This window comes from Acinetobacter sp. HZNU-JH01 (assembly GCF_037996845.1).
Classification (GTDB): Bacteria; Pseudomonadota; Gammaproteobacteria; order Pseudomonadales; family Moraxellaceae; genus Acinetobacter; species Acinetobacter haemolyticus.
Genome location: NZ_JBBMZX010000001.1, coordinates 1,845,489 through 1,903,159 on the forward strand (window position 1 = coordinate 1,845,489; position 57,671 = coordinate 1,903,159).

The following is a 57,671-nucleotide window of genomic DNA, read 5'->3' on the forward strand; positions in this document are numbered from 1 at the left end:
ATTTGTCTGGGTGCACAATTGATTGCCACTGCTTTGGGTGCAGAGGTCTACAAGGGACATGTCAAGGAAATTGGCTGGAGTCGTTTAGTCCTCAATAATCAGGGCTTAGCCTCACCATTAAGACATCTGGAAAATGTGCATGTGCTGCATTGGCATGGCGATACATTTGATATTCCCGAATCTGCAAAGCGTTTAGCAGGTTCAATGTATTACCCAAATCAGGCATTTTCTGTGGGTTTAAATATTCTGGCACTACAGTTCCATGCCGAAGTTGATCCACATACTTTTGAACGCTGGCTGATCGGACACACGGCTGAATTAAATCAGGCACAGGTTGATATTTTAACCTTACGCCAAGAGAATACATACTATGGCAAACCATTACAGGAAAAAGCGAACCTGTTACTCCGTGACTGGCTCAGCAATTTAATCCCTGTATAACCCCCTGAGATAGAAATTTTTATGAACATTACAGGCAATACCGCTCAAGATATTCAGGATAATATCCGTACACTGATTAAAGAGGGACAGCTTCAAGAGGGCGACTTTTTACCGAGTGTACGGGAATTAGCTGAACAGCTCGGTGTTAATCGTAATACAGTTGCGGCTGCCTATAAGAATCTAGTTGCGATGGGGATTGTGATCTCCAAAGGGCGTTTAGGGACACAGGTTAAATCCTATCAATCTTCACGTCTATTAGAAGGCTTTCAACCCCTATTACAAGGAACTATTGATTTAGCACATGGCAATCCAAAACGTGAATTGTTGCCTTCTCTCAAGCACATTAATTTAGCTAATTTTAACTGTGCACTCTATGGGGAAAATATTTACCATCCTGAACTATTAAAAATCACGCAGGAAAAAATATTTGCCGATATTCCACAGAACTTTAGCATTGAATTTACTTATGGTGCAGTGGATGCCATCGAAAGGATTCTAGCTACCTACTTGGTTTCATCAGATATGATTGCGGTAGAACAGCCTGGCTTTATCACCAGTATTTCTGCCATTGAACAACAACAGTTTAAAATGTATCCCTTTACAGTCAGTGAGCATGGTTTTGATCTCAATGAATTGCTGCAAGCATTACAGGCAAATGTGCAAGCAGTAATTATTACGCCACGCTCGCAGAATCCGACAGGTTATAGTCTGGACACAGTACAGGCTGAAAAAATTTATAATATCCTTGAAGACTATCCGCATGTACTGGTCATTGTCGATGATCATTTCTCATTATTAGCTCAGGCTCAATACCAGCATATTATTCCCCCCTCAACAAAGCACTGGGCACTCATTCGTTCAGTATCGAAATATTTATCTCCTGATTTTCGTTTTGCATTTGTATGTTGCGACTCTGAAACTTCAGAAAAACTGCATCTTAAACTAAATGCAGGTTCAACATGGGTCAGTCATATTATTCAGGAAATGGTTTATCAACTATTCAGCTCAGAACAGTTCCCTGAAACACTACAAACTGCCAAATCTTACTATCAACAACAAAATCAAAAATTTGTTCATTATTTACAAAAGTTTAGCATCCCCTGTGCAACCCATTATGATGGGCTAAATGTCTGGTTATCACTCCCTTATGCAGATAAAATGACTCAAATTCTACGGCAGCGAGGCTGGTTAGTACGTTCAGGACAAGACTTTAGAGTGAATCAAGATATATCAGCAATCAGAATCAGCACCTCAGACATGACAGAGGCACAGATGCAGGAATTTTGTCAGCAGCTAAGACAAATTTATGAGGTAGTGGTTAATTTATAAAAAGGTTTCTACTCTTAAAGAATCTGGCAATAGTGTTCTTATAGGGCATAGATCCATTATTTCTGACAATACAATTTAAGTAAATCAATAATAGGGACTGCAATATGATAAAGATTAGAAACTTTCCAGAAAATGCCCGAATTACCTTTCTCGGCTCTATTTTTAAGGATCATAAAAATAGTGAATGGAATATTCATATTGGTTTAGAAAATCACTATAACCATTTAGCCGATTATGAAAAATATATGGTAAGACATGCTCGTTTTTCCAATATGCCACTGTTGGCAAAAAATAGAAGATTTAATCAAACCAAAGACGTCCCCTCCTACAATGAATCGATCATCACCATTCAAATTGATGATTTTAACAATTGGAAAATAACAACAAATAAATCAGGACAGTACATATTTAGCTACATTTTGAGCGACTTAAAAGGTACACACAAGGATATTCAAATCCATTTACCACACATAGAACTGGCACGAGTCTTGTTTTTCCATAATGCTTATTTATCTAAGGCAGCTTTAGATCAAAGAAAGCTAACAACAGAATATTATATTGTCCCAGAAGAACATCAAACCATTATTCACGTTGATGAGTTATGCGACTTTCCACCCAATCAATATGATAGTGTTGGTATGCGTCGTCTACTGTCATGGATATTACTGGATACTGAGGCACGAGCATCTTATGAAAGTATTTCCAAACGTTTTTTGAGTGAGCAATTTAAAGCTAAAACACAAACCTTTTGGAATTTCAATTTTGCACCGCCCTCACTAATAGGTGCTGAAATTACAATGAAAGTTTATTTCAGTGAAAAGAGCCAACAATATTATGTGAATGAAATTATTGGGATTGCTAATTTACCGACTGATATTTCTAATGAAGTGATTTTTTGTAGTCCAAAATTTACCGTAAAAAATAGTTATGAGAAAACAGGTGAAAGCTCTGGAGGACGTAACTCCTCCAATGATGATCCAACCATTGATGATGAAAAAGAAGCGGATAGTGATCGGAAAATTATCAAAATTGAATCTCCAAAAGTTGCTATGTCCCTTGCCAGTCCTTATGGAACAAAAAAGGCGACACTGAAACGTTCAGGTAAAAAAAGTATACCGAATCAGAATGATGTTGAAATTCTACCTGATCATAGTGTGGGTACAGGTGAAGCCACGATTTTTGGTGAAATTGGTCGTGGGGAATTTGAAAATGTCCATGATGATAGTGATGACCTTGCATTTTTCATGAAAAGATTTGAAGCATTCAAAGTCATGGTTGAACAATTTGCATCACAACATCGTATTCAGCCCATCATTCATGTACATAAGCTGCCTGCGGTCAATCGTTCCAAGCTACATAGAACCCATGATGGTAATCCGAGGTGTATTATTGAAGTCCAACTTAGTTTTCAAGGCAAAAAATTTGTCATTCTGGAAATAGATACCAGTGATAATCTAAAGCCTCTTTCTACACTGATTCTCAAAATCTCAGATACAGATATCTGGAACGCACATTTTCCAACTTTTCGGAAACAAGTCGTTAAAGGCTCATTGCGTTGGCCAACAGCCAAGTCTTTACAAGATATAGGGATAAGGAAAACCTTTAATCACCCACGAAATCTAGCCGAAATGACTGAGTCTGATGAGGAGTTTAAAAATTGGGAGAAACGGTTTGGAGAGGTTTTACTATCATTATAAAAACCCAAATTAAGTGATTGGTTAGAGTAAGGCCATTTATACCACGAACTTTTCCTGTGAAATTAGACAGAACTGAGTGTGTTTGTTTATTTTTCTAGTATAATATAGCCGTACAATGTTAAGTGAATATATATGATTTATATAACAATTGATGGTGATGATATTGGTCAAATGATCACTTCTTCATACCTAAAAAATGACCTACATGAACTTTCTAGGATCAATCATGTGGTTAATGAGAAGACATTGTTAATATCAAATTTTTTACAAGAACAGGGATTCAGTATTATATTTTGTGCAGCTGATGGTGTTGCAGGTTATATAAATCAACCTACTATAGATAAGGTATTTATTTTTGACTCTATTAAGTCTTTAGCTGAGCCTGAATTGTATTTTTCTGCTGGAATTGGTTCAACTTTACAAGAAGCATATGTGGCACTCCTTTCTGCTAAAAGTAATGGGAAATGCTGTTTACATGATTTTGGTTGTTTGAATTCAAATGTTTAGAATTATTAATTTTAAATCGCTATTACGATATGTAGCTATAATTACAACTATCTTAAGTATCGGTGCCTATGAACTAGTACAAAGCTATTGGTTAAATGATCTCAAGATAGTGAAAATTTTAAGTATTGCTCCTTGGATAGCATTGTTACTAACTATTGCTTTAACTACTAGCATTACTGCTCGAGGTCTATGGAGGTTCTTAAAAAAAGTTAATCCTTCACTATATCCTGACTTGAATGGTACATGGGAAGGTGAAATTACAACTGAACAAGATCAAGTAATACCAGTCCGTGTATTGATTAAACAAACTTTGCTCGAAACACAAATCAATATCCATACTAAAACATCAAAGTCCTTGACCCTAGAAACTACTCCAACAATTGAAGGTGGTGAACCAAAACTTTATTATATATATCGTTCATTACCAAAAAACCCTAATTGGAGCTCATACACTGGTTCTACTATTTTTGATATACGTAAGGTTGATACCAATGAGAAGTGTACTTTAGAGCTGTCGGGATACTACTATACAGATCGTAAAACCACAGGAAGAATTAGATTTAGACAAATAGGAAGTTGTACTGAAAAAGATATTTCATTCTATTAATATCAGAAAGTGTTAAATAGATACCTAAGATGTGTAGTATTTTCCGATTAGCAACAAGATGAATAGAGATAATATTAATTAGTTTTATAAGGATTCATATCTGTTGTAAAATCTCAATTTTTTGATTAATTTTCTTACCTACCCAAAAACTTGTCCGACCTACAATAATCAGAATTAAAGGATATGATGATTTAAGATTTTTATGCCAACTGTTGTAATCTGTCATAGATGGTTTTGGTACATTTTCTGGATGTGTGTGCCACTCACCTAAGTAGTGCCATTCACCATTACTTTTTTTGAAAGCACTATCAACAGCCTTTTGGTGATGCTTACTCACACGATCTACCATGAAACGGCTTCTAATATCCCAACGACTAGGCACAGATAGAGTCTTAATAACGATATGAACACCCCGACGTTCACCAATAAGCACTCCAGCACTTTCTTGGCTAGAATCACTTAATTGACGGTATGAGATCAATGTATTGGCGACATCTACAGAGATTACAACTAATGATTTATCCTGAGCTTGGAATACTAGTTCTTTATCGACCATTGCAGATGTCACAAAAGTCTTGTTTTCTAATCCAAGTCGGTTTTTTAGTTCGGCCACCCATGAATATATATTCTTTATAATTCCAATCTCTTTCATACTCCAAAGTTGATAAAACGGCTTCTTGAATTAATGCTGATGTCATAACACTAACTGCTGCATCATATGGCGTATATGTATTACCGCATGAGATTTTCTTTTGATTAACATCAAATAGATTCTCAAAACGTCTATCAACACCGTTTTTATAGAAAGCTATATCACCACATAGACAGTTATAACAACCATCCAAGCTATCTATAAAGACCTTTGAAGCAATACCATTACCGTCATTGAACCCATGGATAATGATTGGTTTTTTTGTGCCATCAATTTGACGAACCAAATAGGCTAGACGTTTTGAAACAGGTGCACGACCTGTAGCATCAATAACAATATCATATAACGACAGATATGATTTTAAGAGAGGGAATCCAAACCTGTATGATTTGATGTTGGTTGCTAGATGAGTTGAATCCTCAAGCCTATTTTTAAGTGCTTCTGATTTGTACTTACCAAAATCACTACTACTTAATGTGTGACGACTGAAATTGTGTGGACCATACTTGTCATGATCATATAAATCTAAGCTTTTGGCTCCCATACCAGCACCAGCACGAATCAATAACTCAGCCACATATCCACCAATCGTTCCGCAACCAATTAGTGCGATTTTCTTGGTGCGTAAATCTCCAACCTCAGGTCGAGATCGGTTTCGGGAAAGAATTGAGTCTTTATCCGCTTTTACAAATGAAATTCGTTGAAATTTGTTGAAAGCATACTTACCTGTAAGGACTGAACTTGCTCTTCCTAATTCGAGTTTACGACCACCTTTTCCTTTTTTTCTAGAATTAGCATAAGTCGTAAACTGTACCGCTGTTTGGTTCAGTTCAAATATCACTCCAAAAGTATCTTGCTTATCTACCTCCAAAACAATCAGGTGATGTTTATAAGGATGTTCTACAAAATACTTTATCAAATGTGCCTTAGCATTATGATCTACGATAGATAGCCACTTGAATAAAGCTTTTGCATCTTTAGGAGGCCAATGAACTCCTGAAAGTCGTGTTGGTCTGACTTTGAGGATAAATACATTGATCTTTTGGGAACTGGATTCTTTTAGATATCTCTGGCTCAGCCATTTCTCTTGAATATTTTTTTCTTGTATTCCAAACAAAATAGATTCAAGGCAATCAGATCTATCAGTAGATATATTTAGAGTTAGATAGGCTACTTTACCATTCAGTACGTTTAAATCTGAAAGAGCATAGGTTTCTCTCTCAGCTTTCCAATACGCTACAAACTCGCCCTCTAATTCGATTTGTTCTAGATGACCATTTTCTAATGATTTGATGGAGTTGTCTAAAGTTCTTTGGATCTGGAGATCTACAGTCTTATACAAGTTGCCAATATCATTCGGATCCCAATCTGCTTCGAGTTGTTCTACATAGCAAAGATAACCACCATTATTAACGTGTGGAAGTAGAACATCTTCAAGTTGCTCAGGTTTGCTGATGATGTGTGCCCACGGCAAAATTGTATATGCATCATAGTCAAACTCTAACGCAATAGTAAAAGTACCCTCAGATGTAGAATATTCTTTAAAGTAGACAAGGGATTTATCGTCTATGTCAGCTAAAGCTTTATATTTTTGACGTTGCCTGACTGTCAGGTGTTGATACCCGCAATCAAGCAGTACTAAATGTAATTCTGACACTCAATCAACCACTTTTCATCGAAGGACTGATAATGGCAGCTTCTTTAGCTTTGAGTGGCATGCTTTCATAGGCTGGTGCAGCTGTCTGAGACACAATAAGACTTAAATCCTGAACACGGTTACCATACTCACCATTTAAAATATTCAAAGCATCTTGTTTAGTATAGGCTGCGTATGCAGATTCAAGTGAAGTTACCAGTTCTCCCAACTTTGTCATGACTTCCTTATGTTTATCTTCATGCTCATAGTATGGAGGAAACAATGGACGATCATCGTTTTCATCAGGGCTTTCAACACCGTTGCGGAAAGTATCTGGAAGTTTTCTTACAACTGTCAACATCAGTAATCCAAAATCTTTAGGATCTACAAAAGTACGATCCAAAATATCTACTACTGCTGCCATCAGTGAAATGGATGATGGACCATTACTTTCTTTCCAATCACCAGCATCACGCCATGCTTTAAGAATACGGCATACTTTTCGTAAATGTTGACCTGTACGTTGGCAAGCATCTTGGAACCATAAGTGAACATCTTTAGGATCACTTTTAATCCATTTCGCATCATCTTTACGTACTGCTAAATTTACGCAGTCTGTCTCAAGCTGATCGTAGAGTGCATGGTCCTCAACTGAGATACTATCGTACATTTCAGCAAAGACTTGAGAATTCGCAGCCTTTCGTAACAGAACATCTTTTTCTAAGAACTTTTCGTATGGAATAGCATACATTGGTACATCAATATGGACACTCTTTACAGGGATCTTAATACGACCACATGTATCCTTAGCTTCAAATGACCATCCTTGACGTTCAGCAGCCAAAGATTTAAGTGAGGCATCCACCAATAATAATAAAAGTTGATGTCCAATTGCTGGTTTATCCTCAAAGAACTGCATTGGCAGGTATGTACCATCATCAATGTCCATTTCTTGTATAGGCTTATATGGACGGTTCAATGTATCATACATGAAGCTACCTTGAGTCCAAAAACGTGGGCTTAGCTTCGAGAACTCTGTTTTTAGATCATCTGATAGTTCCATAATTAATTCAGACAGAATCTGTTGATCATTTGGTGATAGATACTTGAAATTTGTATTCACAAACTCAGCACGAAATGATAGAGCTGTGTAATAAAGTTTAGATGATTTCACAAGCTGTTTGGCTTCATCAAAAACATCTCGTGTACGTTCACGTACGATCTGACGTAAAGCCTTGAGAGATTCTTTCTCACCATCCGAAAGGAGTAGCTGACCGATCAACCCAGTATCACGATTGGTATAGTAACTGTGAAAATTCCAAGTCATGCTGCATCCCCTTGTGATGGTGTATCTGCTGTAAATGGTTTAACTGGATTGATGAAGAATTTTCGCAGTTCAGGATCCTCAGCATAACGTTCAGCTCCTAATTTCTTCCCCATCCCACGCAGTGCATCTAAACTGCTAGAAGTTGCATTATCCAAAGTGATTTCAGATGCTGCTTCATTTGGTATAATTGCATCAATTTCAACGTAATTTTTTTCAATATTGTATGCTTTAAATTCACGTAGAAGCATAAATCGTTGCAAATGCTGATTCGCTGTCATTGTGATTAGAACGATACGCTCACCCATATTCCATAGGCTCAAATAACCTTTACCGCAGTTTTTAGAAAGTACCGCAGGACTTACACAATAATCTTCGCTCAGCGTACCAATATTAAGAACATGAACATCTTCTGGTTTGGCATTCGGGAAATCAGTTTTCATATCAATTAAGACCTCACGGATTCCAACAAAACTTGGGTTATTTGCTACAAGTCCTCCATCGGCAAAGTAATGACCTAATTTCTCAATGTAATACGGTTTGAAATAGGTCGGTGCAGCAGATGTTGCCATTGCTGCATCAATTAGCCGAATTTCACGATCAAATGTGAACATAGGATTGTGAGGGGTTTTAAAGAACTTAGGCTTACCAGTGGAAAGGTTGACCGATGTGATCATTACCCGTTTATTGAGATCCTCAAATTTAATCGTATCGCCAATCATACTCTTAACCGTTTCGTATAATGGCTCATTTTCATAGATTGAACGACGTAGTAGGTGCCACCATTTTTTTTGTTTAAAGCGCTTTAATGGAAAAATATGTTGTGCATTGTCCTCGAATGCTTGTTTTAACTCCCTTGCACTTTTGCCACTTGCTAAACCAAGAGCCAAAATACCACCAATAGATGTGCCTGTAATTAGGTCAAAATAGTCGCCAATTTTAACATTTTCACGTTTTTCCCGCTTCTCGATGATTGATTCAAATTCCGCAAGAAGAGTAATGGTAAATAAACCACGTACACCACCACCATTTAAAGCTAAAACTTTTATTGGATCTCTTTGTTCAGTAAGCGGATTTATTGTTTCTGAATTTTGCGGTGTAATCATTATATTCTCATGATTATGAATTTTGTTTTTATATAGTGCTAAAAATATGCATTTCAAGAAAAGTACTGAGAATGACTCCACACAAAATGTAACAAAAAGTGAAATGATCGAGCTACAATTAGACAAGGCTCTGTAAATCATTTAACTCATAAATCAATAACTATAATATATATCTTGAGTGTTTAATTTTAGCTTTTAGGATGATACTTTATTACTAAGTTTAGTGAAATTTGAGAATTCAACAAATTTATACGATGATACTTTATTTTTTTTAAAGATCTGACTGAGAACGTATAATCAATGACTTGTGTTATTTTTAAGATGAAACTTTATTACTTTCGTACATTCAACACCACTGCTGTCCCACAATTATTCCAAGAAGAACCTCAATTGAGGTTCTTCTTGTTTTCGCCACTTCTTATCGGGTAAAAATAATGCCTTTAGAAGTTTTCTTTCAAATAAATTGACCTGAATAATTCTTAATAATCTCTGGACAGTCCATCCCTCATGAGCCATATGTTTTGCAAAACTCACTAATAAATAGGCAATTAATGCAATCCATATTTGAGTTTGTATGGCATTTCGGCTTCGACCTAGAAATGATTTCAATTTTAAATTCTGTTTAATCGCTTTGAAAAATAATTCTACTTTCCAACGATCTTTGTAAATTGCTGCAATAGTCGATGCAGCTAGATGAAAGTTGTTACTTAGAAATTCAAATGTCCTTTTCTTTTCAACATCATAAAATTCTATTCGTCTTAATCGCTTCGGTGCACCACGCTTTTTAGCATAATCACTGCTCAACTCAATATATTCATCCGCAAGAATTCCTTTGCAAGCGTATACTTCACGTTTTGACTTTACTTCATAAACCGTCTTCGGTCTTAGCCGTGTCACAAAGCTGACTTTTCGGTCAGTCATCTCTGCAAACCACTGATAATCAACATACCCCTTGTCAAAAACTACGATACTTCCAGGTGGAAATTTGAGTAATCTGCCTTGCACCATATCATTTTCAATACCATCTCCGAGTGCAACAAATTCAGGAATCGTATTGCTGTGATTTAATCCAACTGTCAGTTTAATGCTCGCTTTGGATTCATGTACTTTTGCCCATTCGCATAAGGACAGTGAAAGATCAATGTGGCTTGCATCAAGTGAATACAGCGGATTCTTAAATCGAAATTTATGTGCAATCTTTGTGTTTTCACAATGCCGAAGTAACTGAGTAAATAATTGCTGATATAGGCTGGCAGGTTGTTCTTGATTGATTCTTGCCAAGGTGCTTCGTGCAATAGTCTTAGCACCGAGGTGATAGAGCTTTTCCTGCTGTGATTCGAGATTGGATTGAATATCTCTTAAGCTTTGCCGACAGGACAGCTGGGACATCAATATGGCAATAAACTGATCCCAGCGTGTGGCTGATCTTAATTTTTGTCCACAATGATGCTGCTTGGCAAGACGTTCAAAATCACATCGTGAAATAGGTTTAAGTAATTGATGAAATACGGTATTCTGATGTGACAAAACCTGAGTCCTTGTAGTTAAAGTGTTTGTTCGCACTTATATTTTAACTATTTTGGACTCAGGTTTTTTATTTAAACAAAACTATGGGACAGCAGTGGTTTCAACACCTCCTTTTATCTTTTTTTATCTATGCTGCCCAGCTTTTAAGCCACATAGCGTGTGGCTTTATGATTCAATAAAATAATCGAATTTAAGATCACTACACCCAATATTGAAATTAAAATTAGATGCCATTCCACAAAAAATAAAGACGTTAATAAAATGGCAACATCTATTCCCATTTGTACCTTTCCAGCAGGCAACTGAAAGCGCTCTTGCAAATACAGCACCAACAAATTAATTCCACCTAAGCTAGAACGATGTCTAAATAGAATTAAAAAACTGACGCCCATCAACACATTCGCGAAAACGGTTGCATAGATCGGATGTACAGTCGAAAGCTGTACAAAGTGAGGAATGATTTCAGTAAAACCCGCCAATAAAGCGACTGCGATAAAGGTCTTGACCACCAAAGCCAGTCCCATTTTTTTATAGGCAAAATAATAAAAAGGGATATTAATCAAGAAAAATAAAATTCCGAACTGAACATCAGTAATGTAATGAATTAACAATGATAAACCCGCAGTTCCACCTGTCATGATTCCTGCTTGTTTCAACAAGATCATGGCAAAAGAAAGAATAAATGTGCCAATTAACATCGCAAGTGCATCTTCTATCTTGGAATGTTGCTCAATCACAGGCGTGACGGCATTTACCAAAGATATATTTTGCTCGGTATTCATACGGGAAAAACTCAATAGGAGAACAACACAGGGAGAGAAATCTTTCAAAGAAAGATGTGGCATATTTGATCATTTTTATTTAATTTTCGCAATTTATTCTTATATTTTTATCATAAATGCAATTTATGTTCATAATAATAGATTGGGTATGTACTGCCCCATTTTAATGCAATGGTGCTTTACGACCTATCTAGCCATCCGAGTTGCACGTATTATAATGTGGGTTACTTCGTGGCAATCCCGTTCTCTTTAAGCTTTTCTAAGACAATCGAGGTGTTTAAATTACTCACCCCAAAGTCACTTGAAGATAATGTTCCGATTAACTTGACCATGTCATCCAGATTTCGGACTGCAACTTTAAGTGCGAAGTCATAACTGCCTGTTAATTTATGAATATCTTTAACTGCAGGCTCGTGTAAAAGGAAATCAACAAATCGGTCATGGGTTGCATCATTATAATTCTGCAACTTCACTTCAATAATTCCCATGATAGGCGTCGGGTCGGCACTCAAAGCAACCTGAGCATAATAACCGGTAATAATTTTTTTCTGTTCAAGTTGAATACGGCGACGTGAGCATTGAGAGGTAGATAATCCCACCAATTCAGCTAACTCTTGATTAGCCAAACGTCCATTTAACTGTAAATGATGAATAATTTTTCGGTCAAATTCATCCAGCTCTTCAATCATAAAATTCTCAATTTTCAAATCTAGATAGGCATGGGGGGGTAAAGTGTATAGGCGATATTCAACACTTCTCAAAAGTTTAACCTTTTGAGTCTAGTTGTCACGAGTTTCGTTAAAAATTGGTCCCGACTGGATACGAATAATGCCTTTCGCTAACATCTGCTGCCATGCCTCGGATAAAGAGCCATTCAAATCAATCGCCTTACAAGCATCTTCAATCACATAGGTTTTAAAGCCAAAATCCGCAGCATCAATTGCTGTCCAAGCTACACAAAAATCTGTGGCAATTCCTACAATATACACTGTATCGATCTGATGCTCTTTGAGATAGCCATTCAATCCCGTTGGTGTTTGACGATCAGCCTCCATAAAAGCAGAGTAACTATCAATATGCTGATGAACACCTTTTCGAATGATCAACTGTGCTGTTGGGATCTGTAGTTCAGAATGAAATTCAGCATCATGTGTCCCTTGAACACAATGTTTGGGCCACAACACTTGAGTCCCATAACTCAATTCAATCGTCTCAAAGGGTTGCTTGTTTTGATGATTATCTGCAAAAGAAATATGCTGATCTGGATGCCAATCTTGCGTCAGTACCACATGTTCAAACTTAGGCGCAAGTTGATTAATCAAGGGAATAATTTGATCCGCATCGGCAACCGCTAGGTTCCCGCCAGGTGTGAAGCCATTTTGGACATCCACCACAATCAATGCAGCATTTTTCAATAACGTTGATGTTTGATGACTCACCCTCAGCTCCTTACGTGAATTGTAACCCTGCTTATAGATCAGACTACACCGATCATCGCATTGATCAAAACGAAATTCGTGGAAAGATGACTTAAAGTTTTCGACAGTTTCACCAAAGCATATTGTTCTTATGTCTCCGATCAGTCATAATTTGCATAATTGTCATTCAACTTCTACTCTATTGTTGAACGACGAATCAAAATACTGCATCCATCCCATATTCGTTTTTTAATTATCTCAATCTCGGATGGAAAAATAGGATATTTTTTTAAAATGACTCAGCTAGCACAGAATATTCAAGGCTCAATTGTCGCACTCGTCACCCCTATGTTTGAAGATGGTCGCGTAGATTGGAAGAGCCTTGAGAAGCTCGTTGAGTGGCACATCCAACAAGGTACACATAGTATTGTTGCTGTTGGCACAACGGGCGAAGCGTCTACACTAAGCATGGAAGAACATACACAAGTCATCAAAGAAGTGATTCGTGTTGCCAATAAACGCATCCCGATTATTGCAGGTACAGGTGCAAACTCAACTCACGAAGCGATTGAACTGACCAAAGCAGCCAAAGAACTTGGTGCTGATGCCGCATTGCTCGTGACCCCATATTATAATAAACCAACTCAAGAAGGCTTATATCAACACTACAAAGCGATTGCTGAAGCTGTTGATATTCCACAAATTCTTTATAATGTTCCAGGTCGTACTGGCGTTGATATGCAAAACGAAACCGTAATTCGTCTTGCTGATGTGAAAAACATTGTTGGTATTAAAGACGCAACGGGTGATGTGCCACGTGGTAAAGCACTGATCGATGGCTTAAATGGTAAAATCGCTGTTTACTCTGGCGATGATGAAACCGCTTGGGAATTAATCTTGCTTGGTGCAAAAGGTAATATTTCAGTTACTGCCAATGTTGCACCTAAACAAATGAGCGACGTTTGTGAAGCAGCGCTCGCTGGCGATAAAGAAAAAGCGCAAAGTTTGAATCAACAAATTGCAAATCTACACAATATTTTGTTTTGCGAATCAAACCCAATTCCTGTGAAATGGGCATTGCATGAGATGGGATATATTGGAACGGGTGTACGCCTACCACTAACCACTCTGGCAGAACAATATCGTGAACCTCTCCGCGCTGACTTAAAAGTTGCGGGAATTATTTAATACGAGCAATTTATGATGCAATTACGTGTTGGTATAGTCCTAGTCATTTCAGCATTGAGCTTGGCTGGTTGTGGTCGCTTTGCCTTAAATAATCACTCTTTAGATTATAAAAAAGCGGAAGCACTTGAACCACTCAAATTCCCTGAAGGAGCAACGGTCAGACCATTTACACCTTTGTATCCAGCTCCAACAGTGGATCCATTAGCGATTCAACACGCACCGACTTTTGAGAATAAGACAGGCAACCGCTACGCCTTACCACGTCCTGAGTCGATGCAAACGACAGCAAGTAATCCAGATGATAACGTGGTGACGCTAGGTCGACCACAACTCGTTATGGATGGAAACCGCAATCCATTACTGAAAGTGGAAGGTCCAACTGCTGAAGCATGGCAATATACCTTTGCTACATTGAATAGTCTTAACTACAAAGTGATTTCTCAAGCCAATAACGGCTATGAGGCAACAATCCAAGTTGACAATCAAACCTATGTGTTAAAGCTTTCTGCTGTTGGTTCAAACAATACCATCGCTCTATTTAAACCTGACGCCACCTTTGCAGACCAAGCGATTGCAACTGAGGTGTTAGCCCAGATTTACCAAAATTGGCCAGCCTAGTCGTTTACTAGGCATATTTTTCAAAAGGTTCCCCCATGTTAAAACAAACCTTGCTCTATACTGGTAAAGCAAAATCTGTATATGAGACAGATAACGCTGATCATCTGATTTTAGTCTTTCGTGATGATGCCTCGGCATTTAATGGCGAAAAAATCGAGCAGCTAGATCGTAAAGGCAAGGTCAACAACCGTTTTAACGCCTTTATCATGGAAAAGTTGGCTGAAGCAGGAATCGAAACCCACTTCGAAAAATTACTTTCTCCTACTGAAGTATTGGTTAAAAAGCTTCAGATGATCCCTGTTGAGTGTGTGATCCGCAACTATGCTGCTGGTTCACTCTGCCGTCGTCTAGGTGTTGAAGAAGGTAAAGAACTCACTCCGCCTACATTCGAATTGTTCTTCAAAGATGACGCTCTTGGCGATCCAATGGTCAATGAGTCACAAGCAATTGCTTTAGGCTGGGCAACAGCTGATCAACTTGAAAAAATGAAAGAACTTACTTACCAAGTAAACGACGTGCTAAAAGCATTATTCGATGCAGGTAATATGATCCTCGTTGATTTCAAACTTGAATTTGGTGTGTTCCACGATCGCATCGTACTGGGTGATGAATTCTCTCCAGACGGTTGCCGTTTATGGGATAAAGACACCAAGAAGAAATTAGATAAAGACCGTTTCCGCCAAGGTCTCGGTGGTGTGGTTGAAGCTTATGAAGAAGTTGCAGCACGTTTAGGCATTAACTTAGATGACCTTTAAACAACGCTAAAGTAAAAAAACCAGCATTTGCTGGTTTTTTTATGGCTATTTGAAAGGGGTCTTTTCATTTTAAAATATAGATCAATCTTTCCTTGTTCTTGTTGAAAACCAACATAAAATTGAACCAACACAAACCATAAATGCACCATACCAAAACGACAGCCCGAGTGGTGTACTCAATATAAGTGCCGCAAAAAATGCCGACAGTACTGGAATAAAATAAGACGCACCTGCCAATAAAGTTACATTGCCATGTAAAATCCCGACATTCCAAGCTGCATAGCCAAAGCCCATAGCTGCAGCCGCCATAACCAAGGAAACAGAAGATGACCAATCAAAATTTAATCCGCCTCCGCCCATCAAGAAATACTTAATCCAAAGTACAACTGCCACCAGAACAAAAAACAAAGTGATGCCATTCGCACCCTGTGCAATTCTGGCTGTCAATGTGCAATAAGCCGCCCACAACAATGTCCCAACAAAGGCTAAACCATAGCTTAGTGGGTTGCTTTGAATATTGCCCCACATATTCGGTAAATCAAAACCTTGCTCACCACCCAGCACCCAGCCAATCCCCAATAGAGAAATAGCAAAACCAGGAATAATTAAGACATCGGCTTTCTGCTGATTAAACAAAATTGCAGCAACCATGGTAAAGGTCGGCCAGAGATAGTTCACCATTCCCACTTCAATCGCTTGCCTGTTATTTTGGCTATATCCAATTGAAAGTGATAAACATATTTCATAGGCAACAAATAAAAAACTTCCCCAAATTAAATATGTTCTAGGGAAGGTTCTGAGGCTGCTCCAACCAACCGAGAAAAATAGAAAGATTGAAGCGAACGTATAGATCAGTGCTGCACCACCCACTGCGCCAAAATGACTACTAACATCCTTGATCAAAGCAACGATCAAACTCCAAAGCAAGATCGCAACTAATCCAATGAGTGTGGCTTTTTTTGAGTTCATTATTGTTGCTGTTGTTGCTCTTGATGCCAACGTCGTTGCTGCAAGCGTTCAGCCTCAACCTCTCGCTTATTTAAAGCCCGCTCATAGAGCTTGGTTCCTTGTAGTTCTGGCGGCAAATACGCTTGTAACACGAAATGTTCAGGGTAATTATGAGGATACAAATAATCTACGCCATAACCCTGCTGCTTCATGAGTTTGGTTGGCGCATTACGTAAATGTAACGGCACAGGTAAATTCGCTGTTTTTTCTGCCAGTTCTAAAGCACGATTAATTGCTAAATAAGTGCTGTTACTTTTTGGGCTGGTTGCCAAATAAACCGCACACTGTCCCAAGATAATACGCGCCTCAGGCATACCTACGGCTTGCACCGAGCGGAAACATTCACCTGCTAACAATAATGCATTGGGATTAGAGTTGCCGATATCTTCCGATGCCGCAATCAACATCCGACGCGCGATAAACACAGGATCTTCGCCGCCTTTGAGCATACGTGCCATCCAGTACAAGGTCGCGTCTGGATCACTACCGCGGATCGATTTGATAAATGCTGAAACCAAATCATAATGCTGCTCACCCGATTTATCATAACGGGCAATATTCTGTTGCGCCACTTTGACCACAATCGCATTGGTGACAACATTTTCAACATCTGCCTCAAAGGTGCTGGCAATTAAATCAATCAGATTGAGTGCCTTACGTGCATCTCCAGCAGCGAATTGAATCAGTGCATCATATTCCTCAATCTGGATAAAACGCTCTTTTAGAAACTTATCCGTTTGAATGGCTTTATTGAGTAAGGTTTGAATGGCTTCCGCATCCAAACTATTCAATGTATACACCTGACACCGTGACAGTAATGCACTATTAACTTCAAAAGATGGGTTTTCTGTGGTTGCCCCAATCAGGGTGATTTTGCCTTTCTCAACGGCATTGAGTAAAGCGTCTTGCTGCGATTTATTAAAACGGTGGATCTCATCAATGAAGACCACGGGTGTAAGTAGATCACCGCTTTCAGCAATCACCTCACGCAGCTCTTTCACCCCTGTATTGAGCGCAGATAAGCTAATGAATGGACGATCCACAGCTTGGGCCAATAACAATGCGATCGTGGTTTTCCCTACCCCTGGTGGGCCCCAAAAGATAATCGAAGGCAAATGCCCTTGATCAATCATCTGACGCAAAGGTGCATTGTCACCCAGCAAATGATCTTGTCCAATAATTTCAGACAAATCACGAGGGCGTAAACGTTCAGGTAAAGGAATATGCGTATCTGACATCATCACTGGCTTTATGCTGTTTTGTCCTAGTCTATTGTGTCTGACACAAATCTACAATTTGAATCTGCAAAACAAATGATCAGGCTATTGAGCTGCATTCTGTTTGAGAATTTGCTGCATCGCTTGATAGGTTGCGGTAATACGTGCTTCATTCGGGAAATTGGTATTGGCGAGCATCACCATACCGATTTTTTGCTGTGGAATAAAAGCAGCATACGCTCCAAAGCCATTGGTCGCCCCTGTTTTATTAAAATAGGTTGCTGGTGAAGCAATCTTCGGTTGTTTGATTGGAGTAATCGCATGACTTTCCAGTGCCATTTTGCTCGAATTGCCTTCTAACAAGGTTTCTAATTTCACAGGATAAGCATATTGCTCCCAACCCAAACCTTGTGTCATAGCACCCAGTTCAAAATAGCCCACATGGGTATGTTCAATGGCTTTACGGATAGGCTGTTGCAACTGTTGCACATTGATCTGCGCATCTAGAAACTTCAACATATCTGCACTGCTACTTTTCACACCATATGCTTCTGCATCAAACATACCTGGTGATACACGCATGGCTTGATCAGCTTTGTACCCCCATGCATATTGCGACATATATGGCTTAGGTACATTGATAAAACTTTGCGTCATGCCCAATTGAGGAAAAAGCGTTTGCTCGATCAATTCTACATAAGGTTTTTTCATGGCTAAAGCAGTCACATAACCCATCAAACCAATACTCGGATTGGAATATTGACGTGCAGCACCGATTTTTGTTTTTGATTGCCATTCTTGAAAATATCGAATCATATCCTGCTGTTTCACAACATCATCAGGAAATTGTAGTGGAAAGCCACCTGCATTATAGGTCCCAAGATTGAGTATCGTGGCACGATTCACTGCCGTATTTTTAAGTTCAGGAAAATACTGGGCTGGATGATCAGAGAATGACAACTGCCCTTGTGCCTGCGCATAGCCTGCCAAAGTCGCATTGAAGACCTTACTCACCGAGCCAAGTTCAAATAAGGTCTTATTGCTCACAGCTTGCTGGCTTTGTTTAGAGGCTAGCCCATAATTGACAAAATAGTGTTTACCATTCAAGGTCACTGCTACCGCCATTCCTGGTACTTTATATTGCGTCAATAAAGGCTTAAATTGCTGATCAATCACAGCTTTTACCTGTTGCTCAGTCAGGTTTTCAGCCCAAAGCGCTGAACTGAAAGATATTAGTCCTGCCACCATCAGCAATTTTTTAAAAGTTCTCGAAAAGTCATTCGGCTTAGTCATTCATCATTTCACTTTAAGTTAAGATTTAATTTGCATTGAGCTTAAGTAGTTTTGCCTGTGGTCCATCTTCAATGACCCAAATCGATCCATCTTGGGCCTGATGTAGACCACGGATTCGTTGTTTCATATCTAAACGTTGCACTTCTTTAACAGGCTGTGCGTTGAGATCTACCACAACAATAGATTTAGATGATAAACCTCCAATCAGAGCCTTTTGGCGCCATAGCGGAAATTGATCACCTGTATAAACGATCATGCTTGAAGGTGAGATTACTGGAGTCCAATCAATTTCAGGCGCTTTAAATTCGGGTCGGGTGCTATGGTCTGGGATCGGTAGGCCTGAATAGTGATTGCCATTTGAAACAATTGGATAACCATAATTTGCACCTTTGACAATCAGATTTAGCTCATCACCACCCTCTGGACCCATTTCAACGACCCAAAGTTGTCCTTGGGTATCAAATGCGATACCAAGCGGATTACGATGTCCTAATGACCAAATTTCAGCGCTTACTCCACCTTGTTGACTAAATGGATTTCCCTCAGCAGGTGTACCGTCTTCATTTAATCGCAATACTTTACCCAAATTGCTTTTCATATCTTGGGCAGGATCAAATTTCTGTCTCTCTCCTGAACTCACCCATAATTTTCCATCGGCACCAAATACCATGCGATGTCCATAGTGTCCCTGTCCTGATACCTTTGGAACTTGATGCCAAATTACCTTTACATCACTGAGTTTAGGTTGTGTGGCACTGGACAAATCGAGTTTGGCGCGTGAAATAACAGCTCCATAGCCACCTTGTCCTTTTACAGCATAACTCAGATAAATCCAGTGATTATTCTGAAAATCAGGGTGCAGAATGACATCTCCTAAACCACCTTGTCCCCCATAACTAACCGCAGGGATCCCCTCAACACTCAAGCTTTGTTTGGTCTTAGGATCGAATATCTTTAACTGACCTCTGCGTTCTGTAATGAGCAAGCGTTGATCAGGTAATGATGTGATTGCCCAAGGTTCATTAAATTGTGCAATGTTTTCTATATGGTAAGTCTGAAGACTCGCTTGTCTGCTATGTTGCGCTGTACTTTGATCTGTGGTTTTAGGATTGCTATTGTTTGTACCGCAGGCTTGTAAAAATATAAAACCACTACATAAAAGTGGGGTGACGATGTGCTTGATCATTCCTTTTCTCCCTCTTATTGTCTTTTCTCATAGTACGGGGATTTATCTGAAAAACTGCTATAAAAGTGTTGTTTTTATTATACGTGCCCATTCAACTACAAATGATCAACACCGCTAACGAACCCAGCGCACAATATATTCTTCGATTTGCTCTTCATCGACTTCAGTTTCTGAAATACAACGACCTGCGACTGATTTTTTCGCATTGATCACACTTTTGCGTGAGCCTGTCACCAAATAATGCCATGAGGGTAGATTTTTACCCTCGCTTAAACGACGATAGGCACAACTTGATGGCAACCATGAAATATTTTGTAATTGTTCAAAGGTGAGTTGGATACAATCAGGAACTTGTTGTTGCCGATGAGCATAATCTGAGCATTGAGCTGTTTTACAATCTAATAACTTACATGCCACCTTGGTGTATGCCACCTCAGCTGTATCTTCATCTTCCAGTTTAATGAGACAGCACAATCCACAACCATCACACAAAGCTTCCCATTCCGCTTGATTGAGCTGATCAAGCGAATATTGTTTCCAAAAGTTGGGGCGTAGCACAGTGGACATCATGATGTTTTCAATTTCAAACGAGCAATCCATTATAGCATTTTTGTGTCACATTCTTTATTTAAACAACACATTTCACCTATTGAACAGCGCGTGATCGAACATTAGCACCACAGAAAAACAATATAAGGATTAAAAAATATACAATAGGATAGATAGAGAAATAACTAAAAATAGGAGAATACAACATGTTCCGTTGGGCAATTATTTTTGCTGTGATTGCATTAATTGCGAGTTTACTTGGCTTTGGTGGTGTTGCAGGTTTATCCAAAGACTTTGCCGTTATCTTGTTGATTATCGCAGCAATCCTAGCAGTGGTGGGTTTTTTATCTCGCGGTAAGGTTTAAGTTTATTCATCCTGCAATCAAAAGAAGAATCGAAAGATTCTTCTTTTTTTATCACTAAAAATCCAGTTACCAAGAGACTCATTTTTGTTGTTTTAAGATGCCATCAATTACAATATTTTATGTTTTAATCGATACGTTTTAAAAAAAGACTAGGACTTTAAAATGAGCTCTCAAATTATAACTCGTGAAATTGAATATACCGCTCCAGATGGTCAACGCTTAATTGGTTATTTTGCAACACCACATACAGATCAGCCGATTGCAGGTGTCATTGTTGCACCTGAATGGTGGGGTCGTAACGAATATACTGAACAACGCGCACGTGAGCTTGCAGAACATGGTTTTGCTGCCTTAGCAATCGATATGTATGGTGATAAAAAAGTCACCACTGCTGTACCGCAAGCCTCAGAGTGGATGAATCAGACCTTTGAACAACCAGATACGATTGTTAATCGTGCGAAAGCGGGGTTAGCAACCTTAGCAGCTCAACCCGAAGTCAATGCTGAAAAACTAGCAGCTATTGGCTTTTGCTATGGTGGTAAGGTTGTACTTGATTTAGCTCGCTCTGGTGCAGATATCAAAGCAGTTGCCACCTTCCATGCCGTATTAGCAACAAGTACACCAGCACAAAAAGATCAGATCAAAGCTGAGATTTTAGTTTTACATGGTGAGCTTGATAGCATGGTCACCTTAGATAACGTCGCGAGTTTCCGCCAAGAAATGCATGATGCTGAGGTCAGCCATGAAGTCATCATTTTCGAAGATGCTAAACATGGATTCAGCAATCCTCTCGCGGATGAACGTGCGAAGGCGAATAATGTTGACCTCGGTTATAATGCAGAAGCAGAACGCCAAGGCCTTGAAGCCATGTATGAGTTGTTAGATAAACATTTAAAGTGATTTAAAAAACTATCTCTAAAAACTTCATAAATATGGAATTAAATGAATATCTCGTTTGTTTAATTCCTAACAATTTCGACTAGTGCAAGGCGACAAGGATGCCGCCTTTGCACAAGCAAATATGAATAAGGATTGAATAACAAATTTGTTTGGATGCACCAACTCCTCTCCGCTTTTCCGCTATACTAACCCTCTGCTTTTGATTGTTCTGATTCATGTCTGATTTTTCATTTTCTGATGCGCTACTCACTTGGTACGACCAACATGGTCGCCATGATCTACCTTGGCAAATTGCAGATGATCCTTATAAAGTCTGGGTATCAGAAATCATGTTGCAGCAGACACAAGTCAAAACGGTATTGCAATATTTTGATCGTTTTATCGAACGCTTTCCTACCGTACAAGACTTAGGACAAGCCAGTTGGGATGACGTTGCACCTTATTGGGCAGGACTTGGGTATTACGCAAGAGCAAGAAACTTACATAAAGCAGCAGGTATCGTCAGTCAGCAAGGCAAATTCCCTGAAACATTAGAACAATGGATTGAACTTCCAGGAATTGGACGTTCCACAGCTGGCGCACTGATGTCACTCGGCTTACGTCAATATGGCGTCATTATGGATGGCAACGTGAAACGTGTTTTAGCACGTTTTTTTGCGATTGAAGATGATCTATCTAAACCACAACATGAACGTGCTTTATGGCAAATTGCAGAGGATCTATGCCCTCAACAACGCAATCATGACTACACACAAGCCATCATGGATTTAGGTGCGACTGTTTGCACGCCCAAAAAGCCATTATGTTTATATTGTCCAATGCAACAACACTGTCAGGCCTATCAACAAGGATTAGAACAAGAGCTTCCATTTAAGAAAGCTAAAAAGCCTGTTCCGATTAAAACAGCCCATGTTTTGCTCATACAATCAGGCGATCAATGGCTATGGCAGCAAAGAGAAGCACAAGGTTTGTGGGGAGGATTATACTGCCTACCCATTATTGAGCAAGCAACCGAATTACAACAGATTGAGCAACACTTTAAACTACAAGCTCAAGTATCATCATTGCAGATTAGCCATAGCTTTACCCACTTTACATGGTTGCTAGACGGAAAAGTGTTCCACGTGGAACATGACCAAAAAGAACAACTCAGTATTGAGTTGAATGGTCACTGGCTTAGCCCAGATCAAGCCATAGCCAAAGGGATTCCTACTGCAATGAAGAAAATGATCAAGGCCGCAGATGCCTAAATAAGATTAAGTCATTATGAGTGTTAGCGCTGTGTTTAGTCGTTCCAACTTTCTATAAAAATGCAAGGAGCCAGTATGCATCATTCAATCCGCTATGCCCTTCTCGGTGTATTGACGATCTTACTCTCAGCATGTGCCAGCACACCTCAAAAACCAACACCGCTACCAAATACCCAAGTCAACAAACTACAAAATATGCGCCTCGATAGCCGATTACCAATACCGGTCAAAGGTGTCAGTCGAAGTGCGTTGAGCGACACGTGGGGAGCTGCTCGTAGCCAAGGTCGTCGTCACGAGGGAATTGACATCATGGCAGCACGAGGAACGAAGGTGTATAGTGCAACTGACGGGCTCGTCGCAGACTTACGCAACAACAATCTGGGTGGAAAAGTGGTCTGGATTTTGGGGCCATCAGGATCATGGCACTACTATGCACATCTAGATCGTCATAAACGTGGGCTCAATGTCGGTGATTATGTTCGCAAAGGCGAGCACATTGGATATGTGGGAAATACAGGCAATGCACGCCATACAGCTCCACATCTACACTATGGTATTTATTTAAATGGCAAAGGGCGTGGCGCAGTCAATCCATTCCCTTATTTACGTTAGGAACACACAATGTCAGAAGCATTGATTGAACGACTGGTTGAATTTGCAGAGTCAGGGAATCAACAAAAAATCATTCTCAATGGAACCAGTTATCAAGGCTGGATCATGGAGATTACCGAAGATGCACTGCTAATCAGTACAGGTTTTGCAGATAAATCAGGTAAAGACTTTTGGCTAAAGTTTGATGATTTGGATAGTGCCGCACTGTATTATTGGGATAATCATAGTGATGAGTGGGTTGAATTCAAACTCTAAAATTCACAGTATTCAGGAGCAACACATATGACGATTCAACGCTGTGGTTGGTGCTCTAACGACCCTTTGTATATAGCTTACCATGATGAAGAATGGGGCAAGGCTGAATATGATGAAGCACATTTATTTGAAATGCTTTGCCTTGAAGGTCAACAAGCTGGCTTATCATGGATTACTGTTCTAAAAAAACGTGAATGTTATCGTACTCATTTCTTTCAATATCCAGTTGCACACATCGCAGCACTCACCGATGATCAACTAGAAAATAAGCTCAATGATTCAGGGTTAATCCGTCATATCGGTAAACTCAAAGCCATTCGAGACAATGCGATCGCATGGCAAAAACTCAAAGATGAAGTTCAAGATGTCTCAGCTTGGTTTTGGAACTTCGTCAATCATCAAGCACCAAACAACGATGTGATCAATTATCGTGAAGCACCCGCCCAAACTGAAATCAGTCAAATACTTTCCAAAACATTAAAAAAGCGTGGTTTCAAATTTGTTGGGCCAACCACCTGCTATGCCTTCATGCAAGCGGTAGGTATGGTCAATGACCATGAAAACCATTGTCATTTTAAATAAAACGATCCCCTCCAAAGGAGTCCTTTCATGAGCAATAATCAAATTCGCGCTTATGCAGCGATGCAAGCAGGTGAACAGCTGGTTCCTTACCAATTTGATGCAGGTGAATTACAAGCCCATCAGGTGGAAGTCAAAGTTGAATACTGTGGTTTATGTCATTCTGATCTTTCAGTCATCAACAATGATTGGCGTTCTTCAACCTACCCTGTCATTGCTGGTCACGAAATCATTGGCACAATCACGGCGCTCGGCACGGAAGCAAAGGGGCTCAAACTGGGTCAACGTGTTGGGATCGGTTGGACAGCTGAAAGTTGCCAAGCATGTGATCCGTGTATTGGAGGCAATCAGGTGCTCTGTACAGGTGAAAACGTGGCGACCATCGTGGGTCATGCGGGGGGCTTTGCAGAAAAAGTACGGGCTGGTTGGCAATGGGTTATTCCTCTACCCGATGATTTAGCGCCTGAAAGTGCGGGTCCACTCCTTTGTGGTGGGATTACCGTGTTTGATCCATTACTTAAACATAAAATCCAAGCCACACATCATGTCGGTGTGATTGGTATTGGTGGCTTAGGTCATATCGCAATTAAACTGCTCAAAGCTTGGGGTTGTGAAATCACCGCGTTTAGTTCTAATCCAGAAAAAACGGAAGAACTTAAAGCAATGGGCGCAGATCATGTCGTGAATAGTCGTGATGCTCAAGCGATTAAAGCACAACGTGGTAAGTTTGATTTATTATTAAGTACGGTCAATGTCACACTGAATTGGCAAGCCTATTTGAGCACCCTTGCACCCCATGGCAGTCTCCATTTCTTAGGTCTTACTTTAGAGCCGGTTCCTGTTTCAGTCGGTGCGCTCATTGATGGTGCCAAATCTGTCACAGGCTCTCCAACAGGTTCTCCTTTGGCATTACGTCAGCTTTTAAAGTTTGCTGCACGTAAAAATATTGCACCACAAATTGAACTATATCCTATGTCACAACTTAATGAAGCCATTGAGCGACTTCATTCTGGTCAAGCCCGTTATCGAATTGTTCTCAAAGCTGACTTTGATTAGGCTGAAGGCGAGTCTAAGCTTTTTTTCACCCAATCCGCCAATTGCTGAATCGCTTGGCGGATTTCTTGTGTAAAAGCATGCCCCGCATTTAAACGGATAAAATGCCGATAGCGCTGATCTTCACCAAATACTTCACCCGGTACAATATTGATACCTTGAGCTTGTGCGAGATAATATAGATCAAGCCCTGTGATCGTGTCAGGCAGCTGCATCCATAAAGCATAGCCTCCTTGTGATTGACTTAATGCAATCGGAATCCCCTGAAAAGTTTCTAAAATACACGCACGATACTGTTCCACCTGCTGCATGAGCTTGGGTCTTAATTGATCTAAATGTTCTCTATAACCACGACTATAGATAAAATCAGCCAAACCAAGCTGTAAAGGCGTATTCACACCAACGTTATTTGCCAATAATTGGGGGCGTAAGGATTCAAGTTGTTGCCCCAAACAGAACCAACCAACTCGATAAGCACTGGATAATGACTTTGAAACTGATGCACACCAGACCACATAGCCCTGTTGGTCCCAATAACGAATCGGTAATGGGCGTTCCTTCTGGAAACTACACTCCGCATAAATATCATCTTCAATAATGAAACATTGATACTGCTGCGCCAGTTCAGCAATCCGTTGTTTCTGCTGGTTACTGAGACAATATCCTAACGGATTTTGAAAGTTTGCCGTCAATAAACACAGTTTGGCACTGCCCTGCTGCATAAAATGCTCTAAGCGTTCCAGATCTATTCCCTGATGGTCTGCGGGGATTTCAATAATTTTACGTTTTAAACTGGCCAGCATTTGTAGCTGACCATTAAAGGTCGGGGTCGGAATCAGAATACTATCGCCCTCTTTGCTCATTTGCTGAATCAGTAGCGAAATCGCAGGCAAACAGCCATTGGTAATAAAAATATCCTCTGCCGCAATATAAATCCCATCCTCACGCCAATGATCCGCAAGCGCCTGTCTCAACACGTGATGCCCTTGTTTATTGCAATACAGAAAATCTTCAGGCTGGCAATGCTTCAACGCCCGTTGCAAAGAACGGCGCAACCCATCAACAGGAATGAGATGAGGTGAAAGTTGTATTGCCCCGAGTGGTGTCAAATGGCTTTGAATGGAGGCAGTTTGAATTTGATTTTGTAGATCCAAATTGGAAACTTGTCGTGGCATCGATTCAAACTGAGGACTGTCAGGAACAGGACTTTGATACTGTCTAGAGCTGACAAAATAACCTGACTTGGCTTTGACATAAATCAGCCCTTTTGCTTCCAACAACTCGTAGCATTGTTGTGCCGTACTCAAACTGATCTCTTGCTGACGTGCAAACTCACGTAAAGAGCTGAGCTTCTGCTGTGGTTGCAGCTCATGGTGATAAATCTTATGTGCCAACTGTTCGGCGAGACGCTGATATTGAAAAGTCATTCTGTACTGCTTTTTTAAAAATTTCTGTATCTGTACTGGTTTATACAACACTATTAAGCTATAAAAATCAACTACAGGAGGATAAGGCAATGAAAAATAAACTCTTATTTATAATATGTAGCGTCCTATTTACTGGCTGCCAATTTACCGACCAGACCGTTTATCAACAGCAACAGATCTGTAAAAGACTTGCTGAGGGATATTTAACCACTCAAAACCAACAAATGTATGAGTTTTGGAAACTTGAACAAAGCCCAACACAAGGGCAGCAACATACAATCAAGTTGACCTATAAAAAACCCAATGAAAATGGACTGATTTTATCAGGTCTGCTTTTACCAACCGTTGAGTTGGAGTGTACTTTAGAACAGCAACAGATTATGGTGTCACTCATTCAGGCAGCAGGTAAACAGGTTCGTGTTTTAGAGGTTCAACTACCTGATGCAACTAACGACATACCGAGAAACCTTGTTCAAGTTGCTCAGTCAAAAATTCGATAAATAGGCGGACTCGTTTGGGTAAATGTTCTTGTTGATAATAAACCGCATGGATGCGTTGATAAGAATGTTCGATTTGGTCTTCAAATAAAGCCACCAAGCGACCCTCTTCTAAATCTTTCCAGATTTCAAACTCAGATAATCGGGCGATACCTAAACCACGTAAACATAATTGTCGTACCGTTTCTCCACTCGACGCTTTAATACTCGATTGCGCCACAAAGTATTCACCATCGACTATTATCGGCCATTTATTGATATAAAGTGGACGAGTAAAACCAATCACATCATGCATCACCAGTTGTTGCGGATGTTGTGGCGTACCACGCTGAGTAAGATATGCAGGGCTAGCAACAAGATATAAACGGCTTTGACACACCAATTTGGCATGCAAACTTGAATCATGCAACTCACCGAAACGAAACGCGACATCGGTTTTATGTTCAAGTAAATCAATCACCTGATCATTACTATTTAACTCAATCTCGATATTTGGGTAGCGTTGATGAAATAACTGCATTAACGGTGCAATCACATGCAAGATAAAGGGTACGGCTGAGTCTACTCGAATGATGCCAGATGTATCCTGATCAGATCGAAGTAAGGCTTCTTCGGCTGCGTTGAGATCATTGAGAATTTTACGCGCGTGATTTAAAAACTGTTGGCCTTCCTGCGTTAATTTTAATTTCCGCGTCGTACGCTCGAGTAAAGTAACATCTAATTTTGATTCTAAACGGCTGAGCGAACGACTGAGTCCAGATGCAGTTTGTCCTAACCGCTCTGCTGCAGCAACAAAAGAACCTGTATCGACAATGGTAATAAAAGCCAGTAGTTCTTCAATACTTGATTTCATAGCGGATCATTATTGATATTGAGTCAACTATATTTTGCAAATTCATCTATTTTTTAGCAACAATAATCGTCGCACAATCACATCATCAACAAAATAGGCTCAATCGAGCACAACAAGATGAGGTGAAGCATGCATATCCCACAATTTGGTTTAGGTACTTTCCGTCTTAAAGATCAAGTGGTGATTGATTCTGTTAAAACGGCGTTGGAAGTCGGTTATCGTGCAATTGATACAGCACAAATTTATGAGAATGAAGCTGCAGTCGGACAAGCGATTGCCGAAAGTGGTGTTGCACGCCAAGATTTATTTTTAACCACAAAAATTTGGGTTGATCACTTTGCAGAAGATAAATTGATCCCAAGCTTAAAAGACAGCTTACAGAAACTTCGCACTGATGCGGTTGACCTTACCTTGATTCACTGGCCCGCACCACAATTGGGTGTATCCATTCCAGCAGTGATGCAGTTGCTATTAGAAGCAAAACAACAAGGTTTGACCCAGCAAATAGGGATCTCGAACTTTAATATTGCCTTAACCCAGCAAGCGATTGACACCATTGGTGCCGAACACATCGCGACCAATCAAATTGAATTAAGTCCTTATCTACAAAATCTGAAGCTTGCGAATTATCTAACTCAGCAACACATTGATGTGACTTCTTACATGACGCTTGCCTATGGCAAAGTCCTGAATGATCCAACCTTGCTTGAAATCGCAGCACAACATCAAGCAACCACCGCACAGGTTGCATTGGCTTGGGCTTTACAGCAGGGTTATGCCGTGATCCCTTCTTCAACCAAACGTGAAAATTTAATCAGTAACTTAAAAGCACAAGATCTAACGCTGAGTTCTGAAGAAATGCAATTGATTGCTCAGCTTGAACGTAATGGTCGTGAAGTCAATCCTGAACAATGGGCACCTGAATGGGATCAATAATATGAACCGTCACGTTCATTTTACTTTGCTCGCGCTAGCGATTGGTGCATTTGCAATAGGTACAACCGAATTCTCCCCTATGGGACTATTGCCTAATATTGCCAACGATCTAGGGGTATCCATCCCCAGTGCAGGTCTACTCATCACAGGTTATGCATTAGGTGTCATGATAGGCGCTCCTATCATGACTCTCTGGTTTGGTGGCTATGCGCGCCGCAATGCACTCATTCTGTTGATGGCGATTTTTACCATTGGAAATCTTATAGCAGCCTTTGCACCCAGCTATATGAGTTTAATGGGGGCGCGGTTGATTACCAGCTTGAACCACGGTGCATTTTTTGGAATTGGATCAGTGGTTGCCGCAAGTGTCGTTCCTGCAAATAAACAAGCCAGTGCGGTTGCAAGCATGTTTATGGGGCTGACCATTGCAAATATCGGCGGTGTACCACTTGCCACATGGGTTGGACAAAATATTGGTTGGCGCATGTCATTTCTTGCGATTTCAGCGCTCGGTCTGATTACCATGCTGGCGCTGTGGAAAGCCCTACCCGTCGGTTCGGTCGGGCAAAAGCCCAATATAAAAATGGAACTGAAAGTCCTCACCCGTTTACCTGTGGTATTAGCACTGCTCACCACTGTATTCGGGGCTTCAGCAATGTTTACCCTCTACACTTACATTGCCCCAAGCTTGGTCGAATTTACCCATGCGTCACCGAGCTTTATCACCATGATGTTGGTCTTAATTGGAATTGGTTTCTCTCTTGGCAATCATTTTGGAGGAAAGTTTGCAGATTTATCGATGGATAAAACGCTGATCGGATTCTTAGGATTACTGATTGGCTTAATGGTAATTTTCCCAATCTTGGCTCAAACACAGTTAGGGGCAGCAATTGGTTTGGTACTTTGGGGGGCAGCAGCTTTTGCCATCGTACCACCACTGCAAATGCGTGTGATGTCTGTTGCACGAGAGGCTTCTGGACTCGCTTCCTCAGTCAATATCGGCGCATTTAACTTGGGCAACGCCATCGGTGCAGCAGCAGGAGGTGCTGTCTTAAGTTTGGGTTTAAATTATGCTGCAGTTTCAATGATTGGAGCAGTACTAGCTGCGATTGGATTAGTTTTAGTTTTCATCCAAATAAAGTTAGCCACTAAACCAAATATGCGGTATCAACAGTGTTCTCAAACTTAAACGAGTAAAAGCCTGATGTAAAATCAGGCTTTTTATTATGATTATTTTAGCAAATCCGGTAATGTCGGTTGCTTATATAAAGGGTTTTGTACTTCTTTTTTCATTTTCATTAGCATCTGATAAGGCTGCTGTTGTACAAACATATTCACAAAACTTAATGGAATTGCACCTGCTGGATCAGCATAACCACGGGTTGAAACTTTCACTTTGTTGTCAGCCACTTTTTGGAAAATCCAATCCCCTTCATAACGACTCAAACGAATAATATCGGGTTGCACTGGATAATCATGCTTAATTGCCTGATTTTTGATACTAATACTGCCATCCGCATTCTTATTCATTTTTCCTTTAATCACCACATCACGATCTTTTAGCGGAAATGGAAAATCCAAAACCATATATAAGATGAACTCACCTTTTTGATCGTCTCGTGATAACAATTGCACTTTGCCTACGTAGGGTACCCATTGTGGTGTGCGTTCAACATCCAACACCACAGCCACAGCACGTTCTAATGGCACATCAAAAGTGGTTTCTGCTTTGTATTGAATGACTGGATTATTTTCTGTTTGATAGGTCCAAACTTTAATGTCATTACGGTGTAAACTGAGTTTAGGCGCTGTTGCAGCACTGGCGACTAGACTCGCGGTACTAAGTAACGCAGCAAGAACGATATATTTTTTTTTCATGTCATGCTCAATTCTTTTCATCATTACTCGAGCTTGTATCGCCTAAAGATCGACATTACAAGCTCTTTTATCACGTAATATTTAAGGTTTTATACTTCAATTTCATTAAAACCCAAAACATCCTTCATATCATATTTTTGAGCTTTACGTCCTACTACCCATGCAGCAGCACGTACCGCACCTGAAGCAAAGTTCATACGATTTGTAGCTTTGTGTGTCACTTCAACACGCTCACCCTCGCCAATAAACATCACCGTATGCTCACCCACGATATCACCACCACGAATGGTTTCAAAGCCAATCGTTTGACGATCACGAGGTCCTGTATAACCTTCACGGCCATAAACCGCTACTTCTTTTAAGTTACGACCTAAAGTATCGGCAATCGCCTCACCCATCATAAAGGCTGTGCCTGATGGTGCATCTACTTTGTGACGGTGGTGGGCTTCAATAATTTCGATATCAACCGTATCACCGAATACCTTTGCAGCCAACTCAAGTAATTTAATTGATACATTTACACCCACTGAATAATTTGCAGCATATACGACTGGGGTATGTGTTGCAGTTTCATCTAAAAATGCCTTTTGCTCATCCGACATGCCTGTGGTCCCAATCACCATCGCCACACCGGCTTCACGACAAAGCTTTAAATGCTGTTCAGTCGCAACAGGTGCAGTAAAGTCAATCACCACATCACAGTCTTTCAGCACTTCACTCAAACTTCCCACAACTTTAACACCGATGTTGCCAATGCCTGCAAGCTCACCCGCATCTGCACCAACCAAGCTGCTTTCAGGACGCTCTACTGCTGCGGCAAGTTGATAGCCAGCCTGTTGTACTGCTTGAATCAGAATACGCCCCATGCGTCCGCCTGCACCCAAGATCCCAATGCGTGGAGAAGTTGACATAATATTTCCCAGTCTTTTATTTAAACAATCCTGCTACTATAGCAAAACTCTCACATTCCGCTAAAAAATTCCCATAAAAAAACCTGCCGAAGCAGGTTTTTTTGTTGATGCCGATTAATCAAATAGGCGATCAAAGAATGATTTTTTCTTTGGCGACGATGCATGACCATCTCCATCCAAAGATGCTTGTAATTCTTTTAATAACTCACGCTGACGACTGGTTAAGTTCACAGGCGTTTCAATAACGATACGACATAGTAAATCACCAACCATGCTACTACGTACTGGACGGACACCTTTACCACGTAGGCGGAACAGTTTACCTGTTTGCGTACCTTCAGGAATCTTCAAGCTGACGCGCCCTTCAAGCGTTGGAATTTCAATTTCTTTACCTAAAGCAGCATCGGCAATACTAACAGGCACATCCATATAAAGATCTGCACCATCACGCTGGAAGATTTCGTGTTCACGCACGACAACTTCTACATATAAATCACCAGACTGACCATCGCGAATCGCCTCACCTTTACCCGTTAAGCGTACGCGATCTCCATTATCCACACCCGCTGGAATGGTGACTTCAAGTGTTTGTTGACGGTCTGCTACCCCTGAACCATGACAGGTATTACATGGGTTCTTAATGATTTTTCCTTGTCCACGACAAGTACTACAAGTTTGCTGAACCGAGAAGAAACCCTGTTGCATACGGATTTGACCCGTACCGTGACATGTACGACAGGTTTCAACGTCATTTGGATTTTTCGAACCTTTACCATCACAGGTTTCGCATGGTGCAGGTGCAGTAAAAGTAATGGTCTTTTTCACCCCTTTTACCGCTTCTTCGAGCGTCAGTTCCATCACATAGCGGAGATCTGAACCACGACGTTGACGTTGTTGTTGACGACCGCCACCACCGAAAGCACCACCGAAAATATCACCAAACTGGCTAAAAATATCTTCTGCGCTAAAACCGCCACCGAAGCCACCGCCGCCACCAAAGCCGCCTTCAAAAGCACTGTGCCCAGCACGATCGTACATACTACGCTTTTCGCTATCGGAAAGTACTTCGTATGCTTCCGATGCTTCTTTGAATTTTTCTTCTGCTTCAGCGTTGTCAGGATTTCGATCTGGATGATACTTCATCGCCAACTTACGATAGGCTTTCTTGATCTCATCATCACTTGCGGTTTTCGAAACGCCTAAAACCTCATAATAATCACGTTTAGCCATGGTTGGCGATGCTCCTCACGGAATTTATTTAAATCTAAAAAAACATAAAATAGGCTCTGCTGGCATTTTATTTATAAAAGCCAACAGAGCCTTAATAAGGACGATCTTATCTATTTACAAGGGTAATTCCGATAAAAAAACAATAAATTTAGAAAACTGCCTTGTTTCTAAAATACTTAGCGATGCCTTTTAACCACGCATTGAGTAAAAATAGCCATGCAATTGCACTAAATACCACACCAGCAACCGTCAAGGCAGTTACCCAAAGTGTGCTGTCCCATGCAAAGAAGAACAATGGAATAAACCACAAAGCAGCAAAAAAAGCCATTATGATGAATAACAGCACATTACGCATAATCCAGAGCGCGTGCGCATGAATCCATACCTCTGCATCATCCACAACAGCAACTTTTCGCGCTAATACATAGGCGAAGGCCGCAAATACGATTGTAAACAATGCAAGAAACATGAACACGTAAGAAATCGCCACGTAACGGCGATGCTGCTCAACCTTATCTTGCCCCATGCTTGATATCACCTCATTCATCACATTTTGCCAAATCGACTATGCAATGGGATTCCATTATTTTTTAATATTAAAATATAGGTGCTACTATATTGAAATTTTCAATATTTCGCACCTCTATTCGCAAAAAAATTATGTGCTAGGTGTTGCTTTCTTAACCTTAAACCATGTTGCATAGAGTGCAGGAAGGAAAAATAAGGTGAGTAATGTTGCAACAATCAATCCCCCCATAATCGCCACCGCCATCGGCCCGAAGAAAATACTGCGGGAGAGCGGAATCATTGCTAACACTGCGGCAAGTGCGGTTAACACAATTGGACGAAAACGACGCATAGTTGCATCGATCACTGCGTCCCAAGCTGCTTGTCCTGCTCGGATATCCTGTTCAATTTGGTCAATCAGAATCAGCGAGTTACGCATAATCATACCAGACAGCGCAATTGTTCCTAGCATGGCCACAAAACCAAAAGGTTTATTGAACAATAATAAGAACGCGACAACTCCGATTAAACCCAGAGGTGCTGTCAGCAATACAATCGTTGCTCGAGACATACTACGGAGTTGGATCATTAACAACGTCATCACCACGACTAAGAATAATGGCATACCGGCATTGACAGAACTCTGACCTCGTGCCGACTCTTCAACCGTTCCGCCCACTTCAAGTAGATAACCACTTGGAAGATCCTCACGCAAAGTTTGCATCTGATCCGCCAATTGTTGAACCACGGTGGCTGGTTGAAGTTGTGTGCGGATATCTGCTCTCACAGTAATGGTGGGTAAACGGTTACGATGCCAAATCAATCCCTCTTCAAAACGCGACTCAATTTGTGCAATTTGTGCCAATGGTACCGTCGTCCCTTTGCTGGTTGGTACGGCTAAACTGGCTAAAGAGGCAACTTCAGCACGCTCCGTCTCATCACCACGTAAACGGATTTCAATCAATTCACGTTTTTCACGATACTGATTCATGACAGCCCCAGTCACCGAAGCATTGAGGAAGTTTGCCAAATCGACACTACTCACTCCCATCTGACGCGCACGATCTTGATCAATCTCGATTGCAATAATCTTACTCGGCTCTCCCCAATCCAGATGCACGTTGGTGGTATTTGGGTCCTCACCCACCACTCGTGCAACTTTTTGTGCCCATTGACGTACGGTTGCTAAATCTTCACCTGAAACTCGATATTGCAATGGATACCCCACAGGTGGGCCATTTTCTAACAGAGAAACACGTGTCCGTACTTGTGGCAGCAATTGCTTAATCTGTTGCTCTAAGGAATGACGAATTTCATCTCGATCATCCAAAGATGAAGCCAAAACGACAAATTGCGCAAAGCTCGCCTGCGGGAGTTGTTGATCTAAAGGCAAATAGAAACGAGGTGAGCCTGTTCCCACATAAGCCACATAATTATCAATTCCCTCTTGCTTGGCCAAGAACCGCTCTACTTTTTGTACAGCTTGCTCAGTCGCAGTCAGAGATGCACCTTCTTCAAGTTTTAAATCCACTAAAATTTCAGCGCGGTTAGAGGGTGGAAAGAATTGCTGTGGCACAAACTTAAACATCATCACTGAAAGTACGAATATGCCAACCGTCGTCGCAATGACCGTCTTGCGATAGGTAATACAGATTTCTACAGCCCTACGGAAAGACTGATAAAATTTGGTTTGATAGGGATCATGATGTGCACCATGTGCCTGTACGACTGGTGCTGGCTGCTTACGTAGTCTTGCCCACAATCGTAGATACCATGCAGCCTTTTGCTGTTGCTTGCTAAAATCAGGTAATAATTTTTCACCCAAGTACGGTACAAATAATACCGCTGCAATCCAAGACACCACTAAGGCAATCGTCACCACTTGGAAAATCGAACGGGTATATTCACCTGTTCCCGATTGTGCAGTTGCAATCGGTAAAAAACCTGCTGCGGTAATCAATGTCCCCGTTAGCATCGGAAAGGCGGTGGTCTGCCATGCAAAACCCGCTGCTTTGAGTCTGCTGTAGCCCTGCTCCATCTTAATCGCCATCATTTCAACGGCGATAATGGCATCATCGACCAACAAGCCAAGCGCGAGAATCAGCGCCCCTAGCGAGATCTTATGCAACCCGACATCAAATAGGCTCATGCCCGCAAATGTCATGGCCAACACCAGCGGAATTGACAATGCCACCACCAGTCCAGTGCGAAAACCCAAAGAGAAAAAGCTCACCAATAACACGATGATTACGGCTTCGGCCAATACTTTTAAAAACTCTTGGATACTGCGTTTTACTGCGACAGGTTGATCAGAGACTTTTTGCAGTTTCATCCCGAGGGGTAAACTTTTTTGTAGGCGGGTAAATTCGGTTTCAAGATTTTTGCCCAGAGCAATAATGTCTCCGCCTTTACGCATCGAGACAGCAATACCGATCCCATTTTCACCCATAAAGCGCATACGTGGCTGGGCAGGCTCGCTAAAACCACGATATACCTCAGCGACATCACCCAATTGAATGGTTTTGTCCCCGACCAACAACGGCATTTTTCTTAGTTCATCCACACTATGTAGATGCCCACTGACACGAATCTGAATACGATCTGTGCCTGTTTCAAAGAAACCAGCACTGGCCATGTCATTTTGTTTTTGTATCGCTTCTTGTATCGCAGTAACTGGCACACCGAGCTGCACTGCCTTGGTATTGGACAGCTCAATCCAAATCTTTTGATCTTGCAAGCCGACTAAGTTGACTTTGCTCACATCTTTGACGCGTTGCAGTTGTAATTGCAAACGATCGGCATATTCTTTCATCACCGCATAGTCAAAATCCTTGCCTGTCAGCACATAAATATTGCCAAACGTATCGCCGAACTCATCATTGAAAAATGGTCCTTGCACCCCATTTGGCAACTCAGCGCGAATATCATTAACCTTTTTACGGACGTTATACCAAACGTCAGGAATTTGTTTTGATGGCAAAGAGTCTTTTGCCACAAAGGTGACCAATGACTCTCCTGGACGTGAGTACGCCATAATGCGGTCATATTGACCTGTGGTCATCAGCTCTTTTTCGATTCGATCTGTAACTAGCGTCGAAACTTCTTTTGCGGTTGCCCCTGGCCAGAAAGTTTGCACCACCATCACTTTAAACGTGAATGGAGGATCTTCACTTTGAGAGAGTTTTGAATAAGACATTATGCCAATAATGCCCAATATCAACATGAAGTAGAGCACAATACCTTTATTGTTGAGTGCCCATTCTGAAAGGTTAAATTTCATGCTTAACCTCCCGTTTTAACAAGAACTTCACGATTTTCACGGTCGATTGGATGGATTTTTTGTTGCTCACGTAACAAATGTACCCCTCCAACGACAACCCAATCGGTTGCCTTCAAACCAGAAATAACGGGCACCCTGTCACGTGCATAAGCACCTAAAGTCACAGGAACTTTACGTAATGTTTTATCCGTATTGACCACCCAGACATAGGCCTGTTGATCTGTCGCGGTAACACTCGATAAAGGCACACTCAATACATCATTTTCATTCGATACAAAGAATACGCGAGCACTTTGACCTAACTGGATACTGGACTGACCTTCGAGCAAGGAAACTTTGACGGTGAAAGTACGGGATTGATCTGCTGCTGGTGATACTTCACGCACCTTTGCAGCAAAACGAGCATCTGGTTGTGACCATAAAGTTACCCATGCAGGTTGCCCAACTTTGATTGCACTGACCGCTTGCTCAGGCACGCCAAAGACAACTTCTCGTTCGCCATCAATTGCCAATTGATATGCTGCTTGTCCTGCAGCCACCACTTGCCCAACCTCAATTTGACGCTGAGTAATCACCCCTTTCTTATTGGAGATTAGCTGGTTATAACCGGTTTGATTTGCAGAAACTTGGTAGTTAGAGCGTGCTTGCTGCAGATTTGCTTGAGCAGATTCATATTGATTTTTCACGGCATCAAACTGTGAACGGCTCACCGCATTGACAGGTAACAATTGCTGATATCGTTGGTATTCTTCCGTAGCAATTTTGGCTGCCGCCTCAGCACTTTGTAATTGTGCCTTCGCTGCATTCATTTGCAATTGAGCATCTTTTACATCAAGTTTAGCCAAGACTTGCCCAACATTGACTCGATCACCCACCTCAACATACCGCTCCGTCACCTGTCCCCCGACACGAAACGCCAAAGCAGTTTGCTGTCTTGCTTGTACATCACCTGCATAACTTTTTTGATCTGTGTGATTACGACTCGGTTGCGTCACCATGACATAAGGAATTTCCTCGGTTTTAGGAAGCTCTTTTTGGCATGCTGATAAAGTGACACTGCTGAGTACGAGCAACCCCACAATGACATGATTTAGCAAATTCATCTTTTTTCGCTCTTATTCAAATAGATTTTTTAAGGCACAATAAGTTTATTGACAGTTACCATCATAAATTGTTTAATTTTTAATTAATATACCCGCAAGTACATTAATTAAAAATTAAATCTAGATTTATGATTTTTGGTTAAATTTAAAGAAAAAGATAACGTGCAAATTCAAAGTGGTCGTCCCAAAGATTTAGAAAAGAGAGCCAAAATCTTGCAGGCTGCAAAAGCTATTTTCTTAAAAATGGGCTATCACGCTGCCAATATGAATCAAATTGCCCAAGAAGCAGGTGTGACTAAACTGACGGTGTATAACCACTTCCAAGATAAAGCCAATTTGTTTATTTGTGCGATTGAGGAAACCTGTGAAGAATCAATTTGTGCAAAAGAGTTTGTACTCACAGCTGAAACCAATTTTGAACAAGCGCTTTATCTGATGTGTCATCGTGCCCTCAGTATTATTTATTTACCTGAAGCGATTAAGTTAGACCGCGTCCTATTTGAGTTAGCTGCCGAAAGTAGTCCATTAACGCAACAATTTTTTGATGCATCACACACCCGTATGAGCCATGTGTGGTGTGATTTTTTTGAGCAAGCAATTAAGCTGAAATTTATTCAAGCAGATGATCCACTCAAACAGACATCGCTCATCATATCGTTGATGCTAGGGGTACGTCACCACAGCGTTTTACTCGGGCTAGATACGGTTCCTTCAGCCGATGAATTAGATCAGGTGATCCAACAAGCAATCGAGATATTTTTGCTTAAATATCAAACTAAAAGTTAGAGAATTTTCACATTTTTTTACGTTCTGCTCTTGGATTGTTGCTCAATCACGCTATAGTCAAATGAGAACATCAGGAGAAATAGAATGATTCAGCAAATCACTGCTCCATTACGTGAAGATGTCCGCTTATTGGGCAATCTACTCGGTGAGACCCTAAAACAACATGCAGGGCAAGATTTGTTTAATCAAATTGAACAAATTCGCGCATTAGCTAAAGGCGCTCGTGACGGTCAAATCGAAGCAGAAAAGCAATTAGAACAACTTTTTCTTGGTTTAAAAGATGAAGAAATCTTGCCACTGACGCGTGCATTCTCACATTTTTTAAACTTTGCAAATATTGCCGAGCAGTACCATGTGGTACGCAATCGTCGTCAGGCTGAGTTTGACGAGCAAGTCCCCAACCCTAACCCTCTCGCACCACTATTCGAAAAGTTCAAAACACAACAAATTTCGGCACAACAACTATTCCAACAAATTTGTGACCTGAACATTGAATTGGTATTGACCGCTCATCCAACGGAAGTTAGTCGTCGCACCTTGATTCAAAAATATGATGATATTACCGATTGTCTTTCTCGACTGGATCAACAAAAATTAACACCAAGAGAGCGTCAGCAAGCCATCGCAGTACTCAAGCAGCTTATCAGTTCTGCTTGGCAAACGGATGAGATTCGACAACACCGCCCAACCCCAGTAGATGAAGCCAAATGGGGCTTTGCAACCATTGAACAATCGTTATGGAATGCAGTGCCTAAATTTATCCGTGAGCTGAATGAGCTTACTCAGCAACATTGTCAAAAAGCTCTACCACTCGACATCGCCCCAATCCGTTTTGCATCTTGGATGGGTGGAGATCGTGATGGTAATCCAAATGTCACGCATCAAGTGACTCAAGAGGTGCTGTGGTTATCACGCTGGCAAGCGGCTGATTTATATCTACGTGATATTGAAAATTTACGCTGGGAACTCTCCATCCAAAGTTGCTCGCAAGAATTAACAGATGCGTTGGGTTATGCCCATCCTGAGCCTTATCGAGAATATTTGCGTGACACCCGTGAACGTTTAAAATCCACCCGAACTTGGTTAGGACAGCGTCTTCAAGGCATTGAAGCGGATGACAGCAATATTATTCGAACCAAGGATGAACTGTTAGCGCCCTTATTGCTTTGCTACCGCTCACTGATGGACCGTAATCTCGCCGAGATTGCCAATGGACAATTGCTGGATTTTATTTACCGTGTGAACTGCTTTGGTATTGAGCTGCTAAAACTCGATATTCGCCAAGAATCAGGGCGTCATCGCCAAGCTGTTTCAGCCATTACTGAATATTTAGGCTTAGGTAATTTTGAATCATGGACAGAACAGGCACGACAAAACTTCTTAATTCAAGAACTTCAAAGTAAGCGTCCATTACTTCCAAAATTTTTTAATGAGCCTGAAGGCAGCCTCATTCAGCATCCTGATGTATTGGAAGTGTTTGCCACCATGCGTACTTTAGCTGAACAACCAGCAGAGAGCTTAGGTGCCTATATTATCTCCATGGCAGAATATCCAAGCGATGTATTGGCAGTTTTATTACTGCAAAAAGAGGCCGGCATTCAACATCCGCTTCGTGTAGTGCCTTTATTTGAAACGTTAAAAGATCTCGATGGCGCAGCCAAAACCATGGATACCTTGTTCAATATGCATTGGTACAAACAGCATATTCAAGCTAAACATGAAGTCATGATTGGTTATTCGGATTCTGCTAAAGATGCAGGTTTTATGTCTGCCAACTGGGCACAATATCGTGCACAAGAAGAATTGACTGCAATTGCCAAAAAACATGGCGTACAACTGACCTTATTCCATGGTCGAGGCGGCTCGATCAGTCGTGGTGGTGCTCCAACCCAACAAGCTTTATTCTCTCAGCCACCGGGGTCGATCTCAGGGGCGATTCGGGTGACTGAACAAGGTGAAATGATTCGCTTTAAGTTTGGGTTAGAAGGAATTGCCTTACAAAACTTAGAGATTTATACCGCTGCGACACTTGAAGCAACCTTGCTTCCCCCTCCTGTACCAAAGCAAGAGTGGCGCGCTTTGATGAATCAAATGACGGATTTATCGGTTCAAGTCTATCGTCAGACCGTACGTGAAAATCCAAACTTTGTGCGTTATCTTCGAACCGTTACACCAGAATTAGAGTTGCAAATGTTACCTCTCGGTTCTCGTCCAGCGAAACGTAAAGTCAGTGGTGGAATCGAATCACTTCGTGCAATTCCATGGGTATTCGCATGGACACAGATTCGCTTGATGCTTCCCGCTTGGCTCGGTACAGGCACGGCGATTAATCAAGTTCACGAACAACACAAGAAAACCTTGGATGAGATGCTGGAGCAGTGGCCTTATTTCCAAACGTTGATTGATATGTTGGAAATGGTATTGTCCAAATCCGATGCTGATATTGCCTTGTATTATGAATCTCATCTCACACAGGATCAGGATCTCAAAGTATTGGGCGTAGAACTGCGCCAACGCTTGCAAAATGCGGTGGATACCTTATTGAGACTCAAAGGTGAATCAAAACTACTGAGCAACAATGAGGTATTGGATCAATCAATGCAGGTACGCAAGCCTTATTTACTCCCCTTGCATTTACTACAAGCAGAATTGATGAAACGTCGTCGTGTTTATCTGGCTGAGCATCAGACCGAACATAGCCCTGTTGATCATGCCTTGATGGTGAGCATCGCGGGGATCGCAGCAGGCTTACGCAACACAGGCTAAGCCCTTATACACAAGGTTGCCATCAACAGAAATCATCGCTGTTGATGGCAGCATTGGCAAAATATTCCATTTCTATGAAAATTTTTAGAAAAAATTTAAAAAATTATTTTGAAAATAAGATAGTTAACTTTTCAAGCAATCTAAGCAAAATAAAGAATAAATCCGATAAGTTATTTTGAAACATATTTTACCAAAAGGTAAAAATATCAAACTTCAAAGCCTCATCTTCCCCACCTCTCCCAGATCAATAGGTTAAAGCGGGTTTTAATAAAGAGTATGATACGCGCTGATATCACATCATGAGTCTAATTTATGTCCAGTTGGTTTCCAAAATGGCAACCGTATCAGGGAAAGATTGATCATCGCCCTGTTGCGACCAATGAATATTTACCGCCCTTACAAAGTGCGGTGCTAGGGGTTCAACACGCATTTGCAATGTTCGGAGCAACGGTATTGGCACCGTTACTCATGGGCTTTAGCCCAAATCTGGCCATTCTGATGTCAGGGATTTGTACCATCCTGTTCTTCTTCATGACAGGTGGACGTGTTCCGAGTTATTTAGGCTCAAGCTTTGCTTTTATTGGTGTAGTCGCAGCTGCAACAGGACACATCACGGGTTCAGGAGCCAACCCCAATTTATCGGTCGCTTTAGGTGGCATCATTGCATGTGGTGTACTGTATACACTGATTGGTTTTGCGGTGATGCTGACAGGAACACGCTGGATTGAAAAATTAATGCCACCTGTAGTAACAGGTGCTGTGGTGATGATTATCGGTTTAAATCTCGCACCAATCACCATCAAAAGCGTTGCAGGACAACCTTTTGAAATGTGGATGGCATTGATCACGGTCTTGAGTATGGGACTGATTGCTGTCTTTACCAAAGGCCTATTACAGCGTTTACTCCTGCTCGTCGGTTTATTGGTTGCATATGCAATTTATGCGATTGCCACTAATGTTTTGGGACTCGGTAAAGCCATTGATTTCTCGCAAATCGCAGCGGCGCCTTGGTTTGGTATTCCAAGTTTTTCACATCCGACCTTTGAGTTGAATGCAATGTTGATCATTGCCCCTGTTGCCTTAATTTTAGTCGCCGAAAATTTGGGTCACATTAAAGCAGTCGGTGCGATGACTGGAGAAAATCTTACGCCTCATCTGGGTAAAGCTTTCGTCGCGGATGGCGTTGCGACCACCTTATCAGGGAGTGTCGGTGCACCAGGTATGACCACCTATGGTGAAAATATTGGGATCATGGCTGTCACGCGTGTTTATTCCACCATTATTTTTGTCATCGCTGGTGTATTCGCGATTTTCCTCGGGCTTTCGCCTAAGTTTGGTGCCGTAATCAGTACCATTCCAACTGCCGTATTGACGGGTGCTTCGATCGTGGTATTTGGTTTGATTACCATTGCTGGGGCTAAAATCTGGATCGAAAATAAAGTTGATTTCTCCAATAATAAAAATCTAATTGTTGCCTCTGTTACCGTGATTCTTGGTGCAGGAAACTTTGAACTACTGTTCGGTAACTTTAATTTAGGCGGAATTGGTACCGCTACTTTTGCAGCCATTTTATTAAACTTATTGTTTAGCATAAAAGATAAAAACTAAACTTCAAGGCAGCGCTAAGCTGCCTTTTTTATTCATATCATTATCCCGCTATCTTGCATTAATCTAAGGTATGATGAATTTTTAACTTTCAATACATTCGCTCATGCGTTTTGATTTCTTTGATTTGCAACTGGTTCTTCATATCGTCAGCACAGGGAGTTTGACCAGAGGTGCTGAGCGTTCCGCAATCTCGCTACAAGCCGCCAGTGAGCGGATAAAGAAACTGGAACAATATTTTGAAACCCCGTTATTTATTCGGCATGCGACAGGAGTTGAATTAACGACCGCAGGACACGCTTTCGTTGAACATGCTCAATGCCTTCTGTCACAAAAAAATCAATTAGAACAAGACATGCAACGTTTTCGAGACATTACACCTCAATCTTTGACATTGTGGTGTAATTCTTCCGCACAGAGTGAATATTTACCTACACTTTTGCCACAATACCTTGTCCATCATCCCGAAATCAATCTAGACCTGCATGAAGCGGAAAGCTCAGAAATTGTTGATGCGCTCACCCAAGGCATCGCCACATTAGGTCTAGTGTCCAGTTTTTTTGACACCCGACACTTACAAACCAAAGACTTTGCCAGTGATCCTTTGGTGTTGATTTGTCCGATCTCACATGCTTTAGCACAACATGATCATATCAATCTACTGGATACATTGAACTATAGCTTTATTGGTTTGATGCCACACCACTCTTTGCAGCAATCGATTGACACCCAAGCTAAATTGTTAGGTTTTGACATCCAATATCGTCTACGACTCCCCAACTTTTCTGCAATTGCTGAGGTGGTCACCAAAGGCGTCGGGATTGCCATCATGCCTGCACGTGCTGCACAGCGCTTACATGCAAATTATCATTTTCATTCGGTACAATTACTCGGTGCATGGGCAAATCGTAAACTGCTTTTGGCAACACAGGATTTCAAGCAACTTCCATTATGTTATCAACAATTTGCGGATTTCTTATTGCAACATCGCCCTTAGAGATCGCTCAATGTAAAAACATATAGCCACCCAGCGCCACTAAACCCATGAAAAAAATACGACGAAACTTCTGTTCATCTAACTGATAACGTATTTTTTTACCAAACCACATTCCGATCAATGCAGCCAACAACGCCAAAATAGACAATCGATAATCTAAGACTACGCCTGACATCGGGTTATGATGTAAAAAAACCGCCAAACAAATCGTAGAAACCGTGAAAGTAAGCCCAAGTGCTTGTACCAACTCATCCCGTTTAAGCTGTAAGGACTGCAAATACGGCACAACAGGAATAATGATCACCCCTGTTGCCACTGTCACAGCCCCTCCCAGATACCCAATCACAGGAGATAACCAGCGTTCATGCGCAGTCAATTGTGGAAGTTTATTCACACATAAACCATAAAGCCCATAAATCGCCAACATACTGCCTAGAAGTAACTCACTACTTTGACCATGACTTTGATTCAGTGTAGGTAGAAAACTCCAAACTGAACCAATCACAATCCCGAGCAACAAAGACCAAAAACGGCGAATAAACGCCCACACGTGTCCTTCAGCAAAAAGTTGCCAGATATTAGTGACCATAGAAGGCACGATGAGCAACGCTGCTGCTTGAAATGGACTCATCGCAATGGTGAGCAATCCCATTGAAACCGCGGGTAGACCTAGACCAATCATGCCTTTAATCATGCCCGCAAAAGCAAAAACCAACACGATAATGGCTAAAAAAGTCACTGCTTAACTCCGATCTGTTATCGAAATCATGTTAAGCAAAAACAGAAACTTACCCTATTCTTTATTTTGGAAGGAGGCCTCAATGAGAGCTTGAGGCCATTTTGTATTTTTCTTCGAGTACATTACTTAAAATACTTTCAATCATCCAAACTCGATACAAACTATTAAACACATAGCTTTGCTCATCAATACGTAGCTCTAAAACAGGAAAATCAGGTTGATGTTTCTGCTGACAAAGTTCATCATTTTGCTTTAATAGCAACTCAACATCCTGCTCTGTCAACTCCTTGATACCCAAGTGCCGCTGCATGCGTTGGAAGTGTGCTTTGAAAGAAAGATCTTTACCTCGCGTCCAAACTGCCTCCAAAATTTGATGAATACAATCCACTTGCTCGTCTTTGGGTACACTATAGAATAGCTTCGCCATATCATAGGTGGCTTCTTTGGTTGGACGACAAAATGGCGTAAACATCACTTCTGTTCGTTTTGAAACACGCGTCGCCAAGCTCCAGTCAAACCAATCACGCCCTTGATAACTCAATGGATAAATCGTGAGTTGAATATTGTAATAATCTGCAAGCTCTTCTTTGATATACGCCAATAATAACCAACTCATTGGATCTTCAAGCGCGATATACAAATCTAATTCAGCATGCATGGCCTGAATTTCTGTTAAGGATTCGGTATCGTTAATTAAATGCTCACGCCATTCGATATGATTAATCAGAAAAATAGGTGTTCCCGTTAATAATTTTTGTTGTTTTAACCGTCGTGTTAAACGCAATAAATCATCAACCGCGTGGTACTTCCGCTCACTCAATTCGAAATAGCTGGCAGCGACAGGAACATCTTTAAAAATCCGCTCAGGATAATCCTGTGGCTTTTGATGTCGACTCGCCATTGCATATAAGGTACGTAGTTTTCCATATTGCTGTTGCCATAACATATGAAAAACATCTTCCAGCAAGTGCAAAAAATTCTGTTCTCTTAACGGTGTATTTCTTAGAATCGTTTCTGCTTGTTGTAATGCTTCTGGACGAGGAATTTCGGGTGTTTCATCAAAGCCAAAACGATGTTGTTTCGCCAAAATCTTAGCGTCATTTAAACAGTAACGCTGCCAGTCCTGTGGTGACATTCCATTTGGTGGTTCAGCATCTTGTTTGGAAATGATGACCTTTAATGGCTTCAGCTCATCACTCAAGATCTCATTCAGTTGAGCCAATTGCTGTACAGCTAGATAGCTATAGACATCGTCTAAACGTAGGTAAATGCTTAAACCCTGCTCCGTAGGTAGTACCGCCTGACGCGAAGGTTTTTGGTAAAACCAACTCGATCGGATAGGATCAAACCAACGACGTAACAAAGACATGTCGATCGCCTCTAATGGTCTCAAATAGATGATGGGTAGGTTGTACTCAGACTTGCAATCAAACAAGTGAGTAAATAAGGCTATTCAGTATCTTATAAAATGAAAAAAAAGTCCCCCTGAGATGCGATTATAGCATCGCAAGTAAGAGGGACTGAGTTGGCTTACAAAACTCGTACTGCACCTTTGGCTGCACTGGTTGAATGCAACGCGTAAATCTTCAATGACTTAGAAACTTTACGTTTACGTTCTTCGGCAGGATGCCAACCTTTTGCCTCTTGAACGGTACGACGATGCGCCATGGTTGCATCATCAACATCGAGGTGAATGGTACGGTTTGGAATATCGATTTGAATAGTATCGCCATCTTCAACCAAACCAATTGCACCGCCTTCAGCCGCTTCTGGTGATACGTGACCAATTGACAAACCTGAAGAACCACCTGAGAAACGGCCATCGGTAATCAAGGCACAATCCTTACCTAAGCCTTTCGACTTCAAGTAACTGGTCGGATACAACATTTCTTGCATACCCGGACCACCACGTGGGCCTTCGTAGCGAATCACAACAATGTCACCTGCCACTATTTTATGATCCAAAATCGCTTCAACAGCAGAATCTTGGCTTTCAAAAACACGTGCTGTGCCTGTGAATTTCAGGATTGATTCATCCACACCTGCAGTTTTTACGATACACCCATCTAAGGCAATGTTGCCGTAAAGCACCGCCAAGCCACCATCTTTAGAGAAGGCATGTTCCGCATTACGAATCACACCTTTTTCACGGTCACCATCAAGTGTTGAGTAATAACGGTTTTGTGAGAATGCCACTTGCGTAGGAATACCACCCGGTGAAGAGCGGTAGAACTCATATACATCCGCATCTTCAGTGCGAATAATATCCCACTTGTCTAAAGCATCTTTCAGTGTTTTTTCATGTACAGTTGGGCATGAGGTATTCAATAGATTGGCACGATCAAGCTCACCTAAGATCGCCATGATGCCACCAGCACGGTGCACATCTTCCATATGCACATCTGATTTAGCAGGGGCAACTTTAGACAGTACAGGTACCTGACGTGATAAACGGTCGATATCATCCATGGTGAAATCAACTTCTGCTTCATGTGCAGCAGCAAGTAAATGTAATACCGTATTGGTTGATCCACCCATTGCAATATCAAGCGTCATGGCATTTTCAAAAGCCGCTTTGGTTGCAATTGAGCGTGGCAAAATGCTGTCATCATTTTGTTCATAATAACGTTTCGCAAGTTCAACCACTAAGCGACCTGCTCTTAAGAACAATTTTTCACGATTGGCATGGGTTGCCACGATGGAACCATTACCTGGAAGCGATAAACCGAGTGCTTCCGTTAAACAGTTCATTGAGTTGGCAGTGAACATACCTGAACATGAACCACAAGTAGGACATGCAGAGCGTTCGAAAGCAGCAACTTCTTCATCGGTATAGCTTTCATCTGCCGCAACCACCATTGCATCAACAAGGTCAATCGCCTTCTCATCACCACGGAATTTGACTTTACCTGCTTCCATCGGGCCGCCTGACACAAACACCACTGGAATGTTCAAACGCATAGCCGCCATGAGCATACCTGGTGTGATCTTGTCACAGTTCGAGATACATACCATCGCATCTGCACAGTGTGCATTAACCATATATTCCACTGAGTCCGCGATCAAATCACGCGAAGGCAATGAATACAACATGCCGTCGTGACCCATCGCAATGCCATCATCAACAGCAATGGTATTAAATTCTTTTGCAACGCCACCCGATGCTTCAATTTCTCGCGCAACCAGTTGCCCTAGATCTTTAAGATGCACGTGGCCTGGAACAAATTGGGTAAATGAGTTGACCACCGCAATAATAGGTTTGCCAAAATCTTCATCTTTCATACCTGTCGCACGCCATAAACCGCGCGCGCCAGCCATATTTCTTCCATGTGTTGATGTTTTCGAACGATAATCAGGCATTTTGTATTCCCAACAAGTTTGTGCTCGAGATGAATGGGACATTCTCTCTGGCGAAATGATACTGAGCTAAACCCATCATACTACAAGTTATCGCTTAACTGATGACCACAGAAACTATCTTTTTTTGCTCAAAAGCTATTCCTTCCGTTCAATTAGGGGCTATGGGCTTTTTGGCTTATAATTTGCGGTAAGTTTTCTTTGGATTATCTTCGTGAAAATCATTTTTGCTGGTACGCCCGAATTTGCGGCAACCGCATTGACGGCATTATTAAAAACATCCCACCAGATTATAGCGGTTTATACTCAGCCTGATCGTAAATCAGGACGTGGGCAAAAACTAACACCCTCTCCTGTAAAGCAACTCGCACTTGAACATGGCTTACCTGTTTTTCAACCCCTGCATTTTAAAGCGTCGACTGAAGAAGGTTTAGCTGCCCAACAAGAGTTGGCAGCTTTAGGCGCGGATGTCATGGTGGTCGCTGCTTACGGCCTAATCTTGCCACAATCCGTATTAGATACACCCAAATACGGTTGCTTAAATATTCACGGCTCTCTGTTACCTCGTTGGCGTGGTGCTGCACCGATTCAACGTGCCATTGCCACTGGTGACGATGAAACAGGGATTACCATCATGCAAATGGCAGCAGGCTTGGACACAGGCGATATGATGTATAAAACCTATTGCCCAATCACTGCAGCAGATACCTCTGCAACATTGCATGACAAACTGGCAACGCAAGGTGCTGAAGCGATTTGTACCGTGCTTGAATCAGAACAAAGCCTACAGGACTTCATTGCCAAACGTGAAGTGCAAGATGAAACACACACTGTTTACGCACACAAATTAGTCAAAACAGAAGCACGCATCGACTGGACACAAACGGCAATCCAAATCGATCGCAATATTCGCGCCTTCAATCCTTGGCCTGTGGCTTTTATCCAGCTTGATGAAAATAATGCGCTACGTGTTTGGGGATCAATGCTCTCTCAACATAGCAAAGCAGATGCGCAAATCGGTGAAATCTTGGCGATTGATAAACAAGGTGTACATGTCGCTTGTGGTGATAACAGTACCGTGTGCTTAACCAGTTTACAGTGGTCAGGGGGTAAAGCGCTTAATCCTGTACAAATTGCCCAAACACAAAAATTGAACATTGGACAAATTCTCCCATGAACCCATCAAATCAATCATCTGCAAAAAATTTGAATCTGCGTGCGCAGGTGATCAAAACACTTTTGGCTGTTCAAAATGGGCAATCTTTGTCTTCCGTTTTGAATCAACATATCAATATGGTGTCTGAACGTGACCGTGGTTTATATCACGAGCTTACTTTAGGTTGTTTACGCCAATGGTATTCTTTAAAAGCCATTACCTTACCATTGCTCACAAAACCGTTAGACAATGAAGCCCTAGAAAGTTGTTTATATCTTGGTTTATATCAAATTTTATGTACACGTATTCCTGTACATGCTGCAATTTCAGAAACGGTAAATGCTGCTAAGCAACTCGGTTTCGAGCCAATGAGTGGTTTGGTCAATGCGATTCTGCGTCGTGTTTCACGTGAAACAGATGAATTTGAAACAGCTTTGAATAATACCCATGGTTTACCAAGTTGGTTATTCAAACGACTCAAAAAAGATTGGCCTGAGCAAGTAGAGCCACTCTGCCAAGCCTTAAAACAAGTCGCGCCACTGACTTTGCGCGTCAATGAACGCCAAGTCAGTCGTGACGAATATCTAGATATTTTGGATGAAGAGCAAATCGATGCTCGTGAATGCGAATTTTCTGATGTCGGTATTGTTCTTAGGCAAACTGGCAATATAACGCTTTTACCAGGTTTCGAAGCAGGCGGATTTTCAGTTCAGGATGAACATGCGCAGTTGTGTGCCACTCTGTTACCCGATTTAGATGGCAAAGTTGTGGTCGATGCATGTGCTGCGCCAGGGGGTAAAACCGCACATATTCTAGAACGGTTTAATCCTAAAAAGCTGATTGCGATCGACCAAGACCCTAAACGTATTGTTCGTATTGGTGAGAACCTAGAGCGCTTGGCTTTAAATCTAGATAATGTTGAGATTTTAGTTGCTGATGCCACCACGTGGCAGGCGCAAGAACCTGTCGATTGCATCGTGCTGGATGCGCCGTGTTCTGCAACAGGTGTCATTCGTCGCCATCCAGATATTCGCCTACTCAGACAATCTACAGACATTGCTCAAACGGTTGCGCTACAGCAACAAATTTTGCAACAGATGTGGCAACAGCTTAAAGTCGGTGGCACATTGCTCTACATCACCTGCTCAATTTTAAAAACAGAGAATGAACAGCAAATGGTCAAATTCTTTGCTGAACATCCAAATGCCAAAGAGATTAAAATCACTGCGGATTGGGGCATTGAGCAGATGCATGGTCGTCAGCTTTTACCTTCTGATCAATCAGGTGATGGTTTTTATTATTGTCGTATCCAGAAGATTGCCTAACACAAACAAGAAAGCCATACATCGATGTATGGCTTTCTGAATTCTGATCTACGTATTTTTATACGCTATCGTCCTTTTGTTCGGGATGACGCATCAAATGTATAATTGAAAGTGCCAATCCGCCCCACAACAAGGTGATTGCAACGATCATCATGATTAAAGCTGAACTATTCATCCTAATCTCCTAGCGATTCTTTAAGCTGCTCATAAACAACGCACCGATTGCGCAGAATAAGATACAACCCCAACCAAACCAAAGCTGTAAGCTCATTGCATAATCACCATAGCCTTTTTGCAATAAAGCACTTAATGCAAGACCCAGTGTAGAAATCAAAACAACAGGTGTCACGATGGTTAATGTGATTTCCCAGACTGGACCCAGTTGCACTGTTGAAACACGATTAACATGCTGTTCCAATTGTTTCATCAATGAACGCTTGAACCATGACACCATGATGATTGACACTAATGCACCTGAAACAATACCCAAGTTATTGATAAAGTGATCAATAATATCGACGAGCTTAATCGCATTGGCACTTGAGAATAAGAAGATCGAAACAGCACCTGTACCACCACCAATGATCGTAACGGCTTTTGCACGACTCCAACTCAACTTGTCCTGCATCGCAGAAATCGGCACCTGTAAGATACTCACCATCGAGGATACGCCTGCTACAAACAGCGAGGCAAAGAATAAGATGCCGAACAACTCAGCCCCTGCACCCAAGCTTGAAATAATCTTTGGAAACGCAATAAATGCTAAGCCAATCCCACCACTCACAACATCCTGAACGCTCGTCCCTGCCGCATGTGCCATAAAACCTAAAGCCGCGAAGACACCAATACCCGCTAAAATTTCAAACGATGAGTTGGCAAAACCAATCACGAGGCCTGAGCCGGTTAAATTGGTTTTTGGCTTCAGATAAGAGGCGTAGGTCACCATGATCCCAAATCCAATCGACAAGGAAAAGAAGATATGACCATAAGCAGCCAACCAAACTTTATAGTTCTTCATCGCTTCCCAGTTTGGAGTGAAGAAGGCATTCAAACCATCTACCGCACCAGGTAAACGTAAAGCCTGAATGACTAAAATACCAAACAAGACAAGTAAGATCGGCATGAAAATACGGTTTGCAAGTTCAACCCCTTTTCGCACACCGCCATACAAGATGAACAGTACTAAAGCCCACACCCCGATCAACGGCCAAAACAAATGACTGATAAAGGTCATATCAAAGCCAGAGGATTGTGAAGTGGCTAAAAAGTTACTAAAGAAAAAGCTTTCTGGGTCTGTGCCCCAACTTTGACCAAAAGAGAAATAAATATAACTGCCTGCCCACGTCAATACACTGGCATAATACAAGGCAATCACGATACACACACAAGCTTGCCACCACCCTAAAGGTTCTGCTGGCTTGCTGAGCTGTTGATACGCTTTTGGTGGTGCACCGTTGCTACGATGTCCCACGGCATAGTCTAAAAATAACAACGGTAAACCCGCTGTTAATAATGCAACCAAATAAGGGATTAAGAACGCACCACCGCCGTTCTCATATGCAACATAAGGGAAGCGCCAAATGTTTCCTAATCCGATCGCCGAACCGATTGCGGCAATAATAAAACCTGATCGTGCCGACCAGTGCTCACGAGTATCTGTCATAAAATAACCTAATCCTAAGGCAACTTTTGATGCTGCTGTTATCTGTTTGTTGTACTGCTAGCAAAAAAGTACCAATGCAAATCCTATTATTGTTTGAACTAGAAAAAACCTTTTGAGTTTTATTTTCTTATATCCAAACCAGCAAAAATTAGAAAATCTTTCCTTAAAAAATTTCGCTAATTTTTGCCCGTTGATGATTGAACAATACCCTTTTTTATTTATTTTTACTGTAAATTCTGCAAAAAAAATCTGCCGTTCATCGCTAATTCCAACACAATTGATTATTTTTCAACTCAATCGAGGAGGTGCCGTTTAAATTTATCAATTGCTCCAAAAATTAAGCCTGTTGATCCTGATATACAAGCATTTAGTTTTTGATTCGATAATGCCCTGTGATCTTATACTGAAATAAAATATCGGATTCTTCTGTACCACGACCAATGTTATGCAAAATTAACGGTGTTTTCTGCAGAAAGCTTTTTTTATCCGAAACAATACCGATGTGTACCAACCCTTTTCCTAAATCCCACGTGACAATATCTCCAGCACGATATTGTTGGTCAGTGACTCGATAACCTTTTCGCTGGAAATAGGTCGCAATGTTGGGCACTCGCCGATGATCGATATTTTTATCAGGTGCTTTGAGTCCCCATTTATTTGGATACAGGCTGAAATGCTTACGCATGTCCTCATGGATCCCTTGTTGTAAATCGATGCCTTGCTGGCGAAGTGCCCGTACGACCACATCTGTACATACGCCTTTAATCAACGGAACATCTCCCATCGGGTACGCTAAACGTGTGTAAGCAGGATCATAATATTTGGTCACACCGATTTGCTTTCTGGCATCGGTTACCAGCTGTTGTGAAGAAAATGCCGATACAGACATCGTCCATGCAAAACAAACAGCCAGTAAAATTGGTTTACGCCATCTCATCATGATATCTCTTTAATCACCAATAAGCGTTCTTCCTGCATATCACGAATCGCAGCATGAATTCCCTCACGCCCCAAACCAGAATCTTTCACGCCGCCATACGGCATATTGTCAACGCGGAAGGTTGGAACATCATTGATAATCACCCCACCCACATGCAAATGATCCCATGCATACAGCATATGATTTAGGCTTTGGGTATATACTCCTGCTTGTAACCCGAAACGGCTTTGATTAATAGTCGCAATGCCCTGCTCAAAGTTTTTAAATTTTTCTAAAATTGCGACTGGGCCAAATGCTTCATCTTTATAAATCTCAAGCTTGGCATCAACATTTTCTAGCAATGTAGGTTCCAGTAAAACACCGTGTAGATTTCCGCCGATCAGTATTTTTGCACCTTTCTTTTCTGCCTTATCGATCCACTTTTTGAGACGCGTTGCTTCCGCTGATTTGATCATTGGGCCCACCAATGTAGTGGATAATGTTGGATCATCCGCTTTGATCTTTTTCAGCTTTGCCAAGAGTTTCTTTTTCACTTCAGCATAAATATCAGCATGTATTAAGATACGCTGCACACTAATACAAATCTGACCCGCATGCCCATATGCAGCACCAATCAAACGGTCAATCAAAGCATCATCGACTACAGTATCGGCATCGACGAGTACCGCAGCATTGCCTCCTAACTCTAAAGTTACTTTCTTGCGGCCTGCACGTGCTTTCATATCCCAACCAACTTGATCAGAACCTGTAAAGCTCAGCAATTTAAAACGGTCATCGGTCACGAGAATATCCGCAGCTTGTCGTTCACAAGGCAATATAGACCATGCCCCTTTCGGTAAATCCGTCTCTGCCAGTACTTCGGCAATTTTCAACGCACTAATCGGCGTTAAACTCGCTGGTTTCAGTACGAATGGACAACCTGCAGCAATCGCAGGGGCAATTTTATGTGCAACCAAATTCAGTGGAAAATTAAACGGACTAATGAGAGATACAGCACCAATCGGTACTTGCTTGACCATGCCACGATAGCGTGCTGCTGCAGGCGTAACTGCCAAAGGTAACACACGACCTTCATCGATTTGAGTGACTGCATCTGCCGCCAACTGAAAGGTATTAATCAAACGCTCAACTTCTGCACTCGCAGCATTGCGTGGTTTGCCGCCTTCAGCAATTAAAATTTCAGTCAATTCATCACGTAATTCATTAAATCGTTTCACACAATGCAGTAAGATTTTTTGCTTTTGATACGGTTTTAATGCTGCCATCTCTACTTCAGCTTTGACTGAGGCTACGATTGCTTTTTCTAGCACTTTGTCATCTGCCACAGCAACACGAGCAAAAATGGTCTGCTGATATTTATTCTGAACCTCTAGCCACTGTCCTGTACTCACCGCTTTACCCGCCACATACAGTGGATAATCCTTCACATTTTCTAGCTCTGTCATTGTTGTTGTCTCTTTGCAAAAAATTAAAAATAGACTACTGCATCTTTGCCTAGTTCACTATATGATGCGCCCAATCACAGATGAATTCACAACAATTCATTACGCTTTTGATATGAATTAGGACAATACGATGAAAGAATTAAAAATATCAATCTTGGCTTTAGGAATAAGCCTTTGTGGGCTAGCACAAGCGGATGTGATTGGTGTAAAAGCTGATGCCAGTTATTGGTTTTATGATGGAAAAGCTCAAGTTAAGCCAAATAATATAAGCTCTCTATCCAATCACACAGGTGCAGATAACCTTTTGTTAGATCCATATGCGGGTTATAGAGAATATGATTTAGAACGTAAAGGTTCAGCTCAGATCTCTCTTGCATTTGAACACCCTATCCCTTTACTACCCAATGCTAAAATTCGCTATGTAAATTTAAAATCACAAACTGAAAAAGAAGTCGCGGGCCAACCGATTTATGATCTTGATATCGATCATACCGATTTTATTTTATATTATGAGATCTTAGACAATATCGTCGATGCAGATGTTGGTTTAGGTGCAACCACTCTAAATGGCCATGTCAAAACCTTATCTGCAAGCAATACTGACATTGATAAAACCGTTCCTGTGATCTATGGATCTGCTGGGGTCAAGCTACCATTTACAGGTCTCAGTGCCAAAGGCGAACTGTTATATAGCAACTTCAATGATACCAAGATCACCGATGCGCTAGCCGAGCTACAATATAACTTTATTGATAATCTGCTGGTCGATGTCGGCTTAAAAGCAGGCTATCGAATCTTAGATATTAAATTGGATGACTATAAAAAAAATGATCTTAAATTTGATTTCAAGGGACCTTATATCGGAATCAACATTCACTTCTAACATCTGAATATCACATAAAAAGCCCTGAATCACTCAGGGCTTTTTTTATTTATAGTTGAATTGGAAATACCAACAGCAACAGTATCACCGTAATACACCCGATAAAGATATTCATCGGTAAGCCCACCTTGATAAAATCACTAAAACGATAATTTCCCGGTCCCAATACCATCAAATTGGTTTGATAACCCAGTGGTGTCGCAAAACTTGCCGAAGCTGCCATCATAATCGCGAATACAAACGGAATCGGATTTAAATTCGCCTGTTCCGTAATCGCTAGTACAATTGGCAAAGTCAACAAAGCGGCTGCGTTATTGGTGATCACTTCAGTTAATAAGGAGACAAAGAAATACGTCAAAATCAGCAATAAAATCGCTTCACCTGCACTAAAATGCACGATAAATTGTGCCAGCATCTCAGCAACGCCTGTCTTCTCTAAAGCAGTGCCTAAAGCAAATGAAGCGGCAATGGTTAAAATAACAGTCAAATCTAAACTTTTCTCAGCTTGTTTCACCGTCAAACAACGGCAAGCGAGCATCGCACCTGCGGCCAATAATGCTGCGTTTAGCATACTCAACACACCAAAACCTGCCGCAGTTACAGCCGCAAGTAAAATCCCCCAAGACAATAATGCTTTGTCATGTTGCAATGGCTCATGATCTAACTCATTTACCAATAGAAAATCTTTATTGTATTTTTGACGTGTTACAAAGGCTGGACGAGCTTCCAATAGCAGCGTATCTCCCGCCTGTAATTTGATATTACCCAAACCACCTTTTAAACGTTCACCATTACGTGCTACAGCCAATACAACTGCACCATAACGATTACGGAACTTGGAATCACGAATGGCGCTTCCGATCGCATCACAGTGAGGAGATACCACAGCTTCAACCAATCGGCGCCCTGCATGTGTTTCTTCTAAGGCCGACTTTTCATCAATACTATCTGGTGCGACTAAGCCATGGATTTTTAATAATTCAGTAATCGCCTCAGTGTCCCCTGCAAAAACGAGACGATCATTGCCAAATAAAATTTCATCTGAAGAAACTGCTGATAAAACCGTTTGTTGGCGTTCAATTTCAACCAGATAGACCCGTTTTAAACTTCTGAGACCTGCTGCTGCAACCGATTGCCCCACCAATGGCCCATTCGGGCTTACAATCACTTCTAAAGTAAACTCTCGCAGATTGGAAAATACATTTTGCTCTTGATGATTTGGCAATAACTTGGGTGCAAACCAATACATGATAAACATACCAATGATCGCAACAGGTAAGCCAATAATCGTGATATCAAATATCCCAAAACCCGCTTCGCCTGTAAGCGCTTGGTACTGACCATTAACCACCAAATTAGTACTGGTTCCAATTAACGTAATTGTCCCACCTAAAATCGCGGTATAACTTAATGGAATCATTAACTTGGAAGGTGCAATCCCAATTTTCTTCGACCAACTATTTAAAGCGGGAATCATCGTAGCAACAACAGGCGTATTATTTAAAAAAGCACTCAGTGGCGCAATCGGCAAAA

54 protein-coding genes (2 of these 54 cut by a window edge) are annotated in these 57,671 nt (G+C 41.3%); 25 read left to right on the forward strand and 29 right to left on the reverse strand.

The genetic code is table 11. The features are described from left to right. From AAC851_RS08845 to AAC851_RS08865, 5 genes are all read left to right on the forward strand, one after another. Positions 1 to 441, forward strand: partial view of a glutamine amidotransferase gene (locus tag AAC851_RS08845; RefSeq protein ID WP_005087327.1) — the 3' portion only. Its footprint begins 258 nt before the window's first position; only the last 441 of its 699 coding nucleotides appear in the window; the start codon falls outside the window, past its left edge; its stop codon occupies positions 439 to 441. Between the two features lie 21 nt (positions 442 to 462). Then, on the forward strand, positions 463 to 1,770 hold the full coding sequence (locus AAC851_RS08850) for an aminotransferase class I/II-fold pyridoxal phosphate-dependent enzyme (RefSeq protein ID WP_005087329.1): 1,308 nt from the start codon (positions 463 to 465) through the stop codon (positions 1,768 to 1,770). Between the two features lie 104 nt (positions 1,771 to 1,874). Next, positions 1,875 to 3,467, forward strand: a complete 1,593-nt coding sequence (locus tag AAC851_RS08855) for a Tn7-like element transposition protein TnsE (protein WP_340600776.1) — start codon at positions 1,875 to 1,877, stop codon at positions 3,465 to 3,467. A 132-nt stretch (positions 3,468 to 3,599) separates the two neighbouring features. Next, positions 3,600 to 3,974 (forward strand): mCpol domain-containing protein, encoded by a 375-nt coding sequence (locus tag AAC851_RS08860; protein ID WP_151707847.1) that lies wholly within the window; start codon positions 3,600 to 3,602, stop codon positions 3,972 to 3,974. Then, positions 3,967 to 4,581, forward strand: a complete 615-nt coding sequence (locus AAC851_RS08865) for a Cap15 family cyclic dinucleotide receptor domain-containing protein (protein WP_151707846.1) — start codon at positions 3,967 to 3,969, stop codon at positions 4,579 to 4,581. The genes AAC851_RS08860 and AAC851_RS08865 overlap by 8 nt, the downstream gene beginning before the upstream one ends. Positions 4,582 to 4,675: 94 nt before the next feature. Here the strand turns inward: AAC851_RS08865 and cap3 are convergent, their stop codons facing one another. The 8 genes from cap3 to pncA form a co-directional block, all read right to left on the reverse strand. Then, a complete protein-coding gene (gene cap3 / locus AAC851_RS08870; RefSeq protein ID WP_151707845.1) occupies positions 4,676 to 5,137 on the reverse strand; it encodes a CBASS system CD-NTase/cGAS isopeptidase Cap3 in 462 nt (153 codons plus the stop codon). After that, the gene (locus AAC851_RS08875) at positions 5,127 to 6,890 is read right to left on the reverse strand and encodes an E2/UBC family protein (protein ID WP_340600777.1); all 1,764 of its coding nucleotides are present in this window, start codon (positions 6,888 to 6,890) and stop codon (positions 5,127 to 5,129) included. The genes cap3 and AAC851_RS08875 overlap by 11 nt, the downstream gene beginning before the upstream one ends. 4 nt (positions 6,891 to 6,894) lie before the next feature. Continuing rightward, positions 6,895 to 8,196 (reverse strand): CBASS cGAMP synthase, encoded by a 1,302-nt coding sequence (locus AAC851_RS08880; RefSeq protein ID WP_250734268.1) that lies wholly within the window; start codon positions 8,194 to 8,196, stop codon positions 6,895 to 6,897. After that, positions 8,193 to 9,299, reverse strand: coding sequence for a CBASS cGAMP-activated phospholipase (locus tag AAC851_RS08885; RefSeq protein WP_340600778.1), 1,107 nt, complete (start codon positions 9,297 to 9,299; stop codon positions 8,193 to 8,195). Before AAC851_RS08885 ends, AAC851_RS08880 begins: the two co-directional genes overlap by 4 nt. Before the next feature lie 369 nt (positions 9,300 to 9,668). Further along, complete coding sequence (locus tag AAC851_RS08890; protein WP_008942576.1) at positions 9,669 to 10,826, reverse strand: IS4 family transposase; 1,158 nt, start codon at positions 10,824 to 10,826, stop codon at positions 9,669 to 9,671. Positions 10,827 to 10,969: 143 nt separating this feature from the next. Beyond that, a complete protein-coding gene (locus AAC851_RS08895) occupies positions 10,970 to 11,608 on the reverse strand; it encodes a YitT family protein (RefSeq protein ID WP_100833032.1) in 639 nt (212 codons plus the stop codon). A 224-nt stretch (positions 11,609 to 11,832) separates the two neighbouring features. Next, entirely contained in the window at positions 11,833 to 12,297 is a 465-nt protein-coding gene (locus AAC851_RS08900) for an Lrp/AsnC family transcriptional regulator (protein WP_017396433.1), read from the reverse strand. A 90-nt stretch (positions 12,298 to 12,387) separates the two neighbouring features. Further along, positions 12,388 to 13,047 carry a bifunctional nicotinamidase/pyrazinamidase gene (gene pncA, locus AAC851_RS08905; RefSeq protein ID WP_340600779.1) on the reverse strand — a complete coding sequence of 220 codons (660 nt, stop codon included), beginning with the start codon at positions 13,045 to 13,047 and terminating at the stop codon, positions 12,388 to 12,390. Between the two features lie 273 nt (positions 13,048 to 13,320). Here pncA and dapA point away from each other — a divergent pair, with 273 nt between their 5' ends. From dapA to purC, 3 genes are read left to right on the forward strand one after another with little or no spacing between them, the layout of a single operon-like run. After that, a complete protein-coding gene (gene dapA, locus AAC851_RS08910) occupies positions 13,321 to 14,214 on the forward strand; it encodes a 4-hydroxy-tetrahydrodipicolinate synthase (protein WP_005087340.1) in 894 nt (297 codons plus the stop codon). Between the two features lie 15 nt (positions 14,215 to 14,229). After that, complete coding sequence (locus tag AAC851_RS08915) at positions 14,230 to 14,832, forward strand: hypothetical protein (protein WP_005087342.1); 603 nt, start codon at positions 14,230 to 14,232, stop codon at positions 14,830 to 14,832. Between the two features lie 35 nt (positions 14,833 to 14,867). Then, complete coding sequence (purC, locus tag AAC851_RS08920; protein ID WP_004637244.1) at positions 14,868 to 15,587, forward strand: phosphoribosylaminoimidazolesuccinocarboxamide synthase; 720 nt, start codon at positions 14,868 to 14,870, stop codon at positions 15,585 to 15,587. 81 nt (positions 15,588 to 15,668) lie between these two features. Here purC and yddG read toward each other — a convergent pair whose 3' ends face one another. From yddG to AAC851_RS08945, 5 genes are all read right to left on the reverse strand, one after another. After that, complete coding sequence (gene yddG / locus AAC851_RS08925) at positions 15,669 to 16,556, reverse strand: aromatic amino acid DMT transporter YddG (protein ID WP_340600780.1); 888 nt, start codon at positions 16,554 to 16,556, stop codon at positions 15,669 to 15,671. Next, on the reverse strand, positions 16,556 to 17,833 hold the full coding sequence (locus AAC851_RS08930) for a replication-associated recombination protein A (protein ID WP_035374997.1): 1,278 nt from the start codon (positions 17,831 to 17,833) through the stop codon (positions 16,556 to 16,558). Before AAC851_RS08930 ends, yddG begins: the two co-directional genes overlap by 1 nt. Before the next feature lie 84 nt (positions 17,834 to 17,917). Then, complete coding sequence (ampC, locus tag AAC851_RS08935; protein ID WP_160132539.1) at positions 17,918 to 19,105, reverse strand: class C beta-lactamase; 1,188 nt, start codon at positions 19,103 to 19,105, stop codon at positions 17,918 to 17,920. Positions 19,106 to 19,130: 25 nt separating this feature from the next. Continuing rightward, positions 19,131 to 20,291: a PQQ-dependent sugar dehydrogenase gene (locus AAC851_RS08940; RefSeq protein WP_113996495.1), complete on the reverse strand. Its 1,161-nt coding sequence runs from the start codon at positions 20,289 to 20,291 to the stop codon at positions 19,131 to 19,133. Positions 20,292 to 20,405: 114 nt separating this feature from the next. Then, a complete protein-coding gene (locus AAC851_RS08945) occupies positions 20,406 to 20,858 on the reverse strand; it encodes a YcgN family cysteine cluster protein (RefSeq protein ID WP_026070461.1) in 453 nt (150 codons plus the stop codon). 188 nt (positions 20,859 to 21,046) lie between these two features. Here AAC851_RS08945 and AAC851_RS08950 point away from each other — a divergent pair, with 188 nt between their 5' ends. The 7 genes from AAC851_RS08950 to ahr all read left to right on the forward strand — a co-directional run bounded on the left by AAC851_RS08950 (position 21,047) and on the right by ahr (position 25,857). Further along, the gene (locus AAC851_RS08950) at positions 21,047 to 21,205 is read left to right on the forward strand and encodes a DUF1328 domain-containing protein (protein ID WP_004637251.1); all 159 of its coding nucleotides are present in this window, start codon (positions 21,047 to 21,049) and stop codon (positions 21,203 to 21,205) included. A 162-nt stretch (positions 21,206 to 21,367) separates the two neighbouring features. Continuing rightward, positions 21,368 to 22,105 carry a dienelactone hydrolase family protein gene (locus AAC851_RS08955; RefSeq protein WP_004637252.1) on the forward strand — a complete coding sequence of 246 codons (738 nt, stop codon included), beginning with the start codon at positions 21,368 to 21,370 and terminating at the stop codon, positions 22,103 to 22,105. 215 nt (positions 22,106 to 22,320) lie between these two features. Beyond that, positions 22,321 to 23,355: an A/G-specific adenine glycosylase gene (mutY, locus tag AAC851_RS08960; RefSeq protein WP_125502499.1), complete on the forward strand. Its 1,035-nt coding sequence runs from the start codon at positions 22,321 to 22,323 to the stop codon at positions 23,353 to 23,355. 75 nt (positions 23,356 to 23,430) lie between these two features. Further along, entirely contained in the window at positions 23,431 to 23,967 is a 537-nt protein-coding gene (locus AAC851_RS08965) for a M23 family metallopeptidase (RefSeq protein WP_161412339.1), read from the forward strand. 9 nt (positions 23,968 to 23,976) lie between these two features. Continuing rightward, a complete protein-coding gene (locus tag AAC851_RS08970) occupies positions 23,977 to 24,222 on the forward strand; it encodes a hypothetical protein (protein WP_004637255.1) in 246 nt (81 codons plus the stop codon). A 27-nt stretch (positions 24,223 to 24,249) separates the two neighbouring features. Continuing rightward, complete coding sequence (locus AAC851_RS08975) at positions 24,250 to 24,804, forward strand: DNA-3-methyladenine glycosylase I (protein ID WP_075314294.1); 555 nt, start codon at positions 24,250 to 24,252, stop codon at positions 24,802 to 24,804. Between the two features lie 27 nt (positions 24,805 to 24,831). Beyond that, positions 24,832 to 25,857 carry an NADPH-dependent aldehyde reductase Ahr gene (ahr, locus tag AAC851_RS08980; RefSeq protein WP_017396301.1) on the forward strand — a complete coding sequence of 342 codons (1,026 nt, stop codon included), beginning with the start codon at positions 24,832 to 24,834 and terminating at the stop codon, positions 25,855 to 25,857. Here the strand turns inward: ahr and AAC851_RS08985 are convergent. Beyond that, the gene (locus AAC851_RS08985; protein WP_340600781.1) at positions 25,854 to 27,281 is read right to left on the reverse strand and encodes an aminotransferase-like domain-containing protein; all 1,428 of its coding nucleotides are present in this window, start codon (positions 27,279 to 27,281) and stop codon (positions 25,854 to 25,856) included. The genes ahr and AAC851_RS08985 overlap by 4 nt on opposite strands. 89 nt (positions 27,282 to 27,370) lie before the next feature. Between AAC851_RS08985 and AAC851_RS08990 the strand changes: the two genes are divergently transcribed. Then, positions 27,371 to 27,781: a hypothetical protein gene (locus AAC851_RS08990; protein WP_113997942.1), complete on the forward strand. Its 411-nt coding sequence runs from the start codon at positions 27,371 to 27,373 to the stop codon at positions 27,779 to 27,781. Here AAC851_RS08990 and AAC851_RS08995 read toward each other — a convergent pair. Beyond that, a complete protein-coding gene (locus AAC851_RS08995) occupies positions 27,729 to 28,631 on the reverse strand; it encodes a LysR family transcriptional regulator (RefSeq protein WP_075314286.1) in 903 nt (300 codons plus the stop codon). The two genes, AAC851_RS08990 and AAC851_RS08995, sit on opposite strands and share 53 nt — an antisense overlap. 129 nt (positions 28,632 to 28,760) lie before the next feature. Here AAC851_RS08995 and dkgB point away from each other — a divergent pair, with 129 nt between their 5' ends. Together dkgB and AAC851_RS09005 are read left to right on the forward strand one after the other, a co-directional pair. After that, a complete protein-coding gene (gene dkgB, locus AAC851_RS09000; protein ID WP_008942082.1) occupies positions 28,761 to 29,567 on the forward strand; it encodes a 2,5-didehydrogluconate reductase DkgB in 807 nt (268 codons plus the stop codon). 1 nt (position 29,568) lies between these two features. After that, entirely contained in the window at positions 29,569 to 30,756 is a 1,188-nt protein-coding gene (locus tag AAC851_RS09005) for an MFS transporter (RefSeq protein WP_340600782.1), read from the forward strand. A gap of 41 nt (positions 30,757 to 30,797) precedes the next feature. Here the strand turns inward: AAC851_RS09005 and AAC851_RS09010 are convergent, their stop codons facing one another. The 6 genes from AAC851_RS09010 to AAC851_RS09035 form a co-directional block, all read right to left on the reverse strand. Continuing rightward, on the reverse strand, positions 30,798 to 31,445 hold the full coding sequence (locus AAC851_RS09010; RefSeq protein ID WP_017396297.1) for an START domain-containing protein: 648 nt from the start codon (positions 31,443 to 31,445) through the stop codon (positions 30,798 to 30,800). Between the two features lie 89 nt (positions 31,446 to 31,534). Continuing rightward, positions 31,535 to 32,356 (reverse strand): 4-hydroxy-tetrahydrodipicolinate reductase, encoded by an 822-nt coding sequence (gene dapB / locus AAC851_RS09015; protein ID WP_017396296.1) that lies wholly within the window; start codon positions 32,354 to 32,356, stop codon positions 31,535 to 31,537. Between the two features lie 114 nt (positions 32,357 to 32,470). Beyond that, positions 32,471 to 33,586, reverse strand: coding sequence for a molecular chaperone DnaJ (gene dnaJ, locus AAC851_RS09020; protein ID WP_004637270.1), 1,116 nt, complete (start codon positions 33,584 to 33,586; stop codon positions 32,471 to 32,473). Positions 33,587 to 33,734: 148 nt separating this feature from the next. Then, a complete protein-coding gene (locus AAC851_RS09025) occupies positions 33,735 to 34,112 on the reverse strand; it encodes a hypothetical protein (RefSeq protein ID WP_005087385.1) in 378 nt (125 codons plus the stop codon). 132 nt (positions 34,113 to 34,244) lie between these two features. Beyond that, positions 34,245 to 37,373, reverse strand: a complete 3,129-nt coding sequence (locus AAC851_RS09030; protein ID WP_340600783.1) for an efflux RND transporter permease subunit — start codon at positions 37,371 to 37,373, stop codon at positions 34,245 to 34,247. A gap of 2 nt (positions 37,374 to 37,375) precedes the next feature. Beyond that, positions 37,376 to 38,476, reverse strand: coding sequence for an efflux RND transporter periplasmic adaptor subunit (locus AAC851_RS09035; RefSeq protein ID WP_008942076.1), 1,101 nt, complete (start codon positions 38,474 to 38,476; stop codon positions 37,376 to 37,378). Positions 38,477 to 38,638: 162 nt separating this feature from the next. On the opposite strand from AAC851_RS09035, the gene AAC851_RS09040 reads away from it, so the two are divergent. The 4 genes from AAC851_RS09040 (at position 38,639) to AAC851_RS09055 (ending at position 44,630) form a co-directional block, all read left to right on the forward strand. Then, a complete protein-coding gene (locus AAC851_RS09040; RefSeq protein ID WP_005088817.1) occupies positions 38,639 to 39,262 on the forward strand; it encodes a TetR/AcrR family transcriptional regulator in 624 nt (207 codons plus the stop codon). A gap of 84 nt (positions 39,263 to 39,346) precedes the next feature. Beyond that, positions 39,347 to 42,028 carry a phosphoenolpyruvate carboxylase gene (gene ppc / locus AAC851_RS09045; protein ID WP_340600784.1) on the forward strand — a complete coding sequence of 894 codons (2,682 nt, stop codon included), beginning with the start codon at positions 39,347 to 39,349 and terminating at the stop codon, positions 42,026 to 42,028. A gap of 312 nt (positions 42,029 to 42,340) precedes the next feature. Next, positions 42,341 to 43,636, forward strand: coding sequence for a solute carrier family 23 protein (locus tag AAC851_RS09050; RefSeq protein WP_340600785.1), 1,296 nt, complete (start codon positions 42,341 to 42,343; stop codon positions 43,634 to 43,636). Positions 43,637 to 43,739: 103 nt separating this feature from the next. Further along, complete coding sequence (locus tag AAC851_RS09055; protein WP_340600786.1) at positions 43,740 to 44,630, forward strand: LysR family transcriptional regulator; 891 nt, start codon at positions 43,740 to 43,742, stop codon at positions 44,628 to 44,630. Positions 44,631 to 44,637: 7 nt separating this feature from the next. On the opposite strand, the gene AAC851_RS09060 is transcribed toward AAC851_RS09055, so the two are convergent. The 3 genes from AAC851_RS09060 to ilvD form a co-directional block, all read right to left on the reverse strand. Further along, a complete protein-coding gene (locus tag AAC851_RS09060; protein WP_340600787.1) occupies positions 44,638 to 45,369 on the reverse strand; it encodes a sulfite exporter TauE/SafE family protein in 732 nt (243 codons plus the stop codon). Positions 45,370 to 45,448: 79 nt separating this feature from the next. Beyond that, a complete protein-coding gene (locus AAC851_RS09065; protein WP_005087402.1) occupies positions 45,449 to 46,738 on the reverse strand; it encodes a hypothetical protein in 1,290 nt (429 codons plus the stop codon). Between the two features lie 161 nt (positions 46,739 to 46,899). Then, positions 46,900 to 48,729 (reverse strand): dihydroxy-acid dehydratase, encoded by a 1,830-nt coding sequence (gene ilvD, locus AAC851_RS09070; RefSeq protein WP_005087404.1) that lies wholly within the window; start codon positions 48,727 to 48,729, stop codon positions 46,900 to 46,902. A gap of 211 nt (positions 48,730 to 48,940) precedes the next feature. Between ilvD and fmt the strand changes: the two genes are divergently transcribed. Next, positions 48,941 to 49,903: a methionyl-tRNA formyltransferase gene (gene fmt, locus AAC851_RS09075; RefSeq protein WP_340600788.1), complete on the forward strand. Its 963-nt coding sequence runs from the start codon at positions 48,941 to 48,943 to the stop codon at positions 49,901 to 49,903. Beyond that, positions 49,900 to 51,207, forward strand: coding sequence for a 16S rRNA (cytosine(967)-C(5))-methyltransferase RsmB (gene rsmB / locus AAC851_RS09080; RefSeq protein ID WP_008942069.1), 1,308 nt, complete (start codon positions 49,900 to 49,902; stop codon positions 51,205 to 51,207). Before fmt ends, rsmB begins: the two co-directional genes overlap by 4 nt. A gap of 58 nt (positions 51,208 to 51,265) precedes the next feature. On the opposite strand, the gene AAC851_RS09085 is transcribed toward rsmB, so the two are convergent. The 4 genes from AAC851_RS09085 to AAC851_RS09100 form a co-directional block, all read right to left on the reverse strand. Next, entirely contained in the window at positions 51,266 to 51,382 is a 117-nt protein-coding gene (locus tag AAC851_RS09085; RefSeq protein WP_005087409.1) for a methionine/alanine import family NSS transporter small subunit, read from the reverse strand. Between the two features lie 9 nt (positions 51,383 to 51,391). Beyond that, entirely contained in the window at positions 51,392 to 52,870 is a 1,479-nt protein-coding gene (locus AAC851_RS09090; protein ID WP_005088826.1) for a sodium-dependent transporter, read from the reverse strand. Between the two features lie 367 nt (positions 52,871 to 53,237). Next, positions 53,238 to 53,810, reverse strand: coding sequence for a DUF1287 domain-containing protein (locus AAC851_RS09095; RefSeq protein WP_017396287.1), 573 nt, complete (start codon positions 53,808 to 53,810; stop codon positions 53,238 to 53,240). Then, a complete protein-coding gene (locus AAC851_RS09100; RefSeq protein WP_161984841.1) occupies positions 53,807 to 55,255 on the reverse strand; it encodes an aldehyde dehydrogenase family protein in 1,449 nt (482 codons plus the stop codon). The genes AAC851_RS09095 and AAC851_RS09100 overlap by 4 nt, the downstream gene beginning before the upstream one ends. 130 nt (positions 55,256 to 55,385) lie before the next feature. Here AAC851_RS09100 and AAC851_RS09105 point away from each other — a divergent pair, with 130 nt between their 5' ends. Beyond that, a complete protein-coding gene (locus tag AAC851_RS09105; protein ID WP_005087416.1) occupies positions 55,386 to 56,138 on the forward strand; it encodes a TIGR04219 family outer membrane beta-barrel protein in 753 nt (250 codons plus the stop codon). A 49-nt stretch (positions 56,139 to 56,187) separates the two neighbouring features. On the opposite strand, the gene AAC851_RS09110 is transcribed toward AAC851_RS09105, so the two are convergent. Beyond that, positions 56,188 to 57,671, reverse strand: partial view of an SLC13 family permease gene (locus tag AAC851_RS09110; protein WP_005087418.1) — the 3' portion only. The gene runs 292 nt beyond the window's last position; only the last 1,484 of its 1,776 coding nucleotides appear in the window; the start codon falls outside the window, past its right edge — the gene reads right to left on this strand; it ends in the stop codon at positions 56,188 to 56,190.

Bases quoted from the DNA above. Each gene is read 5' to 3' on its own strand.
- AAC851_RS08895 (WP_100833032.1), bottom strand. From the start codon at position 11,608: ATGAATACCGAGCAAAATATATCTTTGGTAAATGCCGTCACGCCTGTG.
- AAC851_RS08885 (WP_340600778.1), bottom strand. From the start codon at position 9,299: ATGATTACACCGCAAAATTCAGAAACAATAAATCCGCTTACTGAACAA.
- dapA (WP_005087340.1), top strand. From the start codon at position 13,321: ATGACTCAGCTAGCACAGAATATTCAAGGCTCAATTGTCGCACTCGTC.
- AAC851_RS08915 (WP_005087342.1), top strand. From the start codon at position 14,230: ATGCAATTACGTGTTGGTATAGTCCTAGTCATTTCAGCATTGAGCTTG.
- ilvD (WP_005087404.1), bottom strand. From the start codon at position 48,729: ATGCCTGATTATCGTTCGAAAACATCAACACATGGAAGAAATATGGCT.
- AAC851_RS08930 (WP_035374997.1), bottom strand. From the start codon at position 17,833: ATGTCAGATACGCATATTCCTTTACCTGAACGTTTACGCCCTCGTGAT.
- AAC851_RS09010 (WP_017396297.1), bottom strand. From the start codon at position 31,445: ATGAAAAAAAAATATATCGTTCTTGCTGCGTTACTTAGTACCGCGAGT.
- AAC851_RS08990 (WP_113997942.1), top strand. From the start codon at position 27,371: ATGAAAAATAAACTCTTATTTATAATATGTAGCGTCCTATTTACTGGC.
- AAC851_RS09065 (WP_005087402.1), bottom strand. From the start codon at position 46,738: ATGTCTTTGTTACGTCGTTGGTTTGATCCTATCCGATCGAGTTGGTTT.
- AAC851_RS08995 (WP_075314286.1), bottom strand. From the start codon at position 28,631: ATGAAATCAAGTATTGAAGAACTACTGGCTTTTATTACCATTGTCGAT.
- AAC851_RS08880 (WP_250734268.1), bottom strand. From the start codon at position 8,196: ATGACTTGGAATTTTCACAGTTACTATACCAATCGTGATACTGGGTTG.
- AAC851_RS08850 (WP_005087329.1), top strand. From the start codon at position 463: ATGAACATTACAGGCAATACCGCTCAAGATATTCAGGATAATATCCGT.
- dkgB (WP_008942082.1), top strand. From the start codon at position 28,761: ATGCATATCCCACAATTTGGTTTAGGTACTTTCCGTCTTAAAGATCAA.
- AAC851_RS08985 (WP_340600781.1), bottom strand. From the start codon at position 27,281: ATGACTTTTCAATATCAGCGTCTCGCCGAACAGTTGGCACATAAGATT.
- AAC851_RS08950 (WP_004637251.1), top strand. From the start codon at position 21,047: ATGTTCCGTTGGGCAATTATTTTTGCTGTGATTGCATTAATTGCGAGT.
- AAC851_RS09090 (WP_005088826.1), bottom strand. From the start codon at position 52,870: ATGACAGATACTCGTGAGCACTGGTCGGCACGATCAGGTTTTATTATT.
- AAC851_RS08865 (WP_151707846.1), top strand. From the start codon at position 3,967: ATGTTTAGAATTATTAATTTTAAATCGCTATTACGATATGTAGCTATA.
- ampC (WP_160132539.1), bottom strand. From the start codon at position 19,105: ATGACTAAGCCGAATGACTTTTCGAGAACTTTTAAAAAATTGCTGATG.
- AAC851_RS09050 (WP_340600785.1), top strand. From the start codon at position 42,341: ATGTCCAGTTGGTTTCCAAAATGGCAACCGTATCAGGGAAAGATTGAT.
- AAC851_RS08965 (WP_161412339.1), top strand. From the start codon at position 23,431: ATGCATCATTCAATCCGCTATGCCCTTCTCGGTGTATTGACGATCTTA.
- AAC851_RS08855 (WP_340600776.1), top strand. From the start codon at position 1,875: ATGATAAAGATTAGAAACTTTCCAGAAAATGCCCGAATTACCTTTCTC.
- AAC851_RS09095 (WP_017396287.1), bottom strand. From the start codon at position 53,810: ATGATGAGATGGCGTAAACCAATTTTACTGGCTGTTTGTTTTGCATGG.
- purC (WP_004637244.1), top strand. From the start codon at position 14,868: ATGTTAAAACAAACCTTGCTCTATACTGGTAAAGCAAAATCTGTATAT.
- mutY (WP_125502499.1), top strand. From the start codon at position 22,321: ATGTCTGATTTTTCATTTTCTGATGCGCTACTCACTTGGTACGACCAA.
- AAC851_RS08940 (WP_113996495.1), bottom strand. From the start codon at position 20,291: ATGATCAAGCACATCGTCACCCCACTTTTATGTAGTGGTTTTATATTT.
- AAC851_RS08955 (WP_004637252.1), top strand. From the start codon at position 21,368: ATGAGCTCTCAAATTATAACTCGTGAAATTGAATATACCGCTCCAGAT.
- dnaJ (WP_004637270.1), bottom strand. From the start codon at position 33,586: ATGGCTAAACGTGATTATTATGAGGTTTTAGGCGTTTCGAAAACCGCA.
- ppc (WP_340600784.1), top strand. From the start codon at position 39,347: ATGATTCAGCAAATCACTGCTCCATTACGTGAAGATGTCCGCTTATTG.
- ahr (WP_017396301.1), top strand. From the start codon at position 24,832: ATGAGCAATAATCAAATTCGCGCTTATGCAGCGATGCAAGCAGGTGAA.
- AAC851_RS08975 (WP_075314294.1), top strand. From the start codon at position 24,250: ATGACGATTCAACGCTGTGGTTGGTGCTCTAACGACCCTTTGTATATA.
- AAC851_RS09030 (WP_340600783.1), bottom strand. From the start codon at position 37,373: ATGAAATTTAACCTTTCAGAATGGGCACTCAACAATAAAGGTATTGTG.
- cap3 (WP_151707845.1), bottom strand. From the start codon at position 5,137: ATGGTCGATAAAGAACTAGTATTCCAAGCTCAGGATAAATCATTAGTT.
- AAC851_RS09055 (WP_340600786.1), top strand. From the start codon at position 43,740: ATGCGTTTTGATTTCTTTGATTTGCAACTGGTTCTTCATATCGTCAGC.
- AAC851_RS09100 (WP_161984841.1), bottom strand. From the start codon at position 55,255: ATGACAGAGCTAGAAAATGTGAAGGATTATCCACTGTATGTGGCGGGT.
- AAC851_RS08860 (WP_151707847.1), top strand. From the start codon at position 3,600: ATGATTTATATAACAATTGATGGTGATGATATTGGTCAAATGATCACT.
- AAC851_RS09085 (WP_005087409.1), bottom strand. From the start codon at position 51,382: ATGAATAGTTCAGCTTTAATCATGATGATCGTTGCAATCACCTTGTTG.
- AAC851_RS09035 (WP_008942076.1), bottom strand. From the start codon at position 38,476: ATGAATTTGCTAAATCATGTCATTGTGGGGTTGCTCGTACTCAGCAGT.
- dapB (WP_017396296.1), bottom strand. From the start codon at position 32,356: ATGTCAACTTCTCCACGCATTGGGATCTTGGGTGCAGGCGGACGCATG.
- AAC851_RS09105 (WP_005087416.1), top strand. From the start codon at position 55,386: ATGAAAGAATTAAAAATATCAATCTTGGCTTTAGGAATAAGCCTTTGT.
- rsmB (WP_008942069.1), top strand. From the start codon at position 49,900: ATGAACCCATCAAATCAATCATCTGCAAAAAATTTGAATCTGCGTGCG.
- yddG (WP_340600780.1), bottom strand. From the start codon at position 16,556: ATGAACTCAAAAAAAGCCACACTCATTGGATTAGTTGCGATCTTGCTT.
- AAC851_RS09025 (WP_005087385.1), bottom strand. From the start codon at position 34,112: ATGGGGCAAGATAAGGTTGAGCAGCATCGCCGTTACGTGGCGATTTCT.
- AAC851_RS08970 (WP_004637255.1), top strand. From the start codon at position 23,977: ATGTCAGAAGCATTGATTGAACGACTGGTTGAATTTGCAGAGTCAGGG.
- AAC851_RS09005 (WP_340600782.1), top strand. From the start codon at position 29,569: ATGAACCGTCACGTTCATTTTACTTTGCTCGCGCTAGCGATTGGTGCA.
- AAC851_RS08900 (WP_017396433.1), bottom strand. From the start codon at position 12,297: ATGATTGAAGAGCTGGATGAATTTGACCGAAAAATTATTCATCATTTA.
- AAC851_RS08945 (WP_026070461.1), bottom strand. From the start codon at position 20,858: ATGTCCACTGTGCTACGCCCCAACTTTTGGAAACAATATTCGCTTGAT.